The organism is Paenibacillus oryzisoli (assembly GCF_001653565.1).
GTDB classification, from domain to species: Bacteria; Bacillota; Bacilli; order Paenibacillales; family NBRC-103111; genus Paenibacillus_E; species Paenibacillus_E oryzisoli.
In genome coordinates, this window is record NZ_LYPB01000063.1 from 57,672 (window position 1) to 115,342 (window position 57,671).

The 57,671-nt window shown below is 46.0% G+C and carries 39 protein-coding genes (1 of these 39 only partly in view); 8 read left to right on the forward strand and 31 right to left on the reverse strand.

What is annotated here, in order from left to right:
- Positions 1-157: 157 nt before the first annotated feature.
- Both A8708_RS13515 and A8708_RS13520 read left to right on the forward strand, forming a co-directional pair.
- A complete protein-coding gene (locus A8708_RS13515) occupies positions 158-1,042 on the forward strand; it encodes an AraC family transcriptional regulator (RefSeq protein WP_068664175.1) in 885 nt (294 codons plus the stop codon).
- Positions 1,043-1,189: 147 nt separating this feature from the next.
- Positions 1,190-1,900 carry a YHYH domain-containing protein gene (locus A8708_RS13520; RefSeq protein WP_239696673.1) on the forward strand — a complete coding sequence of 237 codons (711 nt, stop codon included), beginning with the start codon at positions 1,190-1,192 and terminating at the stop codon, positions 1,898-1,900.
- A gap of 164 nt (positions 1,901-2,064) precedes the next feature.
- Here A8708_RS13520 and A8708_RS13525 read toward each other — a convergent pair whose 3' ends face one another.
- The 23 genes from A8708_RS13525 to A8708_RS13630 all read right to left on the reverse strand — a co-directional run bounded on the left by A8708_RS13525 (position 2,065) and on the right by A8708_RS13630 (position 40,653).
- Positions 2,065-4,845 (reverse strand): sugar-binding protein, encoded by a 2,781-nt coding sequence (locus A8708_RS13525; RefSeq protein ID WP_068664179.1) that lies wholly within the window; start codon positions 4,843-4,845, stop codon positions 2,065-2,067.
- A gap of 137 nt (positions 4,846-4,982) precedes the next feature.
- Positions 4,983-6,185 carry a heparinase II/III domain-containing protein gene (locus tag A8708_RS13530; RefSeq protein WP_167355885.1) on the reverse strand — a complete coding sequence of 401 codons (1,203 nt, stop codon included), beginning with the start codon at positions 6,183-6,185 and terminating at the stop codon, positions 4,983-4,985.
- 31 nt (positions 6,186-6,216) lie between these two features.
- The gene (locus tag A8708_RS35865; protein ID WP_167355886.1) at positions 6,217-6,537 is read right to left on the reverse strand and encodes a hypothetical protein; all 321 of its coding nucleotides are present in this window, start codon (positions 6,535-6,537) and stop codon (positions 6,217-6,219) included.
- Between the two features lie 528 nt (positions 6,538-7,065).
- Positions 7,066-10,119 (reverse strand): sugar-binding protein, encoded by a 3,054-nt coding sequence (locus A8708_RS13535; RefSeq protein WP_068664183.1) that lies wholly within the window; start codon positions 10,117-10,119, stop codon positions 7,066-7,068.
- A 394-nt stretch (positions 10,120-10,513) separates the two neighbouring features.
- Positions 10,514-12,787: a helix-turn-helix domain-containing protein gene (locus tag A8708_RS13540; RefSeq protein WP_068664185.1), complete on the reverse strand. Its 2,274-nt coding sequence runs from the start codon at positions 12,785-12,787 to the stop codon at positions 10,514-10,516.
- Positions 12,788-12,822: 35 nt separating this feature from the next.
- On the reverse strand, positions 12,823-14,361 hold the full coding sequence (locus A8708_RS13545) for an extracellular solute-binding protein (protein ID WP_068664187.1): 1,539 nt from the start codon (positions 14,359-14,361) through the stop codon (positions 12,823-12,825).
- 53 nt (positions 14,362-14,414) lie between these two features.
- A complete protein-coding gene (locus A8708_RS13550; protein WP_068664189.1) occupies positions 14,415-15,290 on the reverse strand; it encodes a carbohydrate ABC transporter permease in 876 nt (291 codons plus the stop codon).
- 21 nt (positions 15,291-15,311) lie between these two features.
- Entirely contained in the window at positions 15,312-16,196 is an 885-nt protein-coding gene (locus A8708_RS13555) for an ABC transporter permease (protein WP_082927486.1), read from the reverse strand.
- 355 nt (positions 16,197-16,551) lie between these two features.
- Entirely contained in the window at positions 16,552-18,102 is a 1,551-nt protein-coding gene (locus A8708_RS13560; RefSeq protein ID WP_068664191.1) for an extracellular solute-binding protein, read from the reverse strand.
- Positions 18,103-18,139: 37 nt separating this feature from the next.
- Entirely contained in the window at positions 18,140-19,021 is an 882-nt protein-coding gene (locus A8708_RS13565; protein WP_068664194.1) for a carbohydrate ABC transporter permease, read from the reverse strand.
- Between the two features lie 22 nt (positions 19,022-19,043).
- Positions 19,044-19,985, reverse strand: a complete 942-nt coding sequence (locus A8708_RS13570) for an ABC transporter permease (RefSeq protein ID WP_068664196.1) — start codon at positions 19,983-19,985, stop codon at positions 19,044-19,046.
- A 212-nt stretch (positions 19,986-20,197) separates the two neighbouring features.
- On the reverse strand, positions 20,198-22,477 hold the full coding sequence (locus A8708_RS13575) for a helix-turn-helix domain-containing protein (protein WP_068664198.1): 2,280 nt from the start codon (positions 22,475-22,477) through the stop codon (positions 20,198-20,200).
- 289 nt (positions 22,478-22,766) lie between these two features.
- Positions 22,767-23,615 carry a carbohydrate ABC transporter permease gene (locus A8708_RS13580; RefSeq protein ID WP_068664200.1) on the reverse strand — a complete coding sequence of 283 codons (849 nt, stop codon included), beginning with the start codon at positions 23,613-23,615 and terminating at the stop codon, positions 22,767-22,769.
- Positions 23,616-23,634: 19 nt separating this feature from the next.
- Positions 23,635-24,513, reverse strand: a complete 879-nt coding sequence (locus tag A8708_RS13585; RefSeq protein ID WP_068664202.1) for a carbohydrate ABC transporter permease — start codon at positions 24,511-24,513, stop codon at positions 23,635-23,637.
- A 75-nt stretch (positions 24,514-24,588) separates the two neighbouring features.
- Positions 24,589-25,935, reverse strand: coding sequence for an ABC transporter substrate-binding protein (locus A8708_RS13590; RefSeq protein ID WP_068664204.1), 1,347 nt, complete (start codon positions 25,933-25,935; stop codon positions 24,589-24,591).
- Positions 25,936-26,032: 97 nt separating this feature from the next.
- Positions 26,033-27,490: a response regulator gene (locus A8708_RS13595; RefSeq protein ID WP_068664206.1), complete on the reverse strand. Its 1,458-nt coding sequence runs from the start codon at positions 27,488-27,490 to the stop codon at positions 26,033-26,035.
- Positions 27,468-29,267, reverse strand: a complete 1,800-nt coding sequence (locus tag A8708_RS13600; protein ID WP_068664208.1) for a sensor histidine kinase — start codon at positions 29,265-29,267, stop codon at positions 27,468-27,470. Before A8708_RS13600 ends, A8708_RS13595 begins: the two co-directional genes overlap by 23 nt.
- A 158-nt stretch (positions 29,268-29,425) precedes the next feature.
- Entirely contained in the window at positions 29,426-33,820 is a 4,395-nt protein-coding gene (locus A8708_RS13605; protein ID WP_068664210.1) for a CBM96 family carbohydrate-binding protein, read from the reverse strand.
- A gap of 338 nt (positions 33,821-34,158) precedes the next feature.
- Positions 34,159-35,691 (reverse strand): response regulator transcription factor, encoded by a 1,533-nt coding sequence (locus A8708_RS13610; protein WP_068664212.1) that lies wholly within the window; start codon positions 35,689-35,691, stop codon positions 34,159-34,161.
- Positions 35,669-37,462 (reverse strand): sensor histidine kinase, encoded by a 1,794-nt coding sequence (locus tag A8708_RS13615; protein ID WP_068664214.1) that lies wholly within the window; start codon positions 37,460-37,462, stop codon positions 35,669-35,671. Before A8708_RS13615 ends, A8708_RS13610 begins: the two co-directional genes overlap by 23 nt.
- Positions 37,463-37,508: 46 nt before the next feature.
- Positions 37,509-38,330: a carbohydrate ABC transporter permease gene (locus tag A8708_RS13620; protein WP_068664216.1), complete on the reverse strand. Its 822-nt coding sequence runs from the start codon at positions 38,328-38,330 to the stop codon at positions 37,509-37,511.
- On the reverse strand, positions 38,330-39,208 hold the full coding sequence (locus tag A8708_RS13625; RefSeq protein WP_068664218.1) for a carbohydrate ABC transporter permease: 879 nt from the start codon (positions 39,206-39,208) through the stop codon (positions 38,330-38,332). Before A8708_RS13625 ends, A8708_RS13620 begins: the two co-directional genes overlap by 1 nt.
- Positions 39,209-39,288: 80 nt before the next feature.
- The gene (locus A8708_RS13630) at positions 39,289-40,653 is read right to left on the reverse strand and encodes an ABC transporter substrate-binding protein (protein ID WP_068664220.1); all 1,365 of its coding nucleotides are present in this window, start codon (positions 40,651-40,653) and stop codon (positions 39,289-39,291) included.
- Positions 40,654-41,005: 352 nt separating this feature from the next.
- Here A8708_RS13630 and A8708_RS13635 point away from each other — a divergent pair, with 352 nt between their 5' ends.
- The 4 genes from A8708_RS13635 to A8708_RS13650 all read left to right on the forward strand — a co-directional run bounded on the left by A8708_RS13635 (position 41,006) and on the right by A8708_RS13650 (position 46,674).
- Positions 41,006-43,981, forward strand: a complete 2,976-nt coding sequence (locus tag A8708_RS13635) for a hypothetical protein (protein ID WP_068664222.1) — start codon at positions 41,006-41,008, stop codon at positions 43,979-43,981.
- 207 nt (positions 43,982-44,188) lie between these two features.
- Positions 44,189-44,755: a TetR/AcrR family transcriptional regulator gene (locus A8708_RS13640; protein WP_068664224.1), complete on the forward strand. Its 567-nt coding sequence runs from the start codon at positions 44,189-44,191 to the stop codon at positions 44,753-44,755.
- A gap of 123 nt (positions 44,756-44,878) precedes the next feature.
- Positions 44,879-46,000: an ABC transporter permease gene (locus A8708_RS13645; RefSeq protein ID WP_068664227.1), complete on the forward strand. Its 1,122-nt coding sequence runs from the start codon at positions 44,879-44,881 to the stop codon at positions 45,998-46,000.
- Entirely contained in the window at positions 46,000-46,674 is a 675-nt protein-coding gene (locus A8708_RS13650; protein ID WP_068664229.1) for an ABC transporter ATP-binding protein, read from the forward strand. The genes A8708_RS13645 and A8708_RS13650 overlap by 1 nt, the downstream gene beginning before the upstream one ends.
- Before the next feature lie 182 nt (positions 46,675-46,856).
- Here the strand turns inward: A8708_RS13650 and A8708_RS13655 are convergent, their stop codons facing one another.
- From A8708_RS13655 to A8708_RS13685, 8 genes are all read right to left on the reverse strand, one after another.
- Positions 46,857-48,209, reverse strand: coding sequence for a glycoside hydrolase family 88 protein (locus A8708_RS13655; RefSeq protein ID WP_204787528.1), 1,353 nt, complete (start codon positions 48,207-48,209; stop codon positions 46,857-46,859).
- The gene (locus A8708_RS36820; protein ID WP_275667891.1) at positions 48,185-48,307 is read right to left on the reverse strand and encodes a hypothetical protein; all 123 of its coding nucleotides are present in this window, start codon (positions 48,305-48,307) and stop codon (positions 48,185-48,187) included. The genes A8708_RS13655 and A8708_RS36820 overlap by 25 nt, the downstream gene beginning before the upstream one ends.
- A 14-nt stretch (positions 48,308-48,321) precedes the next feature.
- The gene (locus A8708_RS13660; protein ID WP_068664231.1) at positions 48,322-50,628 is read right to left on the reverse strand and encodes an AraC family transcriptional regulator; all 2,307 of its coding nucleotides are present in this window, start codon (positions 50,626-50,628) and stop codon (positions 48,322-48,324) included.
- Between the two features lie 98 nt (positions 50,629-50,726).
- Positions 50,727-52,226 carry a type 2 periplasmic-binding domain-containing protein gene (locus tag A8708_RS13665; protein ID WP_068664232.1) on the reverse strand — a complete coding sequence of 500 codons (1,500 nt, stop codon included), beginning with the start codon at positions 52,224-52,226 and terminating at the stop codon, positions 50,727-50,729.
- A gap of 73 nt (positions 52,227-52,299) precedes the next feature.
- Positions 52,300-52,698 (reverse strand): Rieske (2Fe-2S) protein, encoded by a 399-nt coding sequence (locus A8708_RS13670; RefSeq protein ID WP_068664235.1) that lies wholly within the window; start codon positions 52,696-52,698, stop codon positions 52,300-52,302.
- Positions 52,699-52,718: 20 nt separating this feature from the next.
- A complete protein-coding gene (locus tag A8708_RS13675; RefSeq protein WP_068664237.1) occupies positions 52,719-53,594 on the reverse strand; it encodes a carbohydrate ABC transporter permease in 876 nt (291 codons plus the stop codon).
- On the reverse strand, positions 53,595-54,518 hold the full coding sequence (locus A8708_RS13680) for an ABC transporter permease (RefSeq protein ID WP_068664239.1): 924 nt from the start codon (positions 54,516-54,518) through the stop codon (positions 53,595-53,597).
- A 12-nt stretch (positions 54,519-54,530) separates the two neighbouring features.
- Complete coding sequence (locus tag A8708_RS13685) at positions 54,531-55,634, reverse strand: amidohydrolase family protein (protein ID WP_068664241.1); 1,104 nt, start codon at positions 55,632-55,634, stop codon at positions 54,531-54,533.
- Between the two features lie 324 nt (positions 55,635-55,958).
- On the opposite strand from A8708_RS13685, the gene A8708_RS13690 reads away from it, so the two are divergent.
- Positions 55,959-57,065 (forward strand): GerAB/ArcD/ProY family transporter, encoded by a 1,107-nt coding sequence (locus A8708_RS13690; protein ID WP_068664243.1) that lies wholly within the window; start codon positions 55,959-55,961, stop codon positions 57,063-57,065.
- Positions 57,055-57,671 carry the 5' end (the start) of a spore germination protein gene (locus tag A8708_RS13695; RefSeq protein ID WP_068664245.1) on the forward strand. Its footprint extends 901 nt past the window's final position, so the window shows 617 of its 1,518 coding nt (coding positions 1-617); the start codon lies at positions 57,055-57,057; its stop codon lies off the right edge, out of view. Before A8708_RS13690 ends, A8708_RS13695 begins: the two co-directional genes overlap by 11 nt.

A 57,671-nucleotide genomic window follows, 5' to 3' on the forward strand; every position in this document is an offset into this window, starting at 1 on the left:
TTCTCCTCTACACACGAATGGCCGGATACCTAAGTGCAACCCTAACCTTATTTCCATCGTAATCCCTTTTTCTATGTCATCCCATGGTGTATATTAAGGAAAAGATGGTCGAATGTACGATCCTTGAGAGTCAACGTTTGGACTGGAGGCAACAGGTATGTTAACGGAAGTCGTCTATCGTGGAGAAAACTTTTTTCGGGAAGGGGAAGCCTTCTGCATTATTCAATTTTCCGAAGCGATCAAGGAGAAGCACCAGTCCCACTCTCACGACTTTGTCGAGATCTGTTATGTGTATTCCGGCTCTGGTTACCATACGATTGACAATAAACAATACCGGGTATCGAAGGGCGATTTGTTCTTAATCAACTATGATATTACTCATGCTTTTTACCGGGAAGCCGATGATGAGGAACTCGTGACCTATAATATTTTGTTCAAGCCTAGTTTCCTTGATGAATCTCTGCTCTCTTTCCATGATTACTCCAGTTTGGCTCTATCTTACCTATTTAAAGATGAATGGGACGATCATTTAATACATTCTGATCTGCGGCTTAGTAGTGCGGAACAGCTGGACTTCGATCATCTGATCGAAAAGATGGATTATGAATACAGCCAGCGCCAAGAGGGCTATAATGCGATCATCCGCGCCTATATGATTGAGCTGATTGTGAAAATCATGCGTGGCTTTAACCGCCGAAGTGAAGGAGATTATCTCCAGCAAAAGAAAGCCAGTGCCATCGAATCGGCTATTCGACACTTAAACGAAAGTTACCATGAGCCTGTCAATCTCAGCGATCTGGCGCACAAAACGTTCATCAGCAAAAATTACTTTTGCCAATTATTCAAGGAAGCTACAGGTATGACTCTGTCCCAATATACGCGTCAAATAAGGATTAATGAGGCCTGCAGGATGATCGCCACTACCCATAAAACATGGGTCCAGATCGCGCTAGAGGTTGGTTACTCCGACTACAAGGCCTTCTATGTTGCATTTAAGAAGCAGACTGGTGTTTCTCCAAACGAATACAAAAAAAGCTACTAGGATGGGGTTGTCCGAGTAGCCTTTTTTATTTTACAAGAACTCTAGAACTTTGTTGATAAACATTCAAAATATAAATTAAAATTTATTGGCTTTATTTTTATGATATACTCATTTAGGAATATTTTACTATGTTTAGGAGGATTTCAGTTGAAATACAAAGTGTTACTTAGTTCATTAGCACTACTAATTACGGTTTCTACTACTGCAGTTGCCCACTCGGGGAGAACAGATTCTAGCGGTGGTCATAATTGTTCAGCAGCATCCAAGTCTAAAGGATTGTGCTCTGGTTACCATTATCATAACGGTGGAAGTTCTAGCAGTTCTGGAAGTTCAGGTTCGGGAAGTAGCAGCTCAGGTAGTAGTTCTACTTCTCCTTCAACAAAAGCTCCAGAAACTAAACAAGTGGAAGTTATTGATACAAGATTAAAAGCTACATTACCACCCTATAAAATCTCGATAAACGGAACTCAAATCGATAACGCTTATGCAGAGTATCCCGTATTATCATATAAAGATATCACGTATTTCCCGATGACTTGGAGTTATACTCAGGCCTTAGCTGTAGATGTAAATTGGAGTGATGATATAGGTTTCTCAATAAGAAAAACCGAAAATAAGGCTTCGCTCTTGACACAAAAAAAAGGACTGTATAACAATCCTTACTCCGAATATATCATCGATCTTCCAACATTTAATGTATTCATAAACGACTCGTGGCTTGATAACTACAAAGAGGACTATCCATTAATTGTTTATAAAGATATTACCTACTTTCCAATGACCTGGAAGTTTGCAGTTGACGAACTTGGATTGACAATTAACTATGATTCTACAAATGGATTTAGTATAAAGAAATAAGCTGACAAATTGGTTTGAACGAAGAAATCCAGCAACCACAAGGGTTTGCTGGATTTCTTCGTTCAAATTGTCTGAAATACAAATGGGTTTGGAAATACTTTGATAAACTAGACTTTCTCCTGGATATCTGGTTTTACGAATGCGTTAATTAGTTTCTTCCAACATTAATTTACAGTAACCGAGATCTTCGCTTCATCACCTTTATACACCGCTATAATGTCTGTCGTTCCAGCATTTAAGCCTTGCACGATTGCACTCGCTCCACGTGACTGCAAGAGCCGCGAAATATATCCGTCTTTGCTGTACCAAATGATATTATTCGGATCCGCCACAGGGTTATTGTTGCTGTCTAGCACCTGCGCACTGATCGTGGTACTTCCATATAAACCTAATGAAAGGTTGCCCGAGTTAATCTGAACCGTATACGGCGTGTTGTTCGGGCCTGGATACGTGTATCCTTTCGTATTGCCATAAGCTTGGCTGTTGAAATCACTGCTTCCGCCTTCCCAAGCTGAATTTCCACCGTTTACAAATTGGGGGTCTGTCCCCTGCATGCCAAGTATATAGGCATCAGAATTGACGACATTTAACTGTCCGCCGGATAAATTATACAGCGAAGTTCCGTTATTTTTGCCGATAATCGAATCGTAAATATTGACCGTGTTGGCGTCTTCGAGGCCGATCTCCGAGTTCTGGCTGTTCCAGAATGTACTGTAGTAAGCATCTACTTTACCGTCGCCAGTCACATGCAAGTTAAGAGCGTCTCCGCTTCCGCCACGCTTGAACGAATACCCACCGATAGCACGGATCAGTGTAGCTTTATCCCCCGACCATAACCGATAGTTCCGCTTATTGCCGAAAGAGACCGTATCGATAAACACTGGGTTTTTTGATTTATCATCCCAGCCGCCATCCGTACTATCGAACGCCTTACTGCGTACATACGTCAAATTGTAGGCAGCGCGTTCCGCTGTGAATCCATCACCGTTCCAGTAGGAAGTTCCGTCCTGATGCCAGCTGTTGCGGGCCGTCACATCCTGGAACAAAATATCGTGATCGAAGATGTATGGGGACTCTGCCGGTGAATTCCCTATGCTAAAGCCAAATGGGAAATTGCCCGTGTACCAATTTGCCTGACCTCCCGCGTCGGCATTAACGCCAATGACACTAGCCATATAGTTTCCGTTGCGGAAACGGACCGCCCTTTTTGTATAATTGGTGTAAGTGCCGCCTTTCACCACGATATCGTGCGTACCCGCTTCCAGGTTAGAACGAGTTGCTTTGCCCCAGAAGTAAACGCCGTCACTCATGTCATGGACGCTCACGTTATAGATGCGGATCCCTTCGCTCTGCCCATTGACATAGATGCCGTAAAAATAATTGCCAATGACAATATCCTGAATCCACCAATAGCTAACGCCCAGCGGCACGTCAATGAACTTTCGCGATCCCTGGTTGGCCAGAGTGAAATCGCCTTTGAATTCAGGCAGCCCGCCACCCGTATTCGAACCGATCAGCTTTTTCATATGTTGGACATCGGTACCGCCTCTCGTCAAGCTTAATGTCTGAGGCACTATATATGTTCCGCTTCCGACGTAAAGCGTGTTTGTAATGCCAGTCGCATCCCATGCAGCCTGTAGCCCTCCAACTTGGTCACCTTTAAACGCATTGGCCCAACTGCTTCCGTCCTTCAAACCCGCACCTTGCGGTGTCACATAACGGTTGACTGGCTGCGGTTGTGTCGGCGGTGTTGGTGTCGTTCCAACTGTCGTAGAAGACAGAATTAAATCACCGAATGCCGAGGTGTTTTGCCAATTATCTGCAGTTCCTGCCCATACAAGCTGACTATCACGGACGCCTCCATTATCGTCATCATTGACAGCGATGTCGAAGCCAATACTCAGCTGTGCAGCTGGTGTGATTCCTAAATTAATCCATGGAATAGCCATCTCGATGGCATATCCCCCGGCAATCGCCGACCACCCATGCTTCACGCCGACGGTTTCGTTCAGTTTTTCGGATAAACCAGTGTCGTTGTACCTTTTACGGAGCTGCCAGTCTTTGAGATCGTAAGTAATCCCATGATTATGGTCGGCATCTATGAAAATTTCAACCGAATCATCATCGAAGGAGTCTGTCAACGAATCGTTGTAAAGATTGCCATCCAGCACCTTTACGCCTACATACAAATACTTGTCATCCCATAGTGCCCCGTAAGTAACGGTATTGTTTGCCGTTCCTTGAACTACCTTGGACGCGCTTTGGTCGATCGACCAGACAGACTCATCTAAACTACCATTAACTGAAATGGGACTTAACGTTTTTTTGGCGGTATAAGTAAGAGCGGGGTCGGATACGGTGACATTATCAAGGGTGTAAGTGGAAGAAGTCCCTCTCGTGCCAATTTTCCCAGCTGAAAATGCTGAATCGGTAGCACTAATTTTTTGTACCCCATCCACAGATCCCGTTATATTTGCACCATTTACTGATAATTTAAGCGTATATGCCGTGTTGGCATTAAGCGTCATAGCCACATCAGAGATTAGTGAAAATGTGCCATTCACTCTTTTACTCAACTCTAGTTTATCGTTCGTACTATCGATTCTCAAAACGTAAAAGTTATCTTTGTTCACATATCTTGCGATAACGCCTGCATTGCTTCCCGAAAGCAATTTCACTTTCGCTTCCACGGCATAATTCGTCCATCCAGCGTTTCCGGCAACAGCAAGTTTCTCTGTGATACCGCCACTCGCATATTGGATCTTATAAACCATTGTGTCGTCCGATACTACGGTAAAATTAGTTGCTCCTCCATTCACGATGGACCAACCGGTTGCATCTCCGTCTTCGAAATCGTCCGAAAACAAGGTTGCTGCGGTAGCCAATTGGGGTTGAATCAACTGGGCCGAAATCACCATGCTAAATACTAATAAAACCACCAACATCCTGGTAAACCATTTTATCGACCTCATATTTACACTGCTCCCTTCAGATCATGAAATGAAAGCGGTCACAACAATGACATGCTATGCTTGGAGATCCCTGAGAAAGCCTCATTTGCGTGCAAGCCTCAGGGATACAATTAACTCTGCTTAGACGTGCAGCGGAACCGGAATAGAAACTCCGCCTGATGGGGTGTCTTACTGGCATGTAGACGTACACGATGAATAACGCGAGTGAGGACCTGGTTAGCGTCGTTGCTCAGCACTTCATGCTTCGCAGCCAGCAAATCCGCCTCGTAGTACATCACCACCTTCCCCTTCTGCCCATCCCAGATGATGCAGCCTTTCTCGATGAGCGGTTCCGTCAGGCTGATAAAGGTTTCAGCAAGCTGGTTGTTGGACGCACGAAAGACGAAATTATCCGTCAGCTTCAGCTCGGCCTCCCCAAGCGAGAGATCACTGGTCCACTGGAATGTCCGGCTGAAGGAGCTTAGACCCGCCGCCTCCGGGTATGCTTCGGTTAGATCCAGCTTAACGACCAGCGTTTGTTCGCGGATATCCGCTTCTCTGACGATTCCCCGGTACGATTCCCCTGCCCCCTGAACGTAACCGTTAATGACCGGTACAGAGTGCCCTTCGGAAGAAGTATTCACGTGCTCATATCGCTTCTCTCCGAAATAGTCCCTTGTGTATGCTCCTTGCCCCAGATCGACAAGCAGCGTCTCGCCTCCTGCATGCAAGAGGAAGTGACCCAGATCGTTATGATTATGCGGCTCGTTGTTGTGCCCTCCTTTCGTAGCGAAAGCGAACAATGTCCCGTCCAGCATCACCTTGTCTACAACCCAGCTCGCATCATTGAACACGTAAGTTCCTTCCGCATTGGGTCGGTGGAAATGGGTCGGATCCGTCCATAGCAGATTGCGGACCATCTGCGGAAATCGGTACGTCGCATTCTCATGAAACCGGGCTGCCCGGGTCATCATCGGAAGCGGCGCCTGAATACGATCGTACAGCCTGCTGTGCAGCCCGGTACTAAGGAATGGCTGCTCCACGCAATCCGAAAAGTTGACGGATTGCGGTGAAGTCAGCGCTACGGCAGCCGGGAAGCGAGCGATAGCGGTTATCTTATCCCCCTGAAGCAGATTCAGCTCCCCTCCGGTATACGCCATCAGCATCTCGGCGAAATAAACATAATATCCGAATCCGTACTCCCAGTAGCTGATTCCTTCCGTGCAGCAGCCGTCCTCCCCGAAGCCTTCCAAGAAGCATGCCATCGCTCCGGCGAGTCGTCCGATCATACCGGCCAAACGCTCGCGGTCGTCAATTATAAGCAACGCAGCCATACCTACCGCTCCGGCGCAGACGGAAGCCCAATTACTTGTGCGCCATTCCCAGCGGAAGGTGTAAGCGGAGCTGAATACCGGGCCGAATACCCGGCGTTCGAGCTCCTCCTTGACCCGGTGCACGACCCAAGGATTTAGCTGGCCCTCTAGGAGATACAGCGTCTCCGCCAACGCGTGCGCCGTCTCCGCTGCGAACAAGTCTACCGTCTGCGCCATCGAGACTCGCGATTCTACCAGCTTCTCGTAGGACCATGGAAGATGAGCGGGCAGTGCCCACGAGTGCTCCTCGCAGATCGTCCAGATCAGGTCCTCCAGGGACTCGAGCACCTGCTTCTCCTCTGGAAACAACCAAGCCTCCAGCGCTAGGGCAAGCAACCTGCCCCGGCGGTCATAATAGGGCTTCTGGTATTCTACGCGCGTACCTTGCTTCACGAACTGATGAAACTTGGAGAATAGAAGCGCCGGGGTCGGCTCCTGCCGGGCTCTGGCCGACTCCACCCGAATGTCCTCCAATAGCGGGGCGAAGATCTCGGACTGGACAATAGACTTCTTCAATTCATCGGTGAGCGGCGTACCCAGGAGATGATTCCGGGTGGTGTGCTCTGCCGATAGTATAGCCGAACGGATACGATTGAAGCTGATCATGGATTCACTCCCTCATCTGCGTAGTTGTCTCAATTCAACGAATTCAGGTTCATTGTCTTCCGAAATCACATCACAGTCTATATTCATTAACTAACGAGCTGGCGATGAGGGCTAGTGAGCCAAGACTTGTTCCGCAAGTAATACGAGGTTATTCATTAATTCACATAGAGATGGTCCGGTTTGACGAAAGAATGCGCCTGCTCTATCACCGGAGCAGGCGGTAGGATAGTCATTCTTAATGAACCGTTACGGTTATGTCCGTACGCGCGCCTTTATATACGGCTACTAACTGCGTTGTTCCCGCTTCCAGACCCGTTACTTCAGCAGTAGCTCCTCTGGATTGCTTCACGCGCAGCCGATCACCGTCCTCGCTGTACCAGACGATATTCTCGGGATCGGAAATCGGCGTGCCGCCGTCGGTCACGCTTGCACTTACCGATGTATGCTGCGCCACATTCAGACTTAAGCTGCCTGTGCTTATCGTGGCGGTGTAATTGGCTGCGCTTGAGCTTGGCTCATAATAGCCTTTCGTGTTTCCGAAGTATTGGCTATTGAAATCGTTGCTGCCGCCTTCCCACGCCGAGTTGACAGCATTCACGAATTGCGGGTCCTGACCTATCGTGCCTGGAATGTACGGATCGGACCGCGTGAAAGTGATCGTGCCTCCTGCGGTGGTGTATACGGCAGTGCCTGAGCTCTTGCCGACGATGGAATCATAAATGTTGACTTGATTCGCATCTTCCAATCCGATCGGCGTCGAGGCGCTGTCATAGAAGGTACTGTAATAGGCATCCACGTTGCCTGAGCCGCCAACCCACAAGTCATAGGCACCACCACTGCCACCTTGCTTATTGGCATAGCCGGCGATCGAATTAATTAAGGTAGCCTTGCCCAAGGACCACAGCCGGAAGTTCCGTTTGCTGCCGAAGGCGACGGAGTCAATCCAGATCGGATTAGAAGACTTGTCGTCGAACCCACCGTCTGTATGGTTGAAAGACTTAGCGCGCACGTAAGTCAAATTGTAGGTTTGACGCTCTGCTGCGAAGCCATCACCATTCCAGTAGTTCGTCCCGTCCTCATGATAGCTATTACGTGCCGTCACGTCTTGGAACAAGATATCATGGTCGAAAATGTTGGCCGATTCCGGTGAGTTGCCGATTCGGAAGCCAATTGGGAAGTTGCCGCTGTACCAGAAGGCTGATCCGCCGGCATCCGCTGTCGTATTGATAACGCTGGCCAAGTAATTCCCGTTGCGGAAACGGACGGCACTCTTGGTAAAGTTGCTGAAGTTGCTGTCCTTGATGACAATATCATGGGAGCCTACATTCGGATTGGATCTGGTGGCTTTTCCCCATAGATATATACCGTCCGATATATTTTCGGCTTCAATGTTTGTAATACGGATTCCTTCATGCTGGCCGTTCGCATAGATGCCGTACATATAATTTTTAATATGAAGATCGGAAATGCTCCAGAAATTCACCCCAAGCGGTACATTGATGAAGGGTGTGGATACTTGATTAGCAAGCGTCCAGCTGCCTTGAAATATGGGAAGTCCGCTCCCGGTATCGAAGCCCGAGAGCTTCTTGCGATGCGTGATATCTATCCCGCCAGTCGACAGCTGCAGCGTCTGTGGAACCGTATAAGTTCCACTGCCAATATACATTGTATTGTTCAGTCCTGTCGCATCCCACGCCGCTTGCAAGCCTCCGACTACATCACCGGCCATCGCATTGGCCCAACTGCTGCCATCCATCGTACCGGCACCAGCCGGCAGCACATAACGATTCACGGCAGGCGGTGCTGTAGGTGGTGTTGGCGTCGTGCCTACCGTCGTCGCAGACAGAATCAGGTCGCCGAAACTCAGCGTGTTTTTGTAATTGTCGGCGATGCCGGCCCATACGCGCTGTCCTTCCCTGATACCACCGTTATCATCGTCGTTGTTGGCGATATCAAAGCCGATGCTTACGCCAGCAGAAGGAACCACGCCGAGATTTTCCCATGGAATCGCCATCTCTACCGTGTAGCCGCCGGTTACATTAGACCAGCCGTGCAGGACGCCGGCTGTTTCGTTCTGACTCTCCCACAGGACCGTATCATTATATCCCTTACGGAACTGCCAGTCGTATACATCATACGTAACACTGTGATTGTGATTAGCATCGATGAACAGCTCCACGGAGTCGTCATCCCATCCGTCTGTTGAGTCGTTGTATACATTGTTATCGATGACTTTAACCCCGACATATAAGTACTTCTCATTCCATAGCGTACCGAAGGTAACGGTATTATCATTCGTTCCAGAGACAACCTTAAGCGCACTGTTATCCAGTGACCAGACACTCTCGCTCAGTATACCGTCGACCGTGATGGTGCTCAAGGTCTTCAACATCTCGATCGGAGTCACAGGAACAATAGCTTGAATCGTAACGTTCGCGCTGCCTTGTAATGAGCCGTATGACGCCGTTATCGAGGTCGTACCTGCACCCTCGCCATACACAATGCCAGTTCCGCTCACGCTCGCAATCGCAGTATTCCCACTAGACCAGGTGAGCGGCACGCCCGTAATCACGTTGTAAACGCTATCATATACAGTCACCGAATATTGACGTGATTCGCCATCCAGGAGCAGTGCATTTTGCGGAGAAATGACGATGCTAGCCGGAACACGCTTATCCATGACCGAAACATCATCTATGCTATAAGTTGCTTTATAGCCCCGGGTTCCGATCTTACCGGATGCAAGACCTGTATCGGTTACCGTGATGATTGGCGTACCATTAACCGAAGCTACAATCTGAGAGCCGTCCATATCCAGCTTCAACGTGTAGATGGTATTTGGCACAATCTGCATGGCATAGCTGCCCAGCGTCACACTGGCGCCGGCCACTTTCTTGCCAAGCCTCACCAAATTCTCCCCATCGTAAATCGTCAGATTGTAATAGTTGTCCGTATCTTTGTATCGCCCAAGCAGACCTGCATAGTCACCGCTATATAGCTTCAACTTAGCTTCGACCGAGTAATTGGTCCACGTTGTGGAACCGGCGGTTGCCAATCTCTCTGTCGTGCTTCCCGATGTATAAAATGTCTTGTAGACGTTGCTGCCATCTGCCACAACGGAGAACGTTCCCTTCGAGACGCCCCAGCCGCTAGACGTTCCGTCTTCGAAGTCCGAGCTCAGTAGCATTGGATAAAGCGCTGCTTCGGCGCGGGACGGCGGAATGATGGTCATAGAGGAGACAACCATACATACCATCAGTAAAACCATCCAAACTCGCAATTTGATCATTATTGATTGAACAACTCCTTCTCTCTGGGAGGAATGGTGGGGCGTGAGCCTCGTTGCGTCACCTCAAGACGCTTCGCCCTTCGTAGGCATGTTAACCGAAGATTGAGCCTTCTTGCCTAAATGTGCAACTTCAACGCCCTAGGTTTTAACCCAGGTATCAAGTCAACAGACCTCCTTCCTTTTTTTGTATCTTGGTACAGATACCATTCTCCCTTCCAGATACGTCACCTGTCTATATTCATTTGTTCATGAGAAATTGGATCGAGCTTGCCGCTTGAGCGCATATTCAATAGTCAACATTCGCTTGATCATCTTATGACATAAAGCCCCTACTTCACTCTTGAACGCAAAAAAAGCGCCGCCTATTCACAGGCAAGCGCTGAGCTTATGCATACTAGTCTTTGGATACGTTCCCAGTCTTTCTCTCCCGATACTGTCCCGGCGTAATACCTTCAATCTTGCGGAAATAGCGAATGAAGTTGGTCGGGCTCGTATACTTGAGCTTCTCGGCAATCTCCGTCACGGTCATGCTCGTCTCGGTCAACCAGCCCTTCGCCATCTCAAGCCGATGCTTCAGCAGATATTCGCTGAAGTTCACGCCAGTCTCCTGACGGAACACCTTGCTTACATAATGAGGATGATAATGAATCCGGGAAGCGCATAGCTCCAGCGTGAGAAGTGTATCGAAATCCTCGTGGATCATCTGAATGACCGAATCGGAAATATTTTGGAACTGGGAGCTGCGTCGCTCCTCCAGAACGGTGATGACCGGAGTGATCAGCTTCTGCAGGAACCACTCCTCCATCTCCTCCACCGTTCGGAGCTGGGACATCTGTTCAATAAGCGGCGCCTCTCCACTCACCAGCTCTCTAAGCGGAATTCCTTCCACCTGCAGCAGATTGGTAATTTCGGTCAGTATCCGGAATAAACTCAGCTGGTATTCCTGGTAATGGAACGGCGGTCGTACCAGCTCCTGCATGAAATTACACAACTTCTCCTCGGCCTCCAGTTGGTACCCGCTCTTGATCGAAGCGAGCAGCTCCTGCTCCAGCTTCAGCGGATAATGAATCATCTCGTCCGTACCGGAAACAACATCCTCGCTGTAAATAATGGCTTCATTACCGAGCCGTACCCGGTAGTTCAGCGCTTCCCCCGCCTCCTGGTAAGCCCGCGGTAGGTCCGTCCACTGCTCTACCGGCTTACTCAAGGCGACGCTTACCGTCACGTCGAGATAGTTGGACGCCGCCTGCTGAATCGCTTCCGCCCAGAGCTGAAGTTCGACGTTCCATGCTTCTGGGTCGTCCAGTACCGTGCCCACCACATTCAACTGACTGCTGCTGGAGACGATCGGCGCCAGCCGGTTCGTCTGCGGGATGATCTCACTGACCATATTGTTAATAGCGAACAGCAGCAAATCCTGATCATTACGGCTGTACCGCGTTCCTTCCAGCGTATCGATCTCTACTGCCATCACCGTCATTTTGTGCCAATCCGTTGCATAGCTGAACATATTCAGCTTCTCGGTAATTTCACGCTTGCGCACATCGCCCAGAATGAGCTTCTGAACGAAGAACGCTTCGAGCTGCACCGTGTATCCTTCAATCTGGCTGGACATTTTCTTCTCCCGGTCGAGCAGCTTCGTCACACTCTGGCCGATTTGCTGAATATGATCCTCCTTGCTGCCGCTCGGATCGCTGGACTTGTCCCCCGAACCGACAAGCGCACCGTGGAGCTTGCGGATTGGCCGGTACATATTGTTGGAGCCGAACCAGGCGGCGAACAATATCAAGAACAGAATGCCAGCGCACGTCCACCAAGTGAACTGCCCGATCGAACGGGATTCCTTGGTTATCTCGTCGATCGAAGCGGCTGCGATATAGTACCATCCCGAGAAGGTGGAGTGGACGAATGTCACCCCGTACGATTCGCCGTCCCGCTTCATAACTAACTGTCCCTGGGCGTCGTCACCGGACAGCTTCTTCTTCAGTTCCGTATTGCCCAACAGCTGCTGTACGGAGCCTTGATCCTGACCGAGCAACAATTCCAGATGGCTGTCCAGGATTGCAGTACTTCCAAGCGGGTTCGCCCGGAGGAGCAGCTTGCTGAGGTGAGAGTACGGGATATCCGCTACGACGAGCATCGCCGGGTTAGTCACATAGATGGGACTCTTCTTCAGAAACCGAATCCCACGCTCATTCTTAATCCATGTGGAATTCATGGAGGAATTCAGAAAGTCCTCATAGGGCTTTAGTTCCTCTTCTTTATTTTCAAACGTGGTAATGCCCGCATTGCTTACACGCCATAGGTATTGCAAATTGTACAACGACACGTCGAATACGCCAGTCTCATAGATTTGCAGCTGGCGCATGCTGGATTCGAGCCGACTGAACGGTTCGTACTTATTATAATCAAGCGGAATATTATACAAATCCGTGCCTTGCGGGCTGTTGAGGAACGCGACCAAAGCGGTCTCGACAGTCTTCATATTTTGCTCGACAGCGAGCTGGCTGTGCTTTAAAATTTGTAGATTTCCGGCTTCCACATATGTCTGAATCGTCGTGGAGGCGCGGAAATAAGACAGGAAACCAAGGATTGCGAGAGGTACAACGCCAAGGAGGAACCCATAAACGAGTAATTTATTCAGATATGTCATTTGGCGAAAGTTCATGGTGGTTCCCCCTTGGATACTACGGTCTTATTACTTTACTTGCCTTGCGCCTTCTTATATTCTGCGGTTAATTCTGCGATGACCTTGTCGCCGCCCGCTTTCTTCCAATCTTCCAAAGCCTTCTTATAGCCTGCTTCGTCGATTTGACCCATAATAAATTTCACGATGGCATCCGCCTTAATCTTATCTAGCTCCGGCCCCTTCTCGTTCTTCGTTGTTGAGATTAAGGCGCCAGCTACGTCAAACACGGCGATCTTCTCATTGGCTGCGACCATGGAGCTGATCAGCTCGTTTACTGGCGAATCCGGCTTCAGCGGAGTGCCTACATTCGCATGTGCGACAGCCAGTTCTCTGAACGCAGCGGTTCCTGTTTTGGCTTCATCCGACAGCGTTACGTTAGGGACGAGTAAGTTGCCTTCCATTTTATAATCTACGTCTTTAATACCGCGATAGGCAAATGTCATGCCTTCAGGAGATGACAACTTGTCGAAGAAGCCAAGAATCTTGAGCAGCTCTGCTTCTGTTTTAATAGAGCTCTTGGCGAAGAGATATCCGCCCAACGTGCCGCCTGTTGTGGAAGCTCTTAAGCCCTTAGGCCCTGGAAGGCCTTGAATGAAACCGACATCACTGGACGGATCTACCTTTAGCAGATCTTTCTGGTATGTCTTCTGGTTGCTATCTACGGAGATTATAATACCTGCTTTGCCCTTAGTGAACAACTCCCCTTGCTGCGCGGTGTTGAGCAAAGCGAAATCCTGGTTAATCGCCTTGCCCGCATATAGACTGCGATACCACTTCATTCCTTCGAAATATTCTGGCGTCAAAAAGTTAGGGACAACCTGATCGTTCATAATACCGTTGTTCATAGGTCCGCCGAAATAGACGGAGATATCGCGAGATAACGCGTCCAGGGAGACAGACTCCGCATAGCCGATCGTGTCATTTTTACCGTTCTTATCCGGATCATTCTCCGTAAACGCTTTCGCCATTTTGGCCAAATCGTCAAGCGTCTTCGGCTCGGCGATGCCCAAATTCTTAGCCCAATCCTTGCGATATGCGATAATGTGCCTAGCACCATCACGGAACCGCGGAAGTAAAAAGATCTTACCTTCATAACTAGCTGTATTTATCACATCTAGACTCATCTTACTCAGATTCGGGAACTGCTTGAGGTAAGGTCCGATCTCCCAGAACGCGCCAGCCTTCACTGCATTGACCACATTCGCATTACGGGCTGTATTCGCTAGCATCACCTGAGGCAGCTCGCCGGAGGCCAAAGTCGCGTTAAATTTATCGTTGTACGCCGTTGCCGGAACCCATGTAAACTCCAGCTTCGTATTGGACATTTTCTCTATCTCAAGCTTTATCGGATTGTCATCCTTTATCGGATCGAGAGCCGTCTGGGACATAATCTTAATCGTTGTAGGTGCTGCGGCAGTAGCCGCTGGCTTGCCGCTCTCCGCCGGCTTGGGGCTGGCACCGTCGGTGCTGGAGCTGCATCCTGCCAGAAGCGTTCCTGTTAATGCCGTTGCCATGGCGGTAGCCGTAATCTTGTTCATCGTCGATTTGTTCATGAATGAGTAGACCTCCTGATTTTATTATAGTTTAGGCATTGCCAACTTGCATACTAACCTTTCACGGAGCCGAGCATCACCCCTTTAGCAAAGTGCTTCTGCAGAAACGGATACACACACAAAATGGGAAGCGTAGCTAATGTAATGACGGCCATCTTGACCGTTTCCGACGGAGGCGTCTGATCGGTTGCTGCCTCAGGATTATCAAGCCAGCCCTGCGATAGCATAACGATACCGCGGAGCAGCACTTGAATCGGCCATTTGGCTGCATCATTAATATAGAGCACCGCCGTCATGAACGTGTTCCAGTGCCCTACGGCATAGAACAAGCTGAAGGTGGCGATGGCCGGTAAGGAGAGCGGTAACACGAGCCGAAACAGGATAACCAAGTCATTCGCGCCGTCCATTTTAGCGGATTCCTCAAGCCCGTCGGGCATTTGCTGAAAAAAGTTTTTCAGAATAATGAGGTTGAACACACTGATCGCCCCAGGCAGCAGCAGGGACCAGAATGAATTTAGCAGTCCTAGCGCCTTAATGAGCAGGAATGTTGGGATCATGCCCCCGCCGAACAGCATGGTGAACAGGATCATCATCATGATCGGCTTGCGCCCGATAAGGTCCTTGCGGGACAACGGATAAGCCATGATGGAGGTAGCGACGATGTTGATCAACGTCCCAACCACTGTGATGAATATCGTAACGAGCAAACTGTGCACAATCCGGTCGTTCGCGAAGATGATCTGGTAAGCCTTCAGTGAGAACTCAGTTGGAAACAGTACGAAATCCTTCGTGAGCACTTCGCGTTCAGATGCAAATGAGGTCGCTACGATATGAACAAACGGAATAGTCGTAGCGAGCGCGAACAAGGACAGGACTGCATAATTCAAATAGTCGAATAACCGACTAGTGTATGTGTCATAATGCTTCATAATGGATGGCTCCTTCTCTTCTTAAATAATTCCTTCTTCTCCAAACTTTTTGGAAAGCCGGTTCGCAGCCAGGACAAGCACAAGTCCGACAAAGGACTTGAATAACCCGACGGCTGTCGAATAGCTAAAGGCGCCTTGAACGATACCTGACGTATACACATACGTATCGAAGATTTCGGCCACCCCTCGGTTCAGTGGATTTAATAATAAGAACACATGATCGAAGCCAAGTTCCAGAATATCTCCAATTTTCAAAATCAACAGAATGATGATCGTACTGCGAATACATGGCAAAGTAATATGCCACAATTGACGCATCCGGCCCGCCCCGTCCATCTTGGATGCCTCGTATAGCTGAGGATCGACCCCCGCTAGTGCAGCCAGGTAGATGATCGTACCCCAGCCCGTGTCCTTCCAGATCGACTGTAAAATATACATGGGGCGGAATAGGTCTGGATTCATCATAATGGTAAACTTCTGTAAGCCCATGGAAGCTAAGATTTCCTGGAAGATCCCATCCTGCATCTCGATAATCACGTAGAACATGCCGACAATGATGACCCAAGACATAAAGTGTGGAATATAGATCAGCGTCTGAATAATTCGCTTGAACTTCGCCGTTCGGAGCTCATTCAGCATTAGCGCGAAAATAATCGGCATCGGGAATACAAAGGCAAGGTTCATTACTGAAAGCAGCAGTGTATTCTTCAGCAGCACGAAGAAAGTCGGATCGGTGAACAGCCGATGAAAGTGCTTCATGCCTACCCATTTGCTGCCCGTCATCCCTTGAAAGGGAGAATAATCCTGGAATGCGATGACAATGCCCCACATCGGGCCGTACTTAAATAATAGAAAGTAGATAATCCCCGGCAGCAGCATTAAGTAGAGCCAGCGGTCCATTGTCATCTTGCGCAGCAGACTCCTTTTCCTCCTAGCACTTGCAGCTCTAATCCGTTTCAACTCGGTATCGGACGAATGATTGTAGACAGTCAAGGTGATTCACTCCTTCATGTAACTTGCCTCCTCATTGTAGGAGCTAAACATCTTGACAGTCGATATTCATTTCTTGAAAAGCTTATAAAACCTGATGAATGCGGCTTTTCGCCCCATGAGTAATCATTATTTCACACCGGTATGCACATCTATTGACATCGTAATAGCGTATTTTGCGCCTTAGGAGTTGACTATTCGTGCTTGCAATAAAAAGAAAAGCAGCTACCCATTTTTCATGGTTAGCTGCTTTTCTACTTACTTCCCAAACTTACTTCTTCCGCTTTTCATACTCCGTGTTGATCTCCTGGATTCCCTGATCGCCACCGGACTTCCGCCATTTATCAATCTCTGCATTCCACCCGTTATCATCGATTTCTCCCAGAATGTATTTGACCTTCGCATCATTGCGAATCTTATCCAACTCACCGCTCTTCTCGGACAGCGTCGAAGAAATCAGCGAAGCCGCCGGATTCGGAACCGCGATGGACACGTTCTCTTTAAACATATTCTTCAGCTTTTGTTCAAGCGGTGTACTCACGCCTTCCAGAGGAGCATCTGTATTCATCACAATGCTCAGCTGCGGCACAGGAAGAAGGTCGTCAACCTTCAGCTTTTGCTCCGCTTCCGAACTGACTGCTTTGCCGTTTTCCAAGTGGTAATGTTTCCCTTCTATTCCCCAGTTCAGGAGATTCGCAATGTGCGGCTGGAACATCTTATCGAAGAAGGCTAGAATCCCCCTCAACTCCTCTTCGGTTTTAATCGATTTTTTAGGGAACATGAAGATGCCGTTATAACCGGAGGAAGCTAGAATTCGTTCTCCCTTCGGTCCTTGAATGCGCGAGACGATATCCGCTGCTCCTTTCGGATTAAGCTTCTTGATCTCTCGGTCGTTGCCAACGACATCGTCGATCGCCGTGGAGATAATAGCGCCGCCCTTGCCATTCTCGAACAGTGCCTTACTCTGATTCCCCTCCGATACGGCGAAATCCGGATTCATTAACTTCTCCTGGAAGAGTCGGCGGTAAAACTTCAACGCGTCCAAATATTCCTTTGTCGTAAAGTTTGGAACCAGTTTCCCCTCCCGTAACTCCCAGCCGTTGCCCGCCCCGAAGAAACCGGAGAGCATGTCTAGATCGGCTATCCCCTTGCGCGAGATTAGCCCGTAGGTATCGTTCTTGCCGTTTTTATCAGGGTCATTCAGCGTAAATGCTTTTAAGACGTTGTATAACTCATCGATCGTCTTCGGCTCTTGGAGACCCAGCGCATCAAGCCAATCTTTGCGGAAAATGATGCCTCCGCGTGCAATGACACGAGGGCGGTATAAGGCGTACAGTTTGCCGTCATGGGATACATTTTCAAGCACATCCTTGTTCAGCTTGGACAGGTTCGGATAATCCTTCAACATTGGCCCGATCTCCCAGAACGCTCCGGAGCGAACGCCGTTTAATATGCTTGGCGCATAGTTGCCTCCATCCAAATTGGCAATGACCGTTACCTGAGGCAGGTCATTGGAAGCCAAGCTGACCGACAACTTATCTTTGTATGCAGCATTCGGTACCCAGGTGATATTCATCTTCGTATTGGTTAGTTCCTCCAGCTTCTTGAAGACAGGATTGTCAGCTTTCGGTGGCTCTGTAGAAAAATAAGGCAGCATGAACGAAATGGCCGTCGGCCCCTGTTTGGCAGCCGGACTATTCGAGTTCTGCGTTTTCCCCGTCGTTGACGGTGTATCAGATACGTCGCCGCAGGCTGACAACAGACTTAGCGAGAGCACTGCCAAGCAGGCACCAGCTGTTAAGCGTTTCTTCTTGTTTAACATTTTTAGACCATCTCCCTATTCACTATTATAATGGATTTCAGCCCTTAACCGAGCCGAGAAGTACACCTTTGGCAAAATGCTTTTGCAGGAAAGGATACACGAGCAAAATCGGCAGATTCGCGAACACGATGACAGCTGACTTAATCGTCTGCAGCGGTGGCGGCACGAAGTCCGCGCCCATCTCCGACGCATCGCCGAAACCTCCTTGCGACAGGATAACAATTTGCCGCAGAAGCACTTGAATCGGCCACTTCTCTGGATTATTCAAGTACAACACAGGTGTCAGAAAGGAATTCCAATGACCGACTGCGTAAAACAAGGAAAATGTCGCAATTGCGGGCATAGATAATGGAATGACAACTCTAAGCAAGATGATCAGATCATTCGCCCCGTCGATTTTGGCCGATTCCTCAAGACCATCTGGAAGCTGTTGGAAAAAATTTTTCATCACGATGAGATTAAACGCACTGATGGCCCCTGGAAGGAGGACCGCCCAATAGCTGTTAAGCAGGCCAAGCTCCTTTACCGTCAAATAGGTCGGAATCATACCACCTTGGAACAGCATGGTGAAAAGCACCAACAGCATAATTTTGCTGCGTCCTATTAATGTTTTACGTGATAACGGATACGCCATCAGCGTCGTCATCGCAATATTAAACAAGGTGCCGGCCACCGTAATGAAGATCGTAACCCCCATGCTGCGCGTGATCGTATCGGTCGTCAGGATATACTTATATGCGTCCAGTGAGAACACCGTAGGGAATAGAACGAATGCCCGTTGTCGCAGCTCCTCCGCCGTCGTGAAGGAAGAAGCCAGGACATGAATAAACGGGATAATGGTGAACAAAGTGAATACGCCGATGATGACATAATTTAAAATTGTAAACATTCGGCTGCCTAAGGAACGGTCTTGTACCATACCGCACCTCCTCTTGAATGATCTAGTAGACGCCCTCTTCGCCGAAACGTTTGGCAATGGTATTAGCAGTTACGACGAGAATGAGGCCGATGAAAGAATTGAACAGCCCAACTGCAGTCGTATAGCTGAACAAGCCCTGCTGGATACCGTTCGTGTAGATGTACGTATCAAATGTCTCACCCACCTCACGGTTCATCGCATTCAGCATTAAGTAGATTTGTTCGAAGCCTAGCTCGAAGAAATGGCCCAACCGGAGAATAAGTAAAATAACAATTGTGCTGCGAATGGCCGGAAGCGTTATGTGCATCAGCTGTCGCCAACGTCCCGCTCCATCCATTCGTGCAGCTTCATACAACGAGGGATCGACACCGGAGAGCGCCGCCAGAAACAGAATCGTCCCCCAGCCGGTTTCCTTCCAAATGATCTGTGACGTAATAATTGTCCGGAACCAGTCCTTGCTCAGTAGAAAGGCGATCTTCTCCCCGCCTGCAGCTTGAATGAGCTGATTGACGATCCCCCCCTCCGTCGTCAATAGGATATAGCTAAGCCCCGAGATGACGACCCACGAGAAGAAGTGTGGCACATAGATCAACGTCTGAGCGAGCCGCTTGAACAGTTCATTCTTCAACTCGTTCAGCATCAGGGCTAGCAAGATTGGTAACGGGAAATAAAAAATTAAATTGTAGGAAGCGATGGAAAACGTATTGCGCAGCAAATGCCAGAACGAAGGATCCGTGAAGAATCGTTCAAAATGCTTTAACCCGACCCACTTGCTCCCCCAGAAACCGAGAAAAGGCTGGTAATCCTTGAAGGCTAGGAACACGCCCCACATGGGCAAATATTTGAATACTACAAAATAAAGAATGCCTGGCACCAGCATCAGATACAACCAGCGGTCCATTCTCAACTGGCGAAGCTTCTGGCCACTTGAGCCTGCCAGTCCCCCCGCTCTTCTCGCATGCATGATTTCATCCTCCTTGGTGTACTGAATTCTCGCCGTCGGCGTACCGGCTGATGCATTCATCGTAAGAGTGGAATCAACGTGCCGTCTATAATCCGAGATGGTTATATCCAATGAAGTGGCCGAACTGCGCAGGGAATAATCCGGAACGGCTGCCCCATAATCCATAACGGCTAATGCAGGGTAAGCGTGAGCATGAAAAAACGCAGCCGGATCTATGGCAGATCCGCTGCGCTATTGTCTGCCGAGCTTCTATATTGCCCCGGCGTCATGCCTTCCATTTTCCGAAAATACCGGATAAAGTTTTGTGAATTGTTGTATTGAAGCTTCTCGGCAATTTCTGATATTTTCATGCTCGTCTCCGTCAGCCATTTCTTCGCAATCTGCAGCCGATACTGAGCGAGGTATTCTCCAAAGGGCATGCCTACCTCCTTGCGGAAAACATGCCGAATGTAATCGGGGTGGTAATTAATTCGAAACGCGCACATCTCGATCGTTAATTCCTTATCATACTCTTTATGCACCATGCTAATCATTTCCTCGGAAATGCGAATGTACTGTTTGTTTCGCTGCTCCTCTATGAGTCGAATGGATGGTAAAATAATGGATTGCTCAAACCATTCCACAATCTCCGTGGAGGTCTGAAGCTCGAACAGCCGGTCGAAAAGCGATTTCTCTTCTTCATACAGGGACTGCAGCAGTCCGCCCGATTCCTGCAGGAGCCGGATAAGATCGGTCAAGAGTCCAATCATCATCATTTGGTATTCGCGATGCGTCAACTGCACGCTGAACACCTCATGCGAGAACTGTTGCAGTAGTAGGTACGCCTGCTCCCGGTTCGTCAACTTGATAGCATCGATCAAATCGTTCTTCAGCTTCTCCGGATATTCCGGCAGCTTGCGGTCATTCGGCTGAACATCCGCGATGTACAGAATTGCCTCATGGCCAAGCTTAATCCGGTAGTTGAGCGCCTCCAGCGCATCCTTGTATGCCCGGCTTGCCCCCTTCACATAAGCAAATGGGCGACTGATGCCAAGACTAACCTTGATGTTTAGGAATTTTTTGACCGTATCCTGAATTTCAAGCGCTAATTCGTCGATGAAGCGGACTGCTTCCTCCTGTGTAGGGTGCATGCTTCGAATAAGATTAACCTGCGATTGATCCATAAGAATCGGCTTAAGCAACCGGTCCGATGGTTGGACCAGCTCAGTGACAATGTTATTTACGGCAAATAGAAGCAAATCTTTATCTTTCTTTTCATACCTGCTCCCCTCGAGCGTGTCGATCTGCACAACGATGACTCGCAAGCTGTTCCAGGTTTCTCCACCGAGGAACAGCTTATCCTCCATCTCCTCCTGATGTACCTCCCCCAGAAAGAGTTTCATGATAAAAAAATCTTGCAGTTGATTGCGCTTATACTGCAGCTCATTGCTCAGCTGCTTTTCGCTAAGAGCATAGGCGCGGAATCTCTCACCGATCAATTGCAGCTCATCTTGGCCATGAAGCGGCTTCGCAGGTCCAGATGAGGCACTGAACAGCTCTTGGTAAAGCTTTAGAATCGGAACATACATCCTTCTCGTGCCCAATAACGATACCACGACTCCTGCAATTAGGACCAAGGCACATACGAGCAACGTGAACCATTGAATCGCTCTGGATTCCCGGTTCATCGCCTCGATCGATACGAAGGTTGCATACGTCCAGCCATTATAGACTGATCTGCTATAAATGAGATTATAACGGCTTCCGTTCCGTTCGACGGGGAGAATTCCCTCCTGCTGCTTGTCTGCCGCCAGCTGCCGGATATAGGGCTCTTCCGCCTCAGACAAGCCGATCATGGACCGATCCACGTCCGCAATGATTCGAAAAGACGCATCCAGAATGAACGGCTTCCCTAACTCTGTATCCGCGGTCAAATACTTGCTGATCTCCTCATAGGGAACCTTCAAGATGACGGCAGCCGGAGGATCAATAGCTGTCAGTGGCAAGGTTTTGATCAAATCGATCGAGTTGTCACTACGGCGCCAGAAAGAGCCACGCTGCTCTCCCAGCACTTGTATCCGGTCGGGTTCATTTGGTGAAAAACGCTCATAGCCATTATTCGTTGTTTTCCATTGAAAACGGAATTGGATAAACTGGACGTCGCTGAGGCCCAGATCATAGGTTTTCACCCGGCGGAGTCCTTCCTGCAGCTCCTCGATCATCTGAATGTTGCTGCTGTGCTGCACATTGCTCACATCTGTCGTCAACAACTTCGAGACCGAAGAGGACGCCGTGAATTGCGTTAGCGCATTGTCGGCGGTACGCAGACTCTGCTCCACTCGCTGGTGCATCTGCTGCAGGATTTGCAGGGAACCCGAGTTGACCTTTTCTTGAATCGTGTGAGAAGAACGTAAGTATGAAAATCCCCCCACGGTGACGATGGGAAACGTAATGAGGAAGATCGAGAATACGATCATCTTATGGAAGTATTTTGATTTCGCTGCTGTCTTCATGAGTATGTATTCCTCCCAAATGCCGATGAGGTCGTTACGTTCATCGTAGCCATTTTCGGAGTTACCGTCTATAATCATATCTGGCTTTTTTGTCGTGAACCAAAGATCCGAGGATTTTATACCATTTTGGGACAGCCCCTTACATTTAGTTTCGTGCGGCTCAAATATTTGGTTACTTTGACAATCATCGTATCACTGGATCTAGCACCCGCATTGTTCACCACGTAGCTACTAATATTCGATACTTTACCTGCAGCATTCGTTCCTCTGCATAAACGGTGTCATTGTTTTATCCCTTCACAGCCGAACTGGAAAACCCTTGGATAATGTACTTCTGACCTAAGAAAAAAACAATCAAAAGCGGAACCACCCCTGCCGTCGCCGCAGCCATCATCAAGTTGTAATCTACGCCAGCCTCCAACATAAAGTTCTGCATGCCGATAGGCACTGTATACAGCTTCTTATCAATTAGAAAGATCAGCGCATTCTCATAATCGTTCCAGTTCCAAGTAAAGTCAATAATTGCGAAAGTAGCCAGCACTGGCTTTGAAAGCGGCAGAAACATCCGGATAAAGATACGGATATGCCCCGCTCCGTCGATTAAAGCCGCTTCGGAGATCTCTTGCGGGATCGTGAGAAAAAACTGGCGAATCATGAATACACCGAATACGGAAAACAAGCCCGGTAGGATCAACGCCCAGTGGGTGTTATAGATATGCATCCAATCAAACATGATAAATTTAGGAACGAACAGCACCTGCTGTGGGATCATCATGAGACATAGATATAAGAAGAATATCCCGTTCCGGCCTTTAAACTCAATTTTGCTGAATCCGTAGGCCGCCAGTGCCGCCAAAAGAGGAGCTAGTATCATAAGCGTAACGGAAATTTTGAGTGAATTTAGATAAAACATGAGAAATCCGTCACCAGTCGTCCAAACTTTAATGTGGTTTGTTAAGACCGGATTCAGAGGAATCCATTGGATCGGATAGGTGAAGACATCCTTCGGCTTCTTGAACGAGGTACTGATCATCCACAACATCGGTGATAATAACAGCAGGCTTAGAAAAGCCATTATGATGGTGTTTAGTCCCTTAGCGACTCGATTTCGGAGTGTCCGGCTAACACTTGCATTCATGAGCATGCTCCCTCTTTGATTAATAGTGAACCCATCGTTTCTGTCCCCACCACTGGAGAAGTGAAATGAGTAAAATTAGTAGAAACATCGTCCATGATATCGTTGATGCAAAGCCCATTTCATAGAAACTAAAGGCTTTCTTATAGGCATAGATCGAGAACACGGTTGTGCTGTTTGCCGGGCCGCCTTGTGTGATCGCATAGATCATGCCAAAACCTTTTACAGCACCTACAAATCCAGTAATAAGCAGAAAGAACGTAGTCGGACTAACAAGGGGCAAGATGATCTTGAAGACCATATGATTCGCCTTAGCACCATCCATCCGAGCTGCCTCCAACAGTTCAGTTGAAATATCTTGCAGCGCCGCCAAATAAATGATCATATTGTAGCCGATACCTCCTACGGTTAACATAATGAGCACGGCAACCATAGCTGAGTCTGGCGAAGAGAACCAACGGGGCACATTCGTGACACCAAGTGAGTGCAGGAACGCATTAATCGGCCCATCGCTCGGCTGGAAGAGCACCATCCAAACGAAAGCGATCGCAATGCCGCTAGTAAAGTAAGGAGCGAAGAAGAACGCTCGCAGTGTCTTAGTCAAATACACCCGATTGTTGAGCATGATCGCAATCAGAAAGCCGAAACACACCGCGACAGGTACGGGAAGCAAAACCAGCATGGTATTTTTGATAGAAATCCAAAACAACTCTTCCTTTACCATCCTGCGAAAATTGTCTAAGCCAACAAACTGTGGTCCTTTGCCGCTGGAGAACACCCAATCCGTAAACATTAAATAAAACGAGAATACGGCTGGAATAAGAAGAAATATGGTCATTCCAATTACATTTGGGGCTATGAATACATACCCCAGCATGCGCTGCCGCTTCATCCAACTCATGGGATCACCCTCTTTCAAGGAATAGAAAAGGGAAGCCCGGAGCAAGCCCCTAACTTCCCCTATCCCTATCTTCAATTATTTTTTCGCTGCTTTTAAGTTGTCATTATGAATGCGTGCGAGTTCCTTAGAACCCTCTTCAGGTGTTATTTTCTGTGTGAACACTTTATCGTACACGGGTTGGAAGTCCGAGGAGGTCTTCGCATCAAGCTGCGTCAAAGATAGAGGGAGATTACCGAACATCACCCTTTTCACCGATTCAAGATCGTAGGTGTCTTCCACCCCTTCGAACATCGCCTTAACGGCTGCATCCGCCTTGAAATCCTTTGAAGAAGGTACACGTCCACCCTTGGCTAGGGGAAGCATGCCCTCGTCCGCATACCATTTGATGAACTGCCAGGCTTCATCTTTATATTTTGACTTCGAATTGATCGTCAGTACGTCGCCCAGACCACCGTTGTACATATAGTCCGTTTGATCCTTGGTAACCGAAGGCGCTGGAGCAGCGGCTACCTTGAACTTCCGCGGGAAATCTTTGAGATTATTGGTTGTCCGGAAAATCTGCTCTGTCGAGAACAACATCGCCGTCTCGCCCTTCACGAACATTTGATCCAGTGCCGGCTTGGATGTAATTTGCTCCGTATGCGGCATTATGGTCTTATCTTTGAACATCATATCCGAGTATACTTGGAGCGTCTTTACCGTAAACGGATTATCGAACGCCGAGGTGTTGTCCGGCTTCGTCATCAGCAGGCTTTGTTTCATAAGCGATCCGTTGATAGGTACTGTAAAGTAATAATCGCTCTCCGCAACCCCCCATACCTTGTCACCCCTCAACTTGTTCGCATAATCCCTCATATCGTCCAGGCTCCAATTGGTCGGTACCGGAAGCCCCTTTGCATCCAGCATGTCCTTGTTCAACCAAACGAAGGAAAGGCCTTTTTTGGTGGGTACGCCATAGTATTTACCATCCTTCTTCCAAATGGCGGCACCTGAACCCATCTTGTCATCAATGTTATAGTCTTTGAAGGTACTCAGATCGAGCGCGTTTCCAGCCATGACCCTCTTTTCTAACGTATTGAAGGCATAATTCATGTACATGTCTACCTGTTGTCCGGAAACGAGTGCCGTATCCAACTTTAAGTTACCCGCGTCGTCATTCACGAATCGTACATACTCAACTTGAATCTCCGGATGCAATTTGTTCCAGTTATCTACTGCAGCCTGAGGACCGCTTTCTGCTGGCACAGCTCCCCACATGGTAAGCTTCACTGGATCTTTCTTTGGCGCCGTGGTCGCTGCCGTGGAGCTCGTGGAAGGCGTTTGTACATTCTCCGCTGTTTGACTGCCGCAGCCGGTAATCAGCACGGATGCAACCGTAACTAAGGTAATCATTCCTGCATACATTGAGTTCTTTTTCTTCATGCTTGGACCTCCTCGTGAATAATAGGACTACAATCAACTTCCTCTATTCACACTATACCAGTGGGCTCGATTCCTTCTAAGAGTCAAAACTTACGAGTTAATATGACAAATCCGAGATTACCTTCGCCTTCCGGTAGGCGCTTGGTGTTTGTCCAACTTCACGCTTAAATAGCTTGATAAAATAGGCATCATCGGTAAATCCCGTTTGATCGGCTATTTCCGCTACACTCCACTCCGAGTAATGCAGCAGCTGCTTCGCATGGCCAATTCGAATGTTCTGAAGGAAGGAGACTGGTGTCTGTCCCGTCTTTCTTCGGAACAGTGTACTCAGGTAATCAACGTTCATCGAAGCCAGCTTGGCCAGATCTTTAACCGATATATTTTCCCGAAAATGCTCAAGCATATAGCGTATCACCCGATTGACATCGGGATGATCCGTGTAAAGTCCTGCCTCTTCGTTCATCTTCCGAATACACGCTGTAACCCAATGTTTCATCGCTTGCAGCAACTCGTGATGGCTCCGCTCTCCAAGTACTAGCTCCTTGGGTACTTCACGACCTCTTGCAAGCATCACGATCATCTCTGCGAGACGAATGGCAGCCTGCTTGACTTCCATGTGGCTATATCCAGCAATAGCCATTCCTCGCCAGATCGCATCCATGAGCTCGATGCACTTCGTCTCATGGCGCTCTTCGAAGCAGAGCATAAATTCCGCTTCCAGCTCACGCTCGGCAAGATAGGAACCTCTCTCTTGACCATAACTATCCCCGTACCAGAACCCATCCAACTGCTTGAGTGCAAGTTCCCATGTGTCCGACAGTGTGAGAAGATTGCCCCCGGTGACTATCCCAACAGGATATTCTCCCATCATGAAAGTCGTTACCAGTCCCTTGTCTTCTCTCATACTCCAGCAGAAGAATGCGGTCTCCCCTGCTTCCGTAAACGGATGAATCAACATATACTGTTCGCTTGGGGCGATTCCCATGTCCACGAGCTGGTCCCATGTTATGGTCTCTGAACCGCTTAAAACCGTATAGACAGTAAGAGAAAGCGAATGAATAGCATCAGGCAGTGCAAGGGATTTTCCTGTCGGCTCGGACATGCCTCCATGCCTCCACTTTTCTGCCCAAGCTTGATAGTACATCTGATAAAGCGATTCTCCCTTACGCTGCAGCTCATTCAGAAGCTCGCCCTTGATCCGGGACAAGTTATCTATTATTATTTCGTCACTGAGCGATAATTTTAGCAAATAATTAGTGGCACCATACTGCAGCGCATCTCGGGCATAATTGAAATCGCTCATCGCAGTCAGCATAAGAAATCGACTCGGTATCCCATCCTCCCGAACCTGTCTGAGCAGCTCGATACCGTCCATGCCGGGCATGACAATATCACAGATGACGACATCAGGTTTAAGCTTACGGATATCGGCTAGTGCATCCTTCCCCGTCCCGGCTTCTCCAACAACGTGAAACCCGTGCTTCTCCCACGCTAGAATTTCGCGAATCGCCTGACGCACGAATACTTCGTCTTCAACTAGGTAGACTGTCCACATGGTTGTCCCCTCCCTCCGTAAATGGCGTTGATACCAATAAAGCCGTTGTTATTCTTGCAAGCGTCCCACTCGCAATGAAAACAAATTCTAAGATGGCATCGTCCTTGTATAGAAGCTGGAGTCTTTCCTTTACATTACTGATGCCGATGCCCTCGCGACTCCTCCGCTTACGCTTCTTGGACGCTTCTTCCAAACCAATTCCGTTATCTTCTACTTCAAGTATAAGTTTTCCGCCTTCCGCCTTAGCGCGTATGATGATTGTCCCTCGCTGCTCCTCCGAATCGAAGCCATGGACAATGGCATTTTCCACAAGTGGCTGCAAGCTAAGTTTTGGAACAAGTGCATAAGTAACCGATTCATCCACCTCATAGAGCATTGTAAATCTACTCTGGTAGCGTAACTTTTGAATGGATTCATAGGCTTTCAGCAGCCTAATTTCTTCATGAAGAGGCAGCAACTCAAGTTCCGAATTGAGGCTTGCCTCCAGCAACCCGCCAAGTGCGATGCAAATGTCGACGATGGGGGTTTGTTTCTCCTTGCGCGCCATCCACTTCAACATATTAAGTGTATTGAGCAGAAAATGCGGATTCATCTGCGTAAGGAGCATCTGAAATCGGACGGCTTGTTTCTGCCGCTCCTCTTCTTTCAGACGCTGAATCAGCGCTCCAATGTCATTGATCATCCGATTAAAACTGGAGCCTAGCGAAGCAATTTCTCTCGTTTGACTCATCTTGACATCGAGTCTCACGTTCAACTTCTTCTCAGACGCTTCTTCCATTTTCTTCTGTAGTAGGGAGAGTGGACGTGTTACGCGCGATGCAATCAAGAAAATAACCGCTACGAATACGACCACCAACAGCCCTAGAATCAGGAAAAAGCGGATGCGAAGCCGGGTCAACTCCGACCATAAATCATCGAGCGATATGCGACTGACGACATACCAATCCAGCTTATCCAGATAACTGTAGGTGACAAGCGATGCAGTCGAAGCATCCCGATATGAGCCGGAATGTTGTGCCTCTTCTATTACCTGTTCAATGATGTTACTGCCGATGCTGGCACCGCTGCTCCTAAGAACGGACTCACCTTTGCCGGTGAAAACAGTGATTTCTTGGTTTGCGGCAATATTCTTCACCGTACTGTCGAACCACTCCTGCGCATCAATGCTGATTCTTGCTAACCCATAATTTCCCCGGCGCTGATCCTGCAGCAGAATATATAAACTTAAAAGCTTGCTTTCACGGTAATTGTTGAGATCGCTCGGATCGCTTGCCACCCACTCATAGGACTGGGGAGAACGCTCCAATCTGCTCTTCCATTTTTGAAACTCGTCGATGGAGTTGGTTAACTGGCCATTTGGCGAATACGATGTGTACACATTCCCTTCGTGATCAATCAGCTTGAAATAAAGTTCCGTCTGGTGAAAAAAGAAGCTGTTATTAATGCCTGACATTTTGCTTTCAATTAAGCGCTTTCGCTCAATAGGGTCGTAGTTCTCCGGACTATCCATTACCTTAATTAAGCCCTCATCCTGACTAAGCATTGTGTGTGTTTTATAGGCGAATGCCATCATATCCGTTAAAGATGTATGTACCTGCTGCATCCGCTCGGACATACGGGCTGTCAAGTCATCCTGACGAATTGACTCGAAGTTTCGAAATAACGAGTAGACAGCAAGACACAAGGGAAGTAGCAACAACGCTACGAACGTAACAATGAGACGATATTTTAACGTTAAAGGAAACCATGCCCGCCTTTTCTTTTGCCATTTGCTCATCGTCCTGCCTCCTTTTCTTACCGTTTCCATTCAAAGGTTGGCTTCATCGTAGCATGGGAGAATAGAGCTGTACAGCAAGATCTAACGAAGATACACCACTTGCCTGCCGGGATCCGGCAGGCAAGTGGGCGTGTTATTTTCTTCTTAATTCTGCAGTCCTAAGGCTGGATTCCTGGATTCACGACATTAACAGAAGTTGTTACCGTCGGCATCACTTGCTTAAGTCCACTAGGATATTCTGCTGTCGAATTAATTGCAGTGAAATCTGTACTACCCACAGTAGCATCATTCTTTACAGTAAAGCGGAGCTTCAATAGGCTCACGTCTTCGTTCATGAGTTGGGCATTGTTAAGGCTTGTTAGAAGTGTTATTTGGCCGTCTTGGCTTGTTGTTTGCGTTGCCGTCACTGCGTTCGACGCTGGTTCCAAGCTAGTATACGTATAACGGCTTGCATCGTACGTAATCGTGAGTCTGGCTTTGGAAATGGCATCTGCTTTCGTGATGCCGACACTTAAGTCGAGTGTGTCACCCTGCATGACAGATGCTCCATAGGTCGCAAGCGTGACGGAAGCTTCCGATGCCAAGCCCCATTGAACCGATCTGAATTTACTTGGATCTTTGGACGAACCAATACCGGAACCCCACTCCATATATCCTTTTCGGCCAGCTCCGTCGTTGTCATTGACCAGTAGTGAGAGACTCATACCGTTGCTTCCTGGCTCTTTCACTGGTGAGATCTCCGACCAGGGAAGGGCCAGTTCATAGACAGTCCGTTTGCCTGTTTCATCCCGTACTATAGTCAGTTCTCCACTTCCCGTCCTATCACCGGTGGGAAAGCCATTCGGCGCAATCCAGCGGTAGATTTGCGGACCGGAGTCCGTTTGCGAAATACCGTACTCGAACCATTGCGTACTCTCACCTGGTAATCCTGGTGCGATTGCGAATTGGATATTATCATTTTGCCAAATGTTCTGACCAGATGCTGGGTAGGCAAACACGTTGTCCGTCACCTGCGCAGATATATACAAATTAACCTGATCATAATTAAGCCAAACTTTCCCACTCAGATCATTCACGCCCGTGTACCCGGTCATTAGTACCACTCCATTCGCGAGATCGGCTGTGGGAGATGCGCCAGGCGCATCAATGACACCATCTACGATACTCACGGCGGCTGGAATGACATTTAAATCGAGTTTCCCTTGGTACTTGTACGGCTCTCTGCCAGCCATCGTAACCTTTACGTCTGTTGCATACGAAACGCCTAATTCCGTACCCTCGCCGAGCTGGATATTGTACGTTTGGGAAGTGTTAGGTGCAAGTGTCAGATTCAACTCAGCAATCCCTGATTGTCCCCCAAATTGCCAGTCAATTCGGTTAAACTCAGCAGTATGCGTAATGGAACGGTTGCTCAATTCGAACTTAAGTGATTTCTGCCCTGACTTCGGATCAACGTAAGGAAAGAATGCGGCTTGACTCGCATAAACCGTCTGAATATGTCCTTCAATCTTACCAAACTTCACGCCGCCCGCTTCTAAATATCCGGTTACCTTGCGATTACCAATCTGATTGGATCCGGGAATCGTAAAGGGCACACCCACATTTTGCCCTGGAGAAGCTTGCACGGAAGTACTAACTCCCTCCATAGAGAACGTTGCGGAGAGCGCCGAACTCCCTCCGTACTGAACATTCAGCATCATCGAAACGGGGTTTCCTAAGATCCCATCAACTTCGGTCAGTTGAAAATCAGCCCCCTCACTAATCCCAGACATATCCCCTTTGATATAAAGCGGCTCGCCTGTAATCGTCACATATACGTAGCCCTGATAAGGAACATACGTCTCCGTATTCCCCATCATATTCGTCACTTCCAGTGGGCCGTCCGCTGCAATTGCTACAAGTGTGTCGCGAATCGCCCAAACGACGCGGGTTTTGGCCTGATCTTGTTTGAAAAGATAACTGTACAGATTCGAGCCTGTCGAGTCTTTACTATCGAACTGCCATCCTGTCAGTTGTCGCGTCATGGCAGCATAAGCTGCATAAGCCGGCTTTGGTGTGTACGCACCTAGCGGGTCTTTCAAGTTATGAATCATGCCGAAGTTATGCTCATTGTTAGCTGTTTCAATTCCGTCGTTCATCAAATCATACATATATATTTTCTCGATTCCTGACGCTAGCTGAAGCACATAGCCCCTGACGAGATAGTCAGCTTCTTGCTTCTCTGTATTCCCACCTTCCTGCGTCGACCAGCCGAATTCTGTCGAATAAATCGGAATTAATTGTCCATTGTTATATTTGCGTATCAAGGTTTTCAAACCCTCAAGCTGTTGAACCATAACTTCTGGCGGGCTTGGTTGCGTATACGGATGGATAGAAATGGCATCCAGATACTGCAAACCGCCAAGTTTGAAAAATTCCTCAAACCAGTCTAGAGGGACATACGCCGATGCAGGTCCCACAATCGTTACGTTTGGATACACAGGCTTGATCGTTTCATACGTTTTCTTCAGCATTAAGTAGTAGTACTCCGGCTTAGAATCAGCAGGTCCGCTACCTCGGTCGCCATAGCCAGCCAGATTGTATTCGTTCCAAACTTCCATCCAAGGCGTTTGCGATCCGTATTGCGCAATCGTTTCCAGCGAATAATTGGCAAATGCCGTACGCCCTTCGTCCGTATACGGTGTGCTGTTCTGGTCATAGAGCGGATTGTTCAGTCCGAGCGCGCCAATCATCTGAACTTGATTCTGGCCAAGACGAGTCATTTTATCCCGATAGTCTTGATTGAATTGATATTGACCCGGAACTGATTCAACCGTCCCCCAGTAAAATCCATCTCGAACCGACTTTGCACCAGCTTCGCGGGCTAAATCAGCCAAGAGCGGCGACCAGCCAATGAGTAGGCTCGACAGATGTGTATTCACACCGAATGGTGAGTCCTGCACTTGCAACCAATCATACGGAGTCAACACGGCAAAGGTTGTTTTGAGCTCAACAGGCGTACGTCCCGGTGATTCTAAGGTTGTTCGGAGCACAAAGTACCCCTTTTGTGTCATTGGGAAACTGAGCATCGCCTCCGTGCCAGAATTGGACATGACGCCTTCCTTTACTAACTTTCCATTGAGGTCACTAACCTGCCACACCAGCGTTTGACGGTCAGTCACGAATTTGAAGCGAGCATTTTCGTTATCAAGGAACACATTGCCAAGCTTTTGCTGTTCCAGCCGCACCGCACCAGTCCTCGTGGTTCGGTAAGGCCCATCCACGCTGATTTTACTTGCAGCGTTGACAGCCTCGACCTTGAATGTATATTTCGTATTCATGGTTAGGCCAGTTACAGGATAGCTGAAGGTTTGACCGTCAACGGTACCGATAAGCTTGCCCTCTTGATAGATGTTATAGCCCGTAATGCTGGTACTATCCTGCGCTGCCGTCCAACTCAGCGTAACGGCTGTCTCATCCCCGCTCGAATCTGTAGTCAGTATGCTTGACGTAGGCCAAGTCGGAGCAGCCACATCAGGCACCTTCTTATCAATTAGAAGATAAGGCTTATTGGCCGTACTCTCCTTGCTCTTGATACGAACAAGCAGCCCCTTCGCTACATCTTCGAGCAGAACGAAATTGGCTGAATGACCGCTTGCGATCTGTGTACGCACATAAGAAGTGACATCTAGGGAGTACCATTGATACTCTTGATTGGACGAATGCATAGAGGCTGTCTGCAGATAGTCATAAGGAGTAGGCCGGTAAGTGTTCCACGTTACCGTATTTTCCTGCCAACTTTCATCCAGCGATCCATACAGCTTCAGATCGATATCCGTTCCTGTTGGATCTGTAACTGCTCCATAGATATAAAGCTTAGCAGAACCAATTGGTTGATTGGAAACCGATTCAAGATTGAACTTCAGATAAGACTCCCGGGTAAATTCCGCCGTATCTTTCTTCACTTGCAATTCGGAAGCGGTTGCAAAATTGTTGTTCGCATCCGTACCACCTCTTACATAGACGTCTGCTGAGGGAGTCAAGCTCGTATCATCTGACAGACGTTCAAACTTAACAGCATCCCCACGTAGCTTAGTGTTTGTCGTTCCACGGCTCAGCTTGACGAAACCAGCTGAACCTGAATCGAAGTGATACGTTCCCAGTACTTGCCAACCGTTCGAACCGGTCGTCCAGTTCAAATATTGCGTATCCGTTCCCGTTGCATGAACGATCTCGGCCTTTGCACTTGGATCGGTACCCACGTCTCGAATACTGTAGATGGAGACAGTATAGTCACCGCTGACGGTAAGCGTTGGCGTCCATTTCGCATAAGCGCCCATGTTCCAAAATTCGCTTGTATAGCGGGTTGTAGTACCGTTATAACCCACATAACCGGAATCCGCCCAAGCTCCAACTGAGGACTCGACATAGCCGGGATCCCCATTGTCGACTAGGACTGTTTCGACGACTCGTGCGGATGCCTTTTGAGCGAACATACTGAAGAGAAACAATGCAGTAAGACATAGTGCGTACAACCAAATCTTCTTATTAATAGGCTTGAAGCTCCCTAACATGAGTGATTCCCCCTTATGGGTTGCTAATTTCATTTCAATTCAAGTAAGCGGCCGACAATCATTCTCCATTTACAATTTCGTTCTCCTCTCCTTTGTATCAACATCAGCTCGGTTATCTCACCACACCGGAATCGCTCGCGCTCCTCCTTTCGGTACCTAATCAAACTCAATATAGCACTGTGCTCAAAAGGCAAGTAGGGTGAAAACTTATCGCTTTGCATAACAAAACTTAGTCCTCTCTGTAGTTGCCACCAGTTAACTGACTGACTAACATTCTCCAGGTTGGTGACAAATAGGCTATGAAATGCAAGAAGCCAGCAAACTCAAGAGTTCGCTGGCTAAAACTTATATTCAGACGGCCAAACGCCAGTTTCTTTTTTGAATAGTTTACTAAAATATAAAGCGTCCTGGTAACCGATAAGCACAGCAATGTCTTTCATTAATAATTTGGGTTGGGCTTCCATAAGTTCCTTAGCACGCTTAATTCTTAAGGTGACTAAGTATTTGGCAGGACTCATACCTTTGTAACTAGCAAATAATTTACTCAGATAAGAGGGAACAAGACCAAATTTTTCGGATAACATTTGATGATTAATCGGTTCCGTCAAATTCATAAGCAAGAATTCATCCAGCCTTTCCATCAATTGCGTGGATTGATCGCTTTCTACCTCATTTAGTTCTTTCATTGAAAAAGCAACTTTATAAACAATGCTTAAATATTTATACAATTGATCATAGCTATTCGCATTCAAAACGGCTTGATTTAAATCGAATTCGAAAAAATGAGAAAAGTACTGCGAAGGATTTTCCAACGATCGCTGGCATAAGGCTGCAATCTGTTGCAAGATTTTTTCAACTTCATATTGACGCGGCTTCAGAATCTTCCATTGCTCAATGATACTACACAATACGTCTAAGAATTGTTCAAACTGGTTGTGATTCAAAGCGAATAGCATCTTCTTTTCTGTAAACGTATCTACTTTAGGCATTTCATGGGTTGTATCGACGGGTTGTGACAACGTAAAAATTTGCGAAACGCCTATTGAAATACTCCTGTAAAGCCTTGCTCGCAACATGTGTGCTTTCGTGTTGATTTCCTCCATTGTGACGTGTGAAGAAATCCCGATCGTGATTGGAGATTCAACCTCTATTTGCCATCGATGTAACAACTCTTCCGCGAAGACAGCCATCTTGGTTGATTCATGTTCTACCGAGTTGACATAGATGATAATCTTCTCAGAATCGCTTTTGCCGTCAAGCACCCAGAATTTCCGATTATCATCCAACCCTTCTCGGCAAGCTCCAACTAAATCAAAGCGGGTCCAAATTTCCGTTACCGGACTATAATCTTCCAATGAAAAGCTTGGAAATGACCCTGCGCACAGCAGCATCAATCCGTAGGTATCCTTCTCAGGGAAGTAGGGACGCCACTTCCTCACCGAACCATCGTGGTTTAGTATTTCTTCCATGTACTTATCCATCATCGCTTTGCTCTGGTTTTCTATCTGTTCCGCGATTTTCGAGAGCACCTTCTGCAATTCATGCAGCGAGAGAGGTTTCAGCAAGTAGTCAAACACGTTCATATTCATCGCTTTTTTTGCGTATTCAAATTCTTGATAACCGCTAATGATCACAGGAACGATTGTTGGATACAGGTGCCTTAGCTGGGAAATGAGGCTGATCCCGTCCATCACAGGCATACGAATGTCTGTAAAAACAACATCAACCTCGATGTTCGGCAGCAGTGAAAGTGCCTCTTCCCCATTAAATGCTGTGGCAACCACCTTGAATAGCGGGTTCATCATCTCAATTCCAAACTTAATACTTTGTAGAATTGGCATTTCGTCCTCAACCACTAAAACCCGGATCATGCTGCAGACCTCCTATTGTAATGATCGATCCATGCGGTTCATTGGTCTCAACTTTAAAAACCATGTGTTCACCATACAAGAGCTTAAGTCGAACGATTGCATGGTGCAGTCCAAGCCCTCCGAGCTTCAAATCCAACAAACCAGCGGACATATTATCGGTGAATTGCTCCGTCTTTCGGATGAAATTCTGAAGTGCCTCTGGATGGAATCCACTCCCGTTATCTTTCACTTGCATATACCAATGACTTGTATCCAGCCAAATACTCACTTCAATATGCCACGGCGGCGCAATCGTAATAAACGCATGCTGGAAACAATTCTCGATCAGCGGCTGAAGCATAAGCTTAGGTATGGAAATCGATAGCGCCTCTTCTTCTATGTCCACGTGGTAGGTGAAATGATCCTGATAACGTTCTTTCATAAGCTCCAAATAATGCCCGGCATACGTTGCTTCATCTTGTATCGTAACTTCTTTTTCTTGGAATGTCGTAATGTAACGCAGCATGTTAGAGAGCTTGTAGCACATATCCATAATCTTCAGGACTCCTGCTTCCATCCCTGCAGCACTAATAACAGACAAGACATTATAGAGAAAATGGGGATTCATCTGTGATTGCAACGCTCTAAATTGTGCATTTAATTCATGTGAGCGCGATTCCACGACCAGATCCATGGATTTCTTTAAACGATCGAACATTTGATCAAACGCCCGATTCAATTGAACAATTTCATTACTATTATGGTCATTAACAAGATCTACGGATAAATTATGCATGCTCACTTTTTTAATCGAAGCAGACAATTGCTTAAGCGGTCTTGTTAATTGATTCGTAATCAAATAAATAATTAATAAGGTAATAACTATGAGCGCAATTCCGATTAGGATTAACGTTTTTCGTAGAATCTGAATGCCTGGCAGTAAGGATCCTGACTTGTCCACTAACATGACGGTCCAACCAGAGTAGGTTGATAGGGAGGCTGCCGCTATTTCATTCTTCACATTAGAATTCCCTTCAGCCATGCTGGTAATTGACAATTCAATCTGCTTGGGATCCCCCTTTCCGTAAATAATGTCACGGTTTTCATCGTACACATAGACCTTCAATTGAGGAAGGGTCGAGAATTGCAGGATACTCTCTAGTTTCGAATACGGCTGTTGAATTTCCAACATGCCATAAGAATCATAGACATCCCTGATTTCCCGATAAATTGAAATGATGTCCATATTCGTCTGCTCGGACCAATAGTCGTGATGTAATGGAGAGATAATACGATTGCCTTCTTTGCTTAATAATGCTTTATACTCATTTGCGAATTCGGAAGAGGACATTCTGCCAGCTATCTTTTTTTCATCGACCAGCTTCGTACCATAATTAATATAATCACCTTTGGCATTAAAAAGGCTGAAGCGCATGGCTGTTAAATTGGGGCCATTTATCGAAGCAAGCATATCCATCACATTATGACTATCTTCCAAATGTTGATCAAAATAATTGTTTTTCACTGAATTATCGGCGTGGTACGCATTGATAAATGCACTCTGAATGACCTTATTCGTAACGGTTTGCAGGGCAAGATGGTCAAGTTCGCTTAAAAAGCCATCCAATTGTTCAGATGTTTTCACGGCTAGCTGGCTGAGGTTATCTCGCGCATTTTGTTCAAGACTTTGTGCCATATAATAATAAAAGAAGCTAAAAGCAAGGACGATTATTGTGAGCACCACAACAGAATAATTAATAAAAAATTTCGTTTGCAATCGTAATGAACGCAATAACAACCCTCCCTTTTCACTTCCTATTATATAAGTTTAAGTCATGTTAACCTTTCACAGCTCCTGAAGTCATACCGGTCACAATATATTTCTGGCCAAGCAGAAATATAATGACAATGGGAATAACCGTGATCATCAAATTAGCAAATACTAAATTCCATTTACCCGCATATTGTCCAAAGAAATTATAAACAGTAAGTGGTAATGTCCATTTGGCAGCCGTATTAAAAAAGTACAATGGAATCATAAATTCATTCCAAATTGACATCGTCGTAATGATGATATTCGTAACCAGCACTGGCTGCAGTAGAGGTAGAATAATTCGGAAAAACATACGGTAAGGCCCACATCCATCAACAATCCCGGCTTCGTCTAGTTCCCTAGGAACTGATTTAATAAAACCTGTGAAAATAAATACACTATACGAAATATTAATCGCGATATAGATAAAAATAACACTTGCATAAGTGCCAGACAACCTCAATATTTGCATCAAACCTATCGTTGGTACGACTGAAAATGGTGCAATCATTCCGAGAATAATAAGAATAAAAAGAAATTGGGTGTACCGACTGTTTTTTCTCGCAATTGTAAACGAACACATGGCTGCAAAAATAACAGTTAAACAAACCCCAAAGAACGTGATAATCATACTATTTTTGAAGGCTCTACCCATTCCCCCATTATTAAAAACGGTCACATAATTATCAAAATGCCATTGACTTGGTAGATCCAAATTAAAATACTGTGCTTCCGCAGGACTTTTCAGTGACCCCAAAACCATAATGGCAATAGGAATTAAGATTGCCAAACTCGCAAGCAGTAAGACAAGTTCTAAGCTATATCGTTGTATGCGTCCTAATCCCACTAATAATCCACCTCTTTTCGCTTCAGATACGTGATGACAAGCAAAGTAATAATCGCAATAAGTATGAATAGTATCATTCCCATCGCACTCGATCTACCGTATAGTCCATTAGAAAAAGCTCGATACACCTGCGTATTTAAGACTTCCGTACCTGATCGTCCGTTTGTCAGTACATACACTTGTTCAAACACTTTAAAGCCACCGATTAAATTCAACGTAATATTAATCGTAATTGCCGGCATCAAGAGTGGCCATGTGATATGGCGAAATTGTTGAAATCGTGACGCTCCATCTATGTTGGATGCCTCATAATATTCTTTGGAAATAGCCTGCAAGCCCGCGAGAAAGATCATCATACAAAATCCACTCCACTTCCAAACCTCCAAGCTCATTACAATGGAAAATGCCGTTCGTTTATCTCCAAGCCAATTAATAGCTACATTGTTCAAACCTATGAACTGAAGAAGATGATTGAATAAGCCATCCATACTGAAAATAGCAGAAAACAATAAACCAACTACGGTAACACTGATCACTGCAGGAATATAATAGACCGCCCTTAAAAAATTGCGCGTAATCATCTGTTGATTTAATCCAAGTGCAAGTAAGAGCCCTAGGAATATTTTGAAAAATGTAGTAACAATCGCGAACAACATGGTGTTGTACAATGACACGTTAAAGTCCGAATCCTGAAATAAATATTTGAAATTGTCTATCCCGATGAACTTAATCGCTCCCCAATTGGTGAGATTCTCCGATCCCCAGTTGGTAAATGCGAAACCTAAGCCAATAACACTTGGGAAAATAAAGAATAGACCATAGAATAAAACCGTGAAGTAGGTAAATGAATTTGGGTAAAATCGATTCATGCTTCCCATACTAACCGCTCCTAGCGTATTTATTAGCAAAGGTCTTGTCAGATGAACAAGACCTTTGCCTGATTATCTATGTTGTTTGTTTAGAAACCGGGCTGTGCTTTTTGCTTCATGTAATCCGCATACTTCTTATCCCAAGCACTAATGACTTGGTCCGGTGTTTTCCCACCTTGGACGGTCATATCTACATACATTTGCCATAGGTCTGGGAATATAGGGGAAACAAAGGCCATTGGATCGTTAACTTGCGCGATATATTTATTCGTCGTGATATACTTGTCTACTAAAGCTTTCACAGCAGGGTGAACATTTCCCCCATTCACATCTTTAAAGCCAGGTGAGCCTGGATTTTCCGCATAGTACATATTCATATACGCTGGTTGCGAAATTAAATTCAAGACACGCTTGGCTGCTTCGACATTTTTGGAATCTTTCGGAATAAAGAAGCCCTGTACAAATGCACCTGTCCCCATAACTTGTTTATCTCCGAAAGGAACAATAAATGCACCGATATTGTCCGATGCCATATTATTTTTCGTTAATAAGTCACCCACAGTCCATTCGCCATTATAGAGCATCGCTGTCTTTCCTGTAGCCAATGCATCTTTCGCATTATCAAACGTTGCTGTCATATGATCCTTATTCACGTAACCTTTAGTGTACAAATCAGTGAAATTCGTCAATATCGTTTTAAATTCAGGAATGTCCGCCCATTTCATTTTGTTCGTTAAGAGTTTGTCCCAGGTTGATTGTGCCTTGTCGCCTAACAGAACAGGAAGACCAATCGTCATGAAAATCTGTGTTGTCCATGAGTCTTTATCCGACATATAAATCGGCGTAATCCCATTGCCTTTTGTTTTAATCGTTTCTAATAACGTTAGAAATTCTGTATAAGTTTGCGGCTCGCTTAGGCCCAAATCTTTGAACACCTTTTTATTGTAATAGGCAGCGGAATAGAAACTGGAAGACTCAACAGGCATCGCGTAAATCTTACCGTCTGCCTTCAGTAAATTAGGGTTAGCCAGTCGTGATACCCAGGGCTCATTGCTGAGATCGACCATATTCTTCGGGGCATCGACCGTCACATATTCCGAAGGTGCATTGTTCATTAAGATGTCTGGTACTTCTTTGGTTGCAATTTTTGTTTTGACCAAATTGTAGTATTGATCATCCGGCACAATTTGGATATCTAACGTAATTTTTTCTTCATCTTTTAATTTTTGGGCTATTTTCTTATAAGCCTCTTTGTATTTTGCCTGAGAAGTCAATAAAGATACCGTGACCTCTTTCTTCTCAGCTGGCTTTGCACTTTCTGCGGCTTTCGTTGCGGCCGGTGCGGCACTTGCTGTCGTTGTCGTTTCCGCATTTGAACCACACGCCGTTGAGATCACCATCATGCAACCAACCAATGCGAGTAATCCTGCTTGTTTGCTCTTCTGTACGTTCATCTGTTTTTACCTCCCTATTTTTCGTTTCGCTAAGGTACAACGTTAGTTTACGTCCTCCCATTCATTCCTTAAATAGAAAGAATGGAAGACTTGATATGGAAATTCTTAAAAAAACTTAAGCGGTATGAACACAACGGCCAACGATGGATGGCGTATTTGTATTAATTCCATACCACCTTTTTCATTTTGTACATTGATCAAAGGAAGGTACACTTATATGATTTAAACAAGCCACACTTCTGTTCGTGAATCTGTCGACAATTCGCGCAACTTGAAAGGGCTTTCACTAATTTATAATTCGATTATAGCGTATGGTCTTCATTTTCAAATACTAGAATTGAGGTGTTTATTTATGAAAAATAGTGCAAATAGCATAATTCTCCCATTCCTTCTCTGGTGTACATTTACTTTACTTTTAATTGGGGGGATATTACTCCCCACAAGCATTACACATGCAGCCACAACGGTAACCACCATGCCGGACATGCCAGGTTTAAGCACTAGTTCCGATTTTGCCGTTAAGGTGCGACCCGTAGGAACCAGTTCTTGGACAACCGTTAAAGTTTTTTCCTTTACGAATGAGTATAAACAAAATATGGCTAGAGTCACTGCCGATGGTCCTGTGGAAGTCCAAGTTACGGATCTCGTCGGCAATATTTCCTCTTATCAGTTCGAACCGAAGCGCTACAACATCACGCCAGTCGTGAACACTAACACGCTTACATTCACGGCTAGCCCACTTCAGAAGTTCGCCATCTCTTGGGGGACTAACATTCATAATTGGCTAACACTTGTAATCGAACCCGTTGAGGTTAATCCTCCGGGACCGAATGATGCCAATGTCGTCAACATAGCGAACTTTGTAACGGATAATACAGGCGCTACCGACGTATATGCCGGCATCGACAAAGCGATCGATTACTTACTTTCGACATCTGGTAAATCCATTATTTATTTCCCTGATGGCATATACCGCACGCATTCCATTGAATTAAATCTTGTAGACAATATTTCCTTCTACTTCAGTGCGGGATCGAGAATTGTATGGGATGAAAATAGCTGGGGATCCAACATATTCAGGGTAAGCGGCAGCAATAACGTTAAGTTTTATGGCAGAGGCATACTCGACGGTACATATAGGATTCATGGAGGAAGAGGTGCATCCGGGTTGGGATGGTGGGATGGCATCAACATGACCCATCTGTCGGGAAGGATTTCTAACGGACTCGTTGTTGACGGGATTTGGTTCATGGATACGCCAAACTCCCCTATGCGCACAGAGGGCGGTAATAATGCTACCTTCTACAATACGAAATATGTGAACTACGGTGGAACAATGAATGATAACATTGTCATCTATGGTGGCTCCAATATTACATTCGACGAAAGTATTGGTCTTGCTGCAGATGATTCCTGGTCTGCTCATACAGGAGCTTGGGGAGGATTTACAAGCACCTATAATGTAAGTTTCACGAACAGCACTTACATTTCTAGGGCCGATGGCGGTTCCGGAGGCATTGCTTATGGTTGTAACGAAGCGAACTATGAGGGCGGAGATGTATGGGGGATTTCCTACAAGAATCTCTCCATTCCCCAGTTCGGACAAACGTTAGATTCCTTTAACAGCCCATTGAACGGTAAGTATGGCAATTTTTTATTCGACAACGTCCAATTTACCGGATCATCGTCGACCACGCATACAGCATTCGATCATTTCGCCAATTTGAGTGGTACGATTATACTCAACAACATGGTCTTCAAAGATACAGGAGGACAAATCGCAGGAAATCCCTCCAATAAAATAACAGACCTGTACATCAATAACCTGAAAATGAACGGCAATACCATTAACTCAGCAGCTCAGGGCGGATTTACGATAACCGATACCGATAATGTACATTGGAATGCTAGCTATCCGACTTTCACTCAACCTGCTCCTGTGTCTGCGCCTCCGGCAATACCCGTGTACAGTTTGCCTATTTCTGATAATTTTAACAACGGAACGCTTATGAATTGGACGGATTTATCAGGTTCGCATAATAACACCGATCATATTGCCAACGTAAATGACCCAAGCACCTCAGATAGGAGCATAAGTCTGAATGATCTTGAATGGAGTGGCGTTGCCGGTATGATCAAACGCTTCACACCTCAAGGGCAAGATAAAGTCGTTACCATTGAAATGGATTTAAAGCCTACGGCAAACAATAAGATTTCTAATGTTTACATTAATGACAGAGTAGGATCAATTGTAGGCGGATTAAGATTTTATAATAACGGAAAAATTAAATACTTTGGTACCAAGGGGTCCAATTTTGAACCGGGCATTGATATTATGAACTACAATGCAAATACATGGTACCATTTGAAGTGGGTATTTGACGTAGGTCAAATGAAGTATGATCTTTATATTGGAACGGGAAGAGGTGTAATACCGAGTACCGCGACGCTAAGTGGGATTGCATTCAAGCATGAAATTCCCAATATTGCCAGCGTTCGTATGGACACTGAGAGCACTTGGTTGATCTACGATCAGCAGATTACTTCCTTTAATGTGGACAATGTAGCGATCACTTCTGCAAACAGTGCTAATAGCCTAGTAAATGATAATGCTTCAGGGGTAACCTATACAGGTACATGGAGTTATGCTCCCGGCCGTATTTACGGAGACTATTTCGATGATGTGCATCATACGACTACTAATAACGACTACGTGCAATATACATTCACCGGGACTGGAGTCAGCTACATCACGGAGAAGAACACGGACCAAGGCAATGTTGATGTATACATCGACGGTGTTTTCCAAACCACAGTTAACTTAAATGCTTCTAGCCGGGCCGTCCGGCAGAACGTATATAGCAAAACAGGATTGCCCTTTGGAACACATACGATTAAGCTTGTTAAAACATCAGGGACATACATGCTGATTGATGCCTTTAATATTCGTACAAATTCAGTCCCAACAACGGCTAACGACAATGCGAGTGGAATAGCCTACACCGGCACGTGGGCGGTTTCCAGCGCCCGAGGCTTAGGCGACTACAACGACGATCTCCACTATACTTCCACGAATAATGACTATGTTGAGTACACCTTTACAGGAACGGGAATCAGCTATATCGCAGAGAAAAACAGCGATGAGGGCAATGTCGATGTATATATCGACGGAGTCTTGCAAACAACAGTTAATTGCCATGCATCCAGTCGTTTAGTCCAGCAGGTCATATACAGTAAAACTGGATTGTCTAGCGGCTCCCATACGATTAAGCTTATTAAAACATCTGGAACCTATATGGTGGTTGATGCGTTCAGTGTTACTCCGTAATCCGCTGCTCTAGTCACAACGAAGGAGGATTCACAATTAAGCTATTCCTAAATTGTGAATCCTTCTTTCGGTGACTCAAGGCTTTGCTGGCTACTTCGTTAGTTAGCCGCCCATCAACAAGCGTACCCGATCTTTGACACTAATGAGCTTAGATTTTTTAATGTGTGTATGTTAGACTTATATCTGAAATCGGAAGGGAGAAGAACCATGGGCAGAAAGCAATCTTATACGGAGTCGGAACTACTAGACATAACAAAAAAGTTAGTTCTTGAGCATGGGTATGACGGATTTCATCTCAAGTTGCTTTCGCAGCATTTACCGGGTGCACGTAGTACAATTTATCAATATTATTCAAATAAAGAAGAAATTGTTGCGGCCTGCATGAAGCGTGTCATTGAGACGGTTATCAAAAAGACATCGGCAATCGATGAAACCAACTCTATGCAAGCTCTTCAGGGATTGCTTGACATATATGTAGAAGAATCCAAGTTGCATCAACTGTTAAGCGATGCTCATAAAATCAGCCCAGTAAATTCGTCCGCGACTAGTCGTGATCTTATATTTGTTGAGCAAGCCCATATTACATTAAAGGATCAACTGACTCGTCTCTTCCAAAGAGCCCAACAGGAGAAAAATCTCAGGGGAGATATCCCCCTCCCCATACTCATCGGTGGTTTTTTCAACCTCATTAACATCCCAAACATGATGAACGTCCCTAATCCCCAATGGAGTAAGCTATTGTTTCAAATGTGGATGGGAGGAGCTCAAAGTTAAGGAGGGCTTCTCTTGAATTTGACATAAGTGTCATTTATATTGTTTAATAAGTGAAGACAGATGGCATTGCCTTTTGTCGTAATTGACACATGTGTCATAATCGTAGATAAGGAGATGGAGAACATGTTTTTAGCATTAAGGGAAATCATGCATAGCAAGATGAAATTTTCTATGATCGTCATTATATTTGTCTTGATTGCCTGGTTAGTATTCATCCTTTCGGGATTGGGTAATGGATTATCAACACTTGCGGCGTCAAGCTTCCAGAACATGAAAGCCGATTATGTTGTCTTTGAACAAGGGTCACAGTCGTCCATGGGTAAGTCCCTATTGTCTGACCAATTGGTTGCAGAAGCAGAGAAATTGCCTAATGTAACTGCCGCATCCCCAATGGGGAGTACGATGGCTACGGCTTTGAAAGGCACTAGCACAAAGAATGAAGATAAGGTCGATATTGCAATCTTAGGCATTCTCCCCGGCAGCTTCCTGGAGCCTACTGTAATCGAAGGCAAAGGATTATCTGCGGAAGATCCAACAGGCGTTATTGTGAACAAGACAATGAAAGATGAAGGTTTTAAACTTGGAGATACGTTTCAATTGGACGGATCCACACAATCATTGACGATTAGCGGGTTCGTCGACAACCAGACCTACAACCATATTTCAGCCGTATTTGTTCACATCTCCGAATGGCGGAAGATTACCTTCGCCGCGCCGGGGTCGGATAAGGGAGTTGCGGGTCCGGTCAACGCAATTATGTTACAGGGCGAGCAAATCGATCCTGCGCTTATTAGCAGCAAGCTTTCCAACACAGATACTGTGACACGTGGAGCAGCGATTTATGGTATGCCGGGGTATAAGGAAGAAAACGGGACCATTATGATGATGCTGGCCTTTTTGCTCGCAATCTCCGCATTCGTTCTTGGTGTCTTCTTTTATGTCATTACGATGCAGAAAACAAACCAATTCGGCATTATGAAAGCCATCGGCGCAAGAAACGGCTTTTTGGGTAAAGCCATTGTCTCTCAAGTCTTTTTCCTATCGCTGACGAGTATCGTTTTTGGCGTCTTACTCACATACGGGACAGCTGCAATTATGCCGAAGGGGATGCCGTTCAAGCTGGAGCCGAGCCTCGTCATCGAGTATTCAATTATCCTTCTTGTCATAGCAGTCCTCAGTTCATTGGTCTCCGTTAGAAAAATAACTAAAATTGATCCGCTTAAAGCGTTAGGGAGGGTTGAATAATGACGGCAGGTTTACAAATCAGCAGCGTCACAAAGTATTATGCCGAGGGGAACAACAGAATATCCGCGCTTGAACAAGTGTCCATCTCGGTGGAGCCTGGAGAGTTTGTTGCTGTCGTCGGACCTTCCGGTTCTGGCAAGAGCACTTTTTTATCAATAGCAGGTGCACTGCTCAAACCCTCGGAAGGTGAAGTCAACTTGAATGGACATCTTCTGTCCAAGCTCACCGATAAAGAACTGTCACATATAAGATTGAAGGAAATCGGGTTTATTATGCAATCATCTAATCTTGTTCCTTATCTGAACGTCCTTGACCAAATTCTCTTAGTCAAGAGGATGTCGGGGAAGGTTCGAGCCGAAGATAAAACATTCGCAATTAAGTTGCTGGACGAATTGGGACTCCATTCGAAGCTGAAGAACTTCCCGGATGAGCTGTCCGGAGGCGAGAAACAGCGTACGGCTATCGCACGTGCATTGATTAACAATCCAAACGTTATCTTAGCAGATGAGCCCACGGCCAGTCTGGATACCAAGCGTGCTCATGAAGTGGTGAGTCTGATCGCAAATGAGGTTAGGTCGCGTCAGAAAGCGGCCATTATGGTCACGCATGATGAGCGTATGCTTGAATATTGCGATAAAGTATACCGGATGGAAGACGGCAGATTATCGCTCTGAATGGCAAGATCGTCATGCCAGATGTTCAAAAATTTAATCAGGTTTAAAAATGAGGTTAACCATTCACTGGCTAACCTCATCTTTTTATTGTGGAGCGAAGTTATCAAATAAACTATTGGTCCCTTTCGAATAGTCGTATTGAATATCATACAGCTTATGGCAGGTTCTTCTAACTAGGACCTTCAGTACTTGGTATATGCATAAAGCTGTGCCCATAAGCCTAACCCCATTTGCGAGCATACCCGATAACCGCTTCGCTGCAGTTCCATGCCCCCAGCATTATGCTGAGCAACGCCCGTCAATATGCCATCTGGCGATAGGTAGGGGGAAAGCGCCAAGAGATTATGATTGGCGATCGACATGTAGCTGCTAGGTAACAACTGACAACTAGCCGCTAAGGCTAAGGCAGCCGAAATTCCTGCTGAGCCAGAGGTATCAATTCCCGTCTTAGGATCATCCACGAAACAAGACCACAACCCGTCTGGCTGTCTCCAATCCATTACCACCCCAGCAATACGGGAAATCTCTGCCTCTAACTCATCCATTCCTGCTAGGTTCGCGAAAGGAGCATTTTTGAGCTCGACGCAGGTTTTAACCAAACCTAAGCAATACCAAGCAAAGGCTCTCGCCCAGTTGCGAAAGGTATGTTCTTGCGATTTGCGACGATAGCGCAAGTACACACACTGCTCGCGTGCCAGGCAATCTCTTCGCAGCAGAATTTGCGCAATTGCTTGCTCCGCTAAATCCTGACGCTTGAACTGCCTCGCCATAACGGCAAGCGGGTACGCCACTGTATACGAGCCTTCTGCCGAGACCATGTCTTCATCGATGACAGCACCGCTGTTCTTTTTACTTGTAACCTCAAAGAATTCAAGCGCTTTACGAACCACAGGATGATCCAAACGGTATTTGGCAATTACAGCCAGCGGCAGCGTCGCTTCAATTGTAGTAAACGTACCGTCAGCCTGTTTACCTTGCAAATCCTCATAGAGCAACTCTCCCTGCTCATTAAAAAACTGGCTGAAATGCAAATCTAGGATAGGATTCACCCGATTTTCTCCCTGAATCGGCTGTAAGCTGTACAGCCCATCCAACACACATCCCTCCATCCAGCCGAAAGGTTGAATGGACGATAACGAAAGAATTGTATGCAAGGCTTCCTCCTCGCGTGAGTCTGGCTCTCCTATCAACAAGTGAGGTGTGAAAAGCACACGCGTCTCCTCACCAAAAAGAGTATCAAATACCCATAGCTGCTGCTCCCCGCCTTTGAGCTCCAGTCGTACGCCCTCATTTAGTGCTGCTGCAGTTTGTTCCGCCGAAAGCAGCAGCTCAAAGGGCTGAAATGCATAGGCGAATCGTATATCGATGACACCGATCCATTCATTCGATCGACGCAGGAACACATCAACCTGTTGGGCATCCCGATAATCTAATGCAACAGTAATCCGCAATCGACTGACTTGACCTGGTGCTTGCTTCAACTGCTCTTCGTTCAACTGCCATGTCAAGGTTAGTTGATCCTGACCTTCTCCCAAATGGACGCCATGCCAGCCCCTGCAATTTGTTTACCACTTGGTAGTACCGTCTTAGACGCACTAACTATGTGAGCGGGCAAATATTGAACCTGTCTCATCTTGGTCCCCTCTCCTATTTGAACTGATCACGATATTGGCTCGGTGTAATTTGCACTATTTTTTTGAAATTTCGATTAAAATTCGAAGCAGTGCTATACTGCAGCTTTTCTGCGATATCTGCGATCTTCATATCCGTCTCTTGCAGCCAGCGCTTGGCAACTTCTATTCGATAATTAGAAACATATTCTGTGAAATTAACACCGGTATCCTTTTTAAACACACGGCTAATATAACTGGGATGGTAATGAAATCTGGCAGCGAACATCTCAACGCTTAAATTTTGGTCGTAATATTGTTCGACCTCCGAAATCATCAGCATCGAAATATTCACATCCTGCTTGCGCTGACGCTCCTTCGTCCAAGCAAGAAGCGGCCCAATAATCTGTTTCCAAAACCATTCCTCGATCTGTTTGGCTGTATGCATACGAACCAAAATTTCCGAGGAGAAAATCTCTTTTTGGAAAACAGCTTGTACCGATTCACCTGCATCCTGAACAAGCCCGGTTAAGTTGTTAAATAAACGTCCAATAAAATGCTGATAATCGTAGTGATTCATCTGGTTTTTCAGAAAATCTGCAATAATAGCCTGCAATCTTTCCTGCGCCTGCTCTGCATTCGACTGCTTGATGGCCTCCATAATCTGGAATTCTAGCTCTTTCGGATAACGGAACATCTGCGCTTTATTAGGCTCCACCTCGTCAATGAATAGAATCGACTCCGATCCCAGTCTAACGCGATAAGCCAATGCATCCAGACTTTCTTGATGAGCGAGCGGTGCATACATAAAACTCGCATACCTTCTGCTAATCCCTATACTAATTTTCAGATTCAAATATTGCTTAATGCTATTACGTATTTCTTCCGATTTATTAAACACCTGTATTTTTAATGGCGTATCATCTTCTAGACCACCACCTAAGAACAGTACGAATCCCTGGTTCTGAACAATTGAGCTGAGCCGCATGGACTGTGGGACGATCTCTTCGATCATATTATGAATCGCGTACAGCATTAACTCCATATCCTTGTCGGTAAAGCGCGTCCCTTCCAGCGTATCAATTTGAAGCGCCAGCACACACCAGTGATCCCAATTTGCCGGAAAGTCATGCCGTACGAGCTGCTCCTCCATGGACTCTAGCCGAATATCCCCTGAAAGCAGCTTGAATACAAAAAATTCACGCGTCTGGTTATGAAGAAATACCATTTCTTCCTTCATCTTCGTGCTTGATTGCGTCAAATGATTTAAATGCTCGCTAATATAGGTCAGTTCATTGTTCTGCCTCTGCTTATGGTCTGGCTGAATGGAGCGATATATCAGACGAATCGGTGAGTATAGCTTATGCGAAAAAAAGAAAGATGTGGTGATTACAAGTGTGATCAAAATCGCTACAAAAAAAATCGTATAGAGCTTGATTCCATTAGATTTGCTCATCACATACTCCAATGGGGTAATGGATGCATAAATCCAATTGTTGTATAGCGCATGATTATAATGAATAACAAAGTCCTGACCATCCTGTTTATAGAAGAAAAAACCTTCCTGTTCACCGCTTGTGAGAATTTGCTGATAATAGTTCTCGGCCTGCATATTTACTCCGATATCCTGATTGTTCAAGCTGCCGACAACTAACCCAAGATCATCGATAATCAGTGTACGACCTTTACTGGCATCACCGGTAAGACGCTTACTCAGCTCCTGCATAGGAACATTGATTGTAATGATGCCATCCGGGTTGATCGCATTCAACGGAATATGCTTAATTAGCTTAAATACATAACCAGACTTCTCATCCTCTGTCAGCTTCCAATAAGAACGGCGGGAGTCATCCCGATATGATTTCAGCAATTCTTCCAAATTGAATAGCAGTTTATCATGCTTCTCAATCACAAGGCGACCCTTCATCGGATAGACAGCGCCGCTCTCAACAATCCAATCCTGACGATAGCTCATCAAATGGATATCTTGAATACCCAATTCGAACACTTGAATATGTATGAGCTCGTAGAGCAGCTTCTCAAAGAACTCATGGTATTCGTAGTCAAAAGGCATATCCAATACCGTTTGCATCGAGGTTGCATTCATCATGGCCGTTCCGCTAATGGTTTGCGTCGCTAAAGTATCGATGGTTTTAAGTAAAGATTCGACCTTCTCCTTGTTCTGCTTCAAAATGAGCCGATTGCTGGCAATAATCTCTTCCTCCAGAATGGCTGATGATTTGTTAAAGGAGAGATAGCCTAGAAGCACGACAGGCAGTATCCCGACGATACAGCTAAGCAATACTAAATTTGTGAAAAATCTGGATGTCTGAAATCTTCTCATCGTGCGCCCCTCACTCTATCCTTATTCCTTGCCCTATACATCATATCATGGAAGTAAGAAAGGGGCTGCATCCTTAGATACGCCCCTTTAAGCCAACCTTACTTTTTCTTGTAAAGCTCAGATAGTTCTTTGGCTACCTGATCGCCGCCAATTTTTTTCCATTGTTGAACGGCTGCGTCGAAGCCCGCATCATCGATTTTGCCCATAATGTATTGCGTTCGCGCATCAGTCAAGAGGGTTTTCAACTGCGACTCCTTCTCTGTTTGAGTTGGGGAGATCAAGCCCATGGATGGATCCTGAACACTTGCGCCAGCAAGCTCAATCATTCCCTTTTTTATCATGACATCCGTATCTGACGTACCTGTTGGGTATACAAGCGCATCTGTCGTAATCAAGTTTTTGAGGTCGTCCGCATTAAATTGCTCTGCCGCTGGTTTTTTGTCATTCTCTTGGGAAATACGAACAAATTCAGCTTTCGCCTCATCACTATTCTCTGTATTAAAGTAACGAAGAACCTCACGAAGTTCTTTTTCTGTCTTCACGCTCGTTTTCGGAATTAAGGCACCGCCGAAATGGCCAGCAGTCGCATAGGATTTACCGTTGATAGGCGGACTTACGGTCATTGTATACTTATTTTTCGTATCTGCCATTTGGAGATAATAGAATGGTACGACAGCATCAATGGATTCGATAGTGACACCAACTTTATTGTTGTATAAATCTTTTCTACCTTCATTCCGCACAACGATAGCAAAGTTTTTGTTGATTAAATCTTCGTTATACAATTTGCGCACGAAAGTTAATGCTTCACGATACTCTTTGGTTTCTATATCTTTGGTAAAATTCCCACTCTTGTCCACCGTCCAATTGTTCGGTGTGCCAAACCATGCGAAAATATCAGCTGGGATACCATTTTCATAAAGCATGAGGCCGTACGTATCATTGACACCATTTTTATCTGGGTCCTTCTCTTTAAAGGCTTTCAACATATTGTAGAATTCATCCATCGTCTTCGGTTCTGTAAGACCTACATTATCCAGCCAATCCTTGCGAATAACCGTACCTACACGTACAAGTGGGCGTGGACGGGGAATCACATAATATTTCCCATCAATAGCAAGATTATTTAAGATTGCTGGATCGTATTTCTTCAAATTAGGAAACTCATTCAAGTAGGGCGTTAAGTCCCAGAACATGCCGGATCGTATACCGTTAAGCACCGATGTAATGAACGGATTTTCAACCATAATCGCTTGGGGCATCTCACCCGAGGTCATCGTGACGTTCAATTTCTCGTTGTATACATTGAACGGTACATATGTAATATCTAGCTTCGCATTCGCGATGCGCTCTGTCTCTTTGACAACAGGCCCATCTGGTTTCGGAGCCGTATTCGAAAAATACACGTTCAGCATCGACACTTTAGCAGGTCCTGCCGGTGTGGCAGGGCTTGAACTTGAACTTGAACCTGAACCTGCACTTGGGCTCGATGTCCCCGATGTGTTGTCTGATGATGAACAGCCCGATAGTATTGCGGAAACAGCTAGAACCATCGTGAGCGACAGCCCCCATGTCTTAACCACTTTGTTGTTTTTCACAATTACTCCTCCTTAGTTGTTGAACAGGTTATATTAGGCGGCTGTATATCTAAGTATAGCCGCATTGAAACCATTACACCCACATATAAATGCCATCTTCCCGCAATTCGAGCTCTGCTTTCTCTAAACTTTCTTGATCAGCATTCGTCATGTCGACTAACTTGCCTTGACGTAGTTTGGTCTGAGGATCTACTAGATGCTCCCCCGTAGTCAGATCGAATTCCCAGCCATGCCATGGGCATCTGACAATCTCATTCTCACGTCCGAGCTTGTACTCGTAGACAAGGGATGGCAGACGCGTCCCGGTTATGACTCCTTTACAAACAGGAGCACCAAAGTGCGGGCAGGCATTCCGCCATGCGTAATATTCGCCTTTCACCTTATAAATGCCGTATTCGGCATTTTTGACCTTTACGATTTTGCAGGTACCTTCCACAATTTCATCCTTTGCAGCTACCCAAACCTTTTCCATGGATGCATTCCTCCTGTTTACTATCCCTTCACAGAGCCAACTAAGGCGCCTTTTGCAAAGTATTTTTGTAAAAATGGATAGACGACCAAGATCGGCGTAGTAGCCACCGTGATAACCGCCATTTTCACTGTTTCTGGGGGTATAGCGGACTCCCCGGCTACTGAACCCTGCTCAACAAAGCCTGCCTGGGAAACCATGACAATCTGTCTGAGCAGCACCTGAATGGGCCATTTCACTGTATCGTTAATGTACAGAATAGCCTGCATGTAGGTGTTCCATTGAAGTACCGCGTAGAACAACGTCAGCGTAGCAATCGCCGGCATGGAAAGCGGAATAACAATGCGGAAGAGCATCCGTACGTCTCCGCATCCATCAATTTTCGCGGATTCCTCAAGCTCCTCAGGAATGTTCTTGAAGAAATTAATCATAATAATGAGATAGAAGGCGATAATTGCTCGTGGCAGGATGAGCGACCAATACGAATTCAACAGGCCAAGCTCCTTCACGACGAGATAATCGGGGATCATGCCTCCGTTGAATATCATTGTAATTACAACGAGGAACATGATGATCCTACGGAAATGGAAACGGTTCCTCGATAACGGATACGCGAATAAGGTTGTAAACAATAAACTTATCAGCGTACCAGCAACCGTGATCAATACGGTAATGCCTAAACTTTTGGGCAGCGCATTGGTTGAGAAAATATACTTATAGGCTTTCAATGAGAAATCTTTCGGAAATAGTAGGAAACTTCGAGAATTATACTCGGCAACTGATGCGAATGAACTGGAAATAACATGGATAAATGGCACGACCGTAATTAGCGCAAACAAGATCAGCAAGAAAGCATTAATCCCGTCAAATAAATAGTTCCCCCAACGTTTATCCGTCATTTAGTAGAGACCCTCCTCGCCTGATTTCTTCACAAGCCAGTTAGCCGACACGACAAGGATCAAGCCTACAACACCTTTAAATAGGCCAACTGAAGTCGCATAACTGAGCTGCCCGTCAACTAAGCCCACGCGATACACATAGGTATCGAATACCTCGCCCACATCTCGAGTCAATGAGTTGACAATATTGAAGACATGATCGAAACTTGTTTCCAAAATATCACTTATTTTCAGCAGCAGCAGAATTACAATGGTACTGCGAATGCCTGGCAAGGTGATGTGCCAAATTTGACGGAAACGCCCTGCGCCATCTATTTTGGCAGCCTCATATAACTCAGGGCTTATTGCCGCCAAGGCAGCTAGATAAATAACAGTTCCCCATCCGCTATCCCGCCAGATGACTTGTAAAATGTACATGGGACGGAAGAAATCCGGATTCATCATGATCGAAAATTTTTGGAGACCTAGCGTTGCAAGCAAGGATTGGAACACACTTTGTTCGGATTCAAAAATAACAAAAAACATCGCGACAACAACAACCCAAGACATAAAGTGCGGAATATAGACGAGCGTTTGAACCCAGCGCTTAAACCACTCACGGCGCAATTCATTCAGCATTAAGGACAGAATAATTGGCGCTGGAAATGCAAAGACCAATTGATAGAATGAAAGCATTAACGTATTGCGCAGCAGCATGGAGAAATCAGGATCTGTGAATAAGCGATGAAAATGCTTCAGTCCTACCCACTCGCTACCGAAGAAACCGGTGAATGGCTGGAAGTTCTGAAAGGCGATTATGACGCCGCCCATTGGCCAATATTTAAACAAGATAAAATAGAGAATACCTGGCAAGGCCATGATGTACAGCCAGTGATCACGTCGTATATCTTTGAGCAATGTTAATCTGATTCTGGTTGCCTTCACCGGTAATCCCCCTCACTTCAAAATCTCCTTCTTATGCAAACCATATAAGGCTGCCGCATTTCCACCTTGAACTTTCTTGCGAAGCTCCTTTGGAAAAGCAGAGAGTACCATCTTGGGATGATCAAAATCCCAATGCGGATAATCGCTTGAGTATAGAATGCGATCCTCCATCTTGCACATCTGAATGAGTTGCACGAGATGCGCCGGCACCTCCGGTTCCTCAATCGGCTGTGTCGTTAAATAGACATGTTCCCTAAGGTACTCCGAGGGGAGCTTTGAGAGCCATGGCGTCGTATCCCGCAGCGCTTTATAGTTCTTATCCATTCGCCACATCAGATGAGGCAGCCAAGCGATACCGCCTTCAATTGCAACCACTTTTACACCAGGAAATTTCTCGAAAACCCCCTCACACACCATGCTATTGATGTGCGCCATATAATTGGTCGGGAGAATATTATGCCATTCCATATAGCGTGATGGATAACCGGAAGGTGTCGGCGCTCCAGTTATACCGCGTCCCTCTGTCCCTGGATGGATGGAGACAGGCAAGCCCATCCTCTCTGCAGCTTCATAAATAGGATGAAAAAACCGATTTCCATATAAGCGTGTACTGCCGCTGCACATGATAACTTCGACTATATCTGGATGCCCGCCGATTCGCATAATTTCCTTTGCAGCGTACAAGGGATCCGAATGGTTAATCACCATAGCGCCTTTATAGCGATCATCTATAGATAACCAATGATCAATTAAATAATCGTTATAGGCGGATATCACTGCATTACCATAATCGATATCGGGATTGAGCGATATTTCCAAGGCATTTTGCCCTGTTAAAATCACATAATCAAAGCCATAACGTTCAATGTGATCCTTCACCAGGAAGATCGGGTCACTGCCAGAGCTCACGCCCTCTTCAGGAATGGCATCTTTTCTCAGCACGCCTACTGGTGAGTAATAAGGCGTACCTACACCTGTCCCAGAGCCGATCCATTGTTGATGCCACGGTTTATCTAAGTAAGGAAGCAAATCATGAGGGTCTCTAATCCCATTGTGCACATCGGTATCAATGAGCATCGACTGTGTAGGTACATGTTGAGTATCGTTGTGATTCATCTGTTTCACCTTTCCTCGTCGTTGTGATGTCCTGCTTGCTATTTATCTTAGCTCGTGGGAAACTTACCGCCTATAATCAAATCATGATAGTCTGCAAACGCAGGAGGAATAAGGTCTTTCAGCCGGATATAATCTTTATTTGCATTCCTAGAATCATTACGTGACCGAAGTTTGGGGTGATTGCGATACCATTCCTATTCTTTATTGAGAACCTAGTCAAGCAAAGTTAAGTCGAATGGACACTCTTTATGTCTGTTTTTGTTTAAATCCATAGATAGATGGAAACAATTTACTTGAGGGGTTTGGATGTTTAGGGGGATATCAATGCAGAACAAATTAGGTAGTGAGCTCATCGGTATCAGTGGCGCGTTTTCGATTATCATATTGGCCATAGGATTAATGAATCATGTTATGGTCATCCCTCCTCTGCTCCATGAAGCCAAACGAGATGCATGGGTAAGTGTATTAGCTTCAATACCTCCATACTTAGCGTGGACAACTCTTCTATACTACATCATGCGAAAAACAAACCAACAACCACTTTTCCCATGGTTGACACACCATTATGGAAGAGTGATTTGCGGAGCCTATCGCATATTATTCATCGTTTACCTCTTCTTCATTATTATCATGACATTAAAGGAAACCACGATGTGGGCACATTATTCCTTTTTGCCACGCACTCCTCAATGGGCACTTTCCATTTCCTTAGTGCTAGTTTCCTGTTTTGCTGCAAAATACGGTATACAGACCATTGCGATTGCCTCAGGCATCTTGTTACCTTTTGTAGTCATTTTCGGAGACTTTGTCATGAGTGCAAATCTTCCCCAAAAAAAGTACTCCTTATTAACACCTGTTATTGAAAATGGAATAGGACCCGTGATCCATGGGAGTTTGTATATTGGCGGGGGGCTTGTCGAACTTATCATCATTCTACTTTTCCAGCATCAGATCAAATCGAAAGTACGTCTCTGGTCGTTATATGTGCTGGCTTGCTTTTTAGTCCTATTGATTCTGGGACCCGTAACAGGAGCAATCGCTGAATTTGGACCCTTTGAGGCTGCGGAATTACGATACCCTGCCTATGAAGAATGGCGGCTTGTTACGATAGGGAAGTACATCCGTCATATAGACTTCCTATCTATTTATCAATGGCTTTCAGGAGCTTTTGCCCGTATAGCCATTTCGATGTTTTTACTCATTGAAATGATGACAATTACTACGTATAAAAAGTATTCGGCCCTATGGTTATTGCTCCTTAGCATCGTGATCGTAGTTTTAGTAGAACTACCCATCAGTGATATGCAGTATACCTCATTCCTGAAGGGCTACTATTTACCTGGATCCTTATGGGGGGCCACTATTGTTTTGGTTACCTTATTCCTATTGGTACTTTTTTCTAAAAAGAAGGTGAAAAACAATGAAATCTAATTGGTTTCGGAGACTTATTACGAAAAACGAGGATGTTCGGGTTCCTTCCGAATCCTTCACCTCATCTTCACAAGATAAGGAATGGACGCCGGATGAGATTCGTCAGCTGTTTCGAAAATCGGCGGACATTAAAATGGATGAATACCAGTTAGGTAACACAGAGCATTTGCAAAACGTATTGCTATTTTACTGCGATGGGTTGACGGACACAAAACCAATCAACGAGTATTTGCTTCCTCGATTAACACAATTAGTTGACAATAATTTCAGTATGGAGCTGGATAAAAAATTAAAGCTAAACCGCATTCATCAGAAAGAGGATATCATTGATCGTGTTTTTTCTGGCGAACTTGTTCTATACTTTGAACAATTGAATGTGATATACACCGTTGATACAGCCGCCCCTCCTCATCGTCAACCCGAAGAATCGAACACTGAGATATCCATTAAAGGACCGAAAGACGCATTTGTAGAAGAATTGAGCACCAATGTAGCATTAGTTCGCAAACGGCTTCGCAGCAACTCTTTATGCTATGAACAGTTTACTATTGGCAAACGAAGCCGTAGTAAGGTTGCTCTTCTCTATATTGAGGATATTACACAAAC

Excerpts from the sequence above, each read along its gene's own strand:
- A8708_RS13515 (WP_068664175.1), top strand. The coding sequence starts at position 158 with ATGTTAACGGAAGTCGTCTATCGTGGAGAAAACTTTTTTCGGGAAGGG.
- A8708_RS13525 (WP_068664179.1), bottom strand. The coding sequence starts at position 4,845 with ATGTTGGTGGTTTTATTAGTATTTAGCATGGTGATTTCGGCCCAGTTG.
- A8708_RS13530 (WP_167355885.1), bottom strand. The coding sequence starts at position 6,185 with ATGGCTGCGTTGCTTATAATTGACGACCGCGAGCGTTTGGCCGGTATG.
- A8708_RS13535 (WP_068664183.1), bottom strand. The coding sequence starts at position 10,119 with ATGATCAAATTGCGAGTTTGGATGGTTTTACTGATGGTATGTATGGTT.
- A8708_RS13540 (WP_068664185.1), bottom strand. The coding sequence starts at position 12,787 with ATGAACTTTCGCCAAATGACATATCTGAATAAATTACTCGTTTATGGG.
- A8708_RS13545 (WP_068664187.1), bottom strand. The coding sequence starts at position 14,361 with ATGAACAAATCGACGATGAACAAGATTACGGCTACCGCCATGGCAACG.
- A8708_RS13550 (WP_068664189.1), bottom strand. The coding sequence starts at position 15,290 with ATGAAGCATTATGACACATACACTAGTCGGTTATTCGACTATTTGAAT.
- A8708_RS13555 (WP_082927486.1), bottom strand. The coding sequence starts at position 16,196 with ATGACAATGGACCGCTGGCTCTACTTAATGCTGCTGCCGGGGATTATC.
- A8708_RS13560 (WP_068664191.1), bottom strand. The coding sequence starts at position 18,102 with ATGTTAAACAAGAAGAAACGCTTAACAGCTGGTGCCTGCTTGGCAGTG.
- A8708_RS13565 (WP_068664194.1), bottom strand. The coding sequence starts at position 19,021 with ATGGTACAAGACCGTTCCTTAGGCAGCCGAATGTTTACAATTTTAAAT.
- A8708_RS13570 (WP_068664196.1), bottom strand. The coding sequence starts at position 19,985 with ATGCATGCGAGAAGAGCGGGGGGACTGGCAGGCTCAAGTGGCCAGAAG.
- A8708_RS13575 (WP_068664198.1), bottom strand. The coding sequence starts at position 22,477 with ATGAAGACAGCAGCGAAATCAAAATACTTCCATAAGATGATCGTATTC.
- A8708_RS13580 (WP_068664200.1), bottom strand. The coding sequence starts at position 23,615 with ATGAATGCAAGTGTTAGCCGGACACTCCGAAATCGAGTCGCTAAGGGA.
- A8708_RS13585 (WP_068664202.1), bottom strand. The coding sequence starts at position 24,513 with ATGAGTTGGATGAAGCGGCAGCGCATGCTGGGGTATGTATTCATAGCC.
- A8708_RS13590 (WP_068664204.1), bottom strand. The coding sequence starts at position 25,935 with ATGAAGAAAAAGAACTCAATGTATGCAGGAATGATTACCTTAGTTACG.
- A8708_RS13595 (WP_068664206.1), bottom strand. The coding sequence starts at position 27,490 with ATGTGGACAGTCTACCTAGTTGAAGACGAAGTATTCGTGCGTCAGGCG.
- A8708_RS13600 (WP_068664208.1), bottom strand. The coding sequence starts at position 29,267 with ATGAGCAAATGGCAAAAGAAAAGGCGGGCATGGTTTCCTTTAACGTTA.
- A8708_RS13605 (WP_068664210.1), bottom strand. The coding sequence starts at position 33,820 with ATGTTAGGGAGCTTCAAGCCTATTAATAAGAAGATTTGGTTGTACGCA.
- A8708_RS13610 (WP_068664212.1), bottom strand. The coding sequence starts at position 35,691 with ATGATCCGGGTTTTAGTGGTTGAGGACGAAATGCCAATTCTACAAAGT.
- A8708_RS13625 (WP_068664218.1), bottom strand. The coding sequence starts at position 39,208 with ATGGGAAGCATGAATCGATTTTACCCAAATTCATTTACCTACTTCACG.
- A8708_RS13630 (WP_068664220.1), bottom strand. The coding sequence starts at position 40,653 with ATGAACGTACAGAAGAGCAAACAAGCAGGATTACTCGCATTGGTTGGT.
- A8708_RS13635 (WP_068664222.1), top strand. The coding sequence starts at position 41,006 with ATGAAAAATAGTGCAAATAGCATAATTCTCCCATTCCTTCTCTGGTGT.
- A8708_RS13640 (WP_068664224.1), top strand. The coding sequence starts at position 44,189 with ATGGGCAGAAAGCAATCTTATACGGAGTCGGAACTACTAGACATAACA.
- A8708_RS13645 (WP_068664227.1), top strand. The coding sequence starts at position 44,879 with ATGTTTTTAGCATTAAGGGAAATCATGCATAGCAAGATGAAATTTTCT.
- A8708_RS13650 (WP_068664229.1), top strand. The coding sequence starts at position 46,000 with ATGACGGCAGGTTTACAAATCAGCAGCGTCACAAAGTATTATGCCGAG.
- A8708_RS36820 (WP_275667891.1), bottom strand. The coding sequence starts at position 48,307 with ATGAGACAGGTTCAATATTTGCCCGCTCACATAGTTAGTGCGTCTAAG.
- A8708_RS13660 (WP_068664231.1), bottom strand. The coding sequence starts at position 50,628 with ATGAGAAGATTTCAGACATCCAGATTTTTCACAAATTTAGTATTGCTT.
- A8708_RS13670 (WP_068664235.1), bottom strand. The coding sequence starts at position 52,698 with ATGGAAAAGGTTTGGGTAGCTGCAAAGGATGAAATTGTGGAAGGTACC.
- A8708_RS13675 (WP_068664237.1), bottom strand. The coding sequence starts at position 53,594 with ATGACGGATAAACGTTGGGGGAACTATTTATTTGACGGGATTAATGCT.
- A8708_RS13685 (WP_068664241.1), bottom strand. The coding sequence starts at position 55,634 with ATGAATCACAACGATACTCAACATGTACCTACACAGTCGATGCTCATT.
- A8708_RS13690 (WP_068664243.1), top strand. The coding sequence starts at position 55,959 with ATGCAGAACAAATTAGGTAGTGAGCTCATCGGTATCAGTGGCGCGTTT.